The organism is Streptomyces sp. NPDC004838, assembly GCF_053600955.1.
The window spans coordinates 175,672-232,703 of record NZ_JBSGAW010000009.1; the positions used below are offsets into that span (position 1 = coordinate 175,672).

51 protein-coding genes and 3 tRNA genes (2 of these 54 only partly in view) are annotated in these 57,032 nt (G+C 70.1%); 17 read left to right on the plus strand and 37 right to left on the minus strand.

Going from position 1 to position 57,032, the window contains the following annotated elements; genetic code table 11:
• The 5 genes from ACWEFL_RS13270 to ACWEFL_RS13290 form a co-directional block, all read right to left on the minus strand.
• On the minus strand, positions 1 to 138 hold the beginning of the coding sequence (locus ACWEFL_RS13270) for a MaoC family dehydratase (protein WP_451711207.1). The gene continues 291 nt to the left of window position 1, outside the view; the window shows 138 of its 429 coding nt (coding positions 1–138); the start codon lies at positions 136 to 138; its stop codon lies off the left edge, out of view.
• Positions 139 to 143: 5 nt separating this feature from the next.
• Positions 144 to 596, minus strand: coding sequence for an FAS1-like dehydratase domain-containing protein (locus ACWEFL_RS13275; RefSeq protein ID WP_451711099.1), 453 nt, complete (start codon positions 594 to 596; stop codon positions 144 to 146).
• A 227-nt stretch (positions 597 to 823) separates the two neighbouring features.
• Complete coding sequence (rpmG, locus tag ACWEFL_RS13280; protein WP_018385553.1) at positions 824 to 988, minus strand: 50S ribosomal protein L33; 165 nt, start codon at positions 986 to 988, stop codon at positions 824 to 826.
• A gap of 97 nt (positions 989 to 1,085) precedes the next feature.
• Positions 1,086 to 1,158 (minus strand) — tRNA-Met (locus ACWEFL_RS13285).
• Between the two features lie 46 nt (positions 1,159 to 1,204).
• Positions 1,205 to 1,277: transfer RNA gene (locus tag ACWEFL_RS13290), tRNA-Thr, on the minus strand.
• A 306-nt stretch (positions 1,278 to 1,583) separates the two neighbouring features.
• Here ACWEFL_RS13290 and ACWEFL_RS13295 point away from each other — a divergent pair.
• The 3 genes from ACWEFL_RS13295 (at position 1,584) to ACWEFL_RS13305 (ending at position 4,276) form a co-directional block, all read left to right on the plus strand.
• On the plus strand, positions 1,584 to 2,801 hold the full coding sequence (locus ACWEFL_RS13295) for an amidohydrolase family protein (RefSeq protein WP_451711101.1): 1,218 nt from the start codon (positions 1,584 to 1,586) through the stop codon (positions 2,799 to 2,801).
• 228 nt (positions 2,802 to 3,029) lie between these two features.
• On the plus strand, positions 3,030 to 3,686 hold the full coding sequence (locus tag ACWEFL_RS13300; RefSeq protein WP_451711102.1) for an SDR family oxidoreductase: 657 nt from the start codon (positions 3,030 to 3,032) through the stop codon (positions 3,684 to 3,686).
• 83 nt (positions 3,687 to 3,769) lie between these two features.
• Positions 3,770 to 4,276: a GyrI-like domain-containing protein gene (locus ACWEFL_RS13305; protein ID WP_451711103.1), complete on the plus strand. Its 507-nt coding sequence runs from the start codon at positions 3,770 to 3,772 to the stop codon at positions 4,274 to 4,276.
• 193 nt (positions 4,277 to 4,469) lie between these two features.
• On the opposite strand, the gene ACWEFL_RS13310 is transcribed toward ACWEFL_RS13305, so the two are convergent.
• Positions 4,470 to 4,551 (minus strand) — tRNA-Tyr (locus ACWEFL_RS13310).
• Between the two features lie 194 nt (positions 4,552 to 4,745).
• Here ACWEFL_RS13310 and ACWEFL_RS13315 point away from each other — a divergent pair.
• The gene (locus tag ACWEFL_RS13315; protein ID WP_451711105.1) at positions 4,746 to 5,234 is read left to right on the plus strand and encodes a YajQ family cyclic di-GMP-binding protein; all 489 of its coding nucleotides are present in this window, start codon (positions 4,746 to 4,748) and stop codon (positions 5,232 to 5,234) included.
• 247 nt (positions 5,235 to 5,481) lie between these two features.
• Here the strand turns inward: ACWEFL_RS13315 and ACWEFL_RS13320 are convergent, their stop codons facing one another.
• Complete coding sequence (locus ACWEFL_RS13320; RefSeq protein ID WP_451711107.1) at positions 5,482 to 5,637, minus strand: hypothetical protein; 156 nt, start codon at positions 5,635 to 5,637, stop codon at positions 5,482 to 5,484.
• A 31-nt stretch (positions 5,638 to 5,668) separates the two neighbouring features.
• Between ACWEFL_RS13320 and ACWEFL_RS13325 the strand changes: the two genes are divergently transcribed.
• Positions 5,669 to 5,797: a hypothetical protein gene (locus ACWEFL_RS13325; RefSeq protein WP_451711109.1), complete on the plus strand. Its 129-nt coding sequence runs from the start codon at positions 5,669 to 5,671 to the stop codon at positions 5,795 to 5,797.
• Positions 5,794 to 6,501: an alpha-ketoglutarate-dependent dioxygenase AlkB family protein gene (locus tag ACWEFL_RS13330; protein WP_451711111.1), complete on the plus strand. Its 708-nt coding sequence runs from the start codon at positions 5,794 to 5,796 to the stop codon at positions 6,499 to 6,501. The genes ACWEFL_RS13325 and ACWEFL_RS13330 overlap by 4 nt, the downstream gene beginning before the upstream one ends.
• A gap of 193 nt (positions 6,502 to 6,694) precedes the next feature.
• On the opposite strand, the gene ACWEFL_RS13335 is transcribed toward ACWEFL_RS13330, so the two are convergent.
• The 13 genes from ACWEFL_RS13335 to ACWEFL_RS13395 form a co-directional block, all read right to left on the minus strand.
• Positions 6,695 to 6,964 (minus strand): GlsB/YeaQ/YmgE family stress response membrane protein, encoded by a 270-nt coding sequence (locus ACWEFL_RS13335; protein WP_451711113.1) that lies wholly within the window; start codon positions 6,962 to 6,964, stop codon positions 6,695 to 6,697.
• Between the two features lie 811 nt (positions 6,965 to 7,775).
• Entirely contained in the window at positions 7,776 to 8,168 is a 393-nt protein-coding gene (locus ACWEFL_RS13340; RefSeq protein ID WP_451711115.1) for a YccF domain-containing protein, read from the minus strand.
• Positions 8,165 to 9,025, minus strand: coding sequence for a zinc metalloprotease HtpX (htpX, locus tag ACWEFL_RS13345; RefSeq protein ID WP_451711117.1), 861 nt, complete (start codon positions 9,023 to 9,025; stop codon positions 8,165 to 8,167). The genes ACWEFL_RS13340 and htpX overlap by 4 nt, the downstream gene beginning before the upstream one ends.
• 146 nt (positions 9,026 to 9,171) lie before the next feature.
• A complete protein-coding gene (locus ACWEFL_RS13350; RefSeq protein WP_451711208.1) occupies positions 9,172 to 10,749 on the minus strand; it encodes an NADH-quinone oxidoreductase subunit N in 1,578 nt (525 codons plus the stop codon).
• A gap of 59 nt (positions 10,750 to 10,808) precedes the next feature.
• Positions 10,809 to 12,392, minus strand: coding sequence for a complex I subunit 4 family protein (locus ACWEFL_RS13355; RefSeq protein WP_451711119.1), 1,584 nt, complete (start codon positions 12,390 to 12,392; stop codon positions 10,809 to 10,811).
• Between the two features lie 3 nt (positions 12,393 to 12,395).
• Positions 12,396 to 14,405: an NADH-quinone oxidoreductase subunit 5 family protein gene (locus tag ACWEFL_RS13360; RefSeq protein WP_451711121.1), complete on the minus strand. Its 2,010-nt coding sequence runs from the start codon at positions 14,403 to 14,405 to the stop codon at positions 12,396 to 12,398.
• A complete protein-coding gene (nuoK, locus tag ACWEFL_RS13365) occupies positions 14,402 to 14,806 on the minus strand; it encodes an NADH-quinone oxidoreductase subunit NuoK (RefSeq protein WP_451711123.1) in 405 nt (134 codons plus the stop codon). Before nuoK (ACWEFL_RS13365) ends, ACWEFL_RS13360 begins: the two co-directional genes overlap by 4 nt.
• On the minus strand, positions 14,806 to 15,387 hold the full coding sequence (locus ACWEFL_RS13370) for an NADH-quinone oxidoreductase subunit J family protein (protein ID WP_451711125.1): 582 nt from the start codon (positions 15,385 to 15,387) through the stop codon (positions 14,806 to 14,808). Before ACWEFL_RS13370 ends, nuoK (ACWEFL_RS13365) begins: the two co-directional genes overlap by 1 nt.
• Positions 15,384 to 16,118: a NuoI/complex I 23 kDa subunit family protein gene (locus ACWEFL_RS13375; protein WP_451711126.1), complete on the minus strand. Its 735-nt coding sequence runs from the start codon at positions 16,116 to 16,118 to the stop codon at positions 15,384 to 15,386. The genes ACWEFL_RS13370 and ACWEFL_RS13375 overlap by 4 nt, the downstream gene beginning before the upstream one ends.
• Positions 16,118 to 17,083: a complex I subunit 1/NuoH family protein gene (locus tag ACWEFL_RS13380; RefSeq protein ID WP_451711128.1), complete on the minus strand. Its 966-nt coding sequence runs from the start codon at positions 17,081 to 17,083 to the stop codon at positions 16,118 to 16,120. Before ACWEFL_RS13380 ends, ACWEFL_RS13375 begins: the two co-directional genes overlap by 1 nt.
• Positions 17,080 to 18,612, minus strand: coding sequence for an NADH-quinone oxidoreductase subunit C (locus ACWEFL_RS13385; protein ID WP_451711129.1), 1,533 nt, complete (start codon positions 18,610 to 18,612; stop codon positions 17,080 to 17,082). The genes ACWEFL_RS13380 and ACWEFL_RS13385 overlap by 4 nt, the downstream gene beginning before the upstream one ends.
• Entirely contained in the window at positions 18,609 to 19,232 is a 624-nt protein-coding gene (locus ACWEFL_RS13390; protein WP_451711130.1) for an NADH-quinone oxidoreductase subunit B, read from the minus strand. The genes ACWEFL_RS13385 and ACWEFL_RS13390 overlap by 4 nt, the downstream gene beginning before the upstream one ends.
• Positions 19,223 to 19,621, minus strand: a complete 399-nt coding sequence (locus ACWEFL_RS13395; protein WP_451711132.1) for an NADH-quinone oxidoreductase subunit A — start codon at positions 19,619 to 19,621, stop codon at positions 19,223 to 19,225. The genes ACWEFL_RS13390 and ACWEFL_RS13395 overlap by 10 nt, the downstream gene beginning before the upstream one ends.
• A 265-nt stretch (positions 19,622 to 19,886) precedes the next feature.
• Here ACWEFL_RS13395 and ACWEFL_RS13400 point away from each other — a divergent pair, with 265 nt between their 5' ends.
• From ACWEFL_RS13400 to rarD, 6 genes are all read left to right on the plus strand, one after another.
• Positions 19,887 to 21,170 carry a sensor histidine kinase gene (locus ACWEFL_RS13400; RefSeq protein ID WP_451711133.1) on the plus strand — a complete coding sequence of 428 codons (1,284 nt, stop codon included), beginning with the start codon at positions 19,887 to 19,889 and terminating at the stop codon, positions 21,168 to 21,170.
• A gap of 383 nt (positions 21,171 to 21,553) precedes the next feature.
• The gene (locus ACWEFL_RS13405; protein ID WP_451711210.1) at positions 21,554 to 22,885 is read left to right on the plus strand and encodes a sensor histidine kinase; all 1,332 of its coding nucleotides are present in this window, start codon (positions 21,554 to 21,556) and stop codon (positions 22,883 to 22,885) included.
• Positions 22,886 to 23,237: 352 nt separating this feature from the next.
• Positions 23,238 to 23,909: a LuxR C-terminal-related transcriptional regulator gene (locus ACWEFL_RS13410; protein WP_451711212.1), complete on the plus strand. Its 672-nt coding sequence runs from the start codon at positions 23,238 to 23,240 to the stop codon at positions 23,907 to 23,909.
• Between the two features lie 307 nt (positions 23,910 to 24,216).
• Positions 24,217 to 26,187, plus strand: coding sequence for a 2-oxoacid:acceptor oxidoreductase subunit alpha (locus tag ACWEFL_RS13415; RefSeq protein ID WP_451711135.1), 1,971 nt, complete (start codon positions 24,217 to 24,219; stop codon positions 26,185 to 26,187).
• Positions 26,180 to 27,241 (plus strand): 2-oxoacid:ferredoxin oxidoreductase subunit beta, encoded by a 1,062-nt coding sequence (locus ACWEFL_RS13420; protein ID WP_451711137.1) that lies wholly within the window; start codon positions 26,180 to 26,182, stop codon positions 27,239 to 27,241. Before ACWEFL_RS13415 ends, ACWEFL_RS13420 begins: the two co-directional genes overlap by 8 nt.
• A gap of 583 nt (positions 27,242 to 27,824) precedes the next feature.
• Positions 27,825 to 28,820 carry an EamA family transporter RarD gene (gene rarD / locus ACWEFL_RS13425; protein WP_451711214.1) on the plus strand — a complete coding sequence of 332 codons (996 nt, stop codon included), beginning with the start codon at positions 27,825 to 27,827 and terminating at the stop codon, positions 28,818 to 28,820.
• A gap of 221 nt (positions 28,821 to 29,041) precedes the next feature.
• Here rarD and ACWEFL_RS13430 read toward each other — a convergent pair whose 3' ends face one another.
• A complete protein-coding gene (locus tag ACWEFL_RS13430) occupies positions 29,042 to 30,478 on the minus strand; it encodes an MFS transporter (RefSeq protein WP_451711139.1) in 1,437 nt (478 codons plus the stop codon).
• A gap of 162 nt (positions 30,479 to 30,640) precedes the next feature.
• Here ACWEFL_RS13430 and ACWEFL_RS13435 point away from each other — a divergent pair, with 162 nt between their 5' ends.
• A complete protein-coding gene (locus ACWEFL_RS13435; RefSeq protein WP_451711141.1) occupies positions 30,641 to 31,072 on the plus strand; it encodes a winged helix-turn-helix transcriptional regulator in 432 nt (143 codons plus the stop codon).
• A gap of 36 nt (positions 31,073 to 31,108) precedes the next feature.
• On the opposite strand, the gene ACWEFL_RS13440 is transcribed toward ACWEFL_RS13435, so the two are convergent.
• Entirely contained in the window at positions 31,109 to 31,735 is a 627-nt protein-coding gene (locus ACWEFL_RS13440) for a CGNR zinc finger domain-containing protein (RefSeq protein ID WP_451711143.1), read from the minus strand.
• Positions 31,736 to 31,756: 21 nt separating this feature from the next.
• Between ACWEFL_RS13440 and ACWEFL_RS13445 the strand changes: the two genes are divergently transcribed.
• Both ACWEFL_RS13445 and ACWEFL_RS13450 read left to right on the plus strand, forming a co-directional pair.
• Entirely contained in the window at positions 31,757 to 32,206 is a 450-nt protein-coding gene (locus ACWEFL_RS13445; protein WP_451711145.1) for a VOC family protein, read from the plus strand.
• A gap of 477 nt (positions 32,207 to 32,683) precedes the next feature.
• A complete protein-coding gene (locus tag ACWEFL_RS13450) occupies positions 32,684 to 34,033 on the plus strand; it encodes a M28 family metallopeptidase (RefSeq protein WP_451711146.1) in 1,350 nt (449 codons plus the stop codon).
• Between the two features lie 209 nt (positions 34,034 to 34,242).
• On the opposite strand, the gene ACWEFL_RS13455 is transcribed toward ACWEFL_RS13450, so the two are convergent.
• The 5 genes from ACWEFL_RS13455 to ACWEFL_RS13475 form a co-directional block, all read right to left on the minus strand.
• A complete protein-coding gene (locus ACWEFL_RS13455; protein WP_451711216.1) occupies positions 34,243 to 35,118 on the minus strand; it encodes an ABC transporter permease in 876 nt (291 codons plus the stop codon).
• Between the two features lie 262 nt (positions 35,119 to 35,380).
• Positions 35,381 to 36,322: an ABC transporter ATP-binding protein gene (locus ACWEFL_RS13460; protein WP_451711148.1), complete on the minus strand. Its 942-nt coding sequence runs from the start codon at positions 36,320 to 36,322 to the stop codon at positions 35,381 to 35,383.
• 352 nt (positions 36,323 to 36,674) lie between these two features.
• Complete coding sequence (locus ACWEFL_RS13465; RefSeq protein WP_451711150.1) at positions 36,675 to 37,946, minus strand: LolA family protein; 1,272 nt, start codon at positions 37,944 to 37,946, stop codon at positions 36,675 to 36,677.
• Positions 37,947 to 38,104: 158 nt separating this feature from the next.
• Positions 38,105 to 38,866: a nucleotidyltransferase gene (locus ACWEFL_RS13470; protein WP_451711152.1), complete on the minus strand. Its 762-nt coding sequence runs from the start codon at positions 38,864 to 38,866 to the stop codon at positions 38,105 to 38,107.
• A gap of 252 nt (positions 38,867 to 39,118) precedes the next feature.
• The gene (locus tag ACWEFL_RS13475) at positions 39,119 to 40,129 is read right to left on the minus strand and encodes a polyprenyl synthetase family protein (RefSeq protein ID WP_451711154.1); all 1,011 of its coding nucleotides are present in this window, start codon (positions 40,127 to 40,129) and stop codon (positions 39,119 to 39,121) included.
• 333 nt (positions 40,130 to 40,462) lie between these two features.
• Here ACWEFL_RS13475 and ACWEFL_RS13480 point away from each other — a divergent pair, with 333 nt between their 5' ends.
• Positions 40,463 to 42,595: a CocE/NonD family hydrolase gene (locus ACWEFL_RS13480; RefSeq protein WP_451711156.1), complete on the plus strand. Its 2,133-nt coding sequence runs from the start codon at positions 40,463 to 40,465 to the stop codon at positions 42,593 to 42,595.
• Between the two features lie 233 nt (positions 42,596 to 42,828).
• The gene (fahA, locus tag ACWEFL_RS13485) at positions 42,829 to 44,055 is read left to right on the plus strand and encodes a fumarylacetoacetase (RefSeq protein ID WP_451711158.1); all 1,227 of its coding nucleotides are present in this window, start codon (positions 42,829 to 42,831) and stop codon (positions 44,053 to 44,055) included.
• A 282-nt stretch (positions 44,056 to 44,337) separates the two neighbouring features.
• Here the strand turns inward: fahA and ACWEFL_RS13490 are convergent, their stop codons facing one another.
• The 10 genes from ACWEFL_RS13490 to nuoF form a co-directional block, all read right to left on the minus strand.
• A complete protein-coding gene (locus tag ACWEFL_RS13490) occupies positions 44,338 to 45,099 on the minus strand; it encodes a hypothetical protein (protein ID WP_451711159.1) in 762 nt (253 codons plus the stop codon).
• 200 nt (positions 45,100 to 45,299) lie between these two features.
• A complete protein-coding gene (gene nuoN / locus ACWEFL_RS13495; protein WP_451711161.1) occupies positions 45,300 to 46,952 on the minus strand; it encodes an NADH-quinone oxidoreductase subunit NuoN in 1,653 nt (550 codons plus the stop codon).
• Positions 46,949 to 48,547, minus strand: a complete 1,599-nt coding sequence (locus tag ACWEFL_RS13500; protein WP_451711163.1) for an NADH-quinone oxidoreductase subunit M — start codon at positions 48,545 to 48,547, stop codon at positions 46,949 to 46,951. Before ACWEFL_RS13500 ends, nuoN begins: the two co-directional genes overlap by 4 nt.
• A gap of 5 nt (positions 48,548 to 48,552) precedes the next feature.
• Positions 48,553 to 50,448, minus strand: coding sequence for an NADH-quinone oxidoreductase subunit L (gene nuoL / locus ACWEFL_RS13505; RefSeq protein ID WP_451711165.1), 1,896 nt, complete (start codon positions 50,446 to 50,448; stop codon positions 48,553 to 48,555).
• A gap of 10 nt (positions 50,449 to 50,458) precedes the next feature.
• A complete protein-coding gene (gene nuoK, locus ACWEFL_RS13510) occupies positions 50,459 to 50,758 on the minus strand; it encodes an NADH-quinone oxidoreductase subunit NuoK (protein WP_451711167.1) in 300 nt (99 codons plus the stop codon).
• On the minus strand, positions 50,755 to 51,669 hold the full coding sequence (locus ACWEFL_RS13515) for an NADH-quinone oxidoreductase subunit J (RefSeq protein WP_451711169.1): 915 nt from the start codon (positions 51,667 to 51,669) through the stop codon (positions 50,755 to 50,757). Before ACWEFL_RS13515 ends, nuoK (ACWEFL_RS13510) begins: the two co-directional genes overlap by 4 nt.
• Entirely contained in the window at positions 51,666 to 52,259 is a 594-nt protein-coding gene (nuoI, locus tag ACWEFL_RS13520; protein WP_451711171.1) for an NADH-quinone oxidoreductase subunit NuoI, read from the minus strand. Before nuoI ends, ACWEFL_RS13515 begins: the two co-directional genes overlap by 4 nt.
• Positions 52,252 to 53,670: an NADH-quinone oxidoreductase subunit NuoH gene (gene nuoH, locus ACWEFL_RS13525; RefSeq protein ID WP_451711173.1), complete on the minus strand. Its 1,419-nt coding sequence runs from the start codon at positions 53,668 to 53,670 to the stop codon at positions 52,252 to 52,254. The genes nuoI and nuoH overlap by 8 nt, the downstream gene beginning before the upstream one ends.
• On the minus strand, positions 53,667 to 56,174 hold the full coding sequence (locus tag ACWEFL_RS13530; RefSeq protein WP_451711175.1) for an NADH-quinone oxidoreductase subunit G: 2,508 nt from the start codon (positions 56,172 to 56,174) through the stop codon (positions 53,667 to 53,669). The genes nuoH and ACWEFL_RS13530 overlap by 4 nt, the downstream gene beginning before the upstream one ends.
• A protein-coding gene (nuoF, locus tag ACWEFL_RS13535; RefSeq protein ID WP_451711177.1) for an NADH-quinone oxidoreductase subunit NuoF crosses the window boundary here: on the minus strand, positions 56,171 to 57,032 show its 3' portion. The gene runs 515 nt beyond the window's last position; only the last 862 of its 1,377 coding nucleotides appear in the window; its start codon lies off the right edge, out of view; it ends in the stop codon at positions 56,171 to 56,173. Before nuoF ends, ACWEFL_RS13530 begins: the two co-directional genes overlap by 4 nt.

The window sequence follows — 57,032 nt, forward strand, 5'->3', positions numbered from 1 at the left end:
CCTCTCGTTCCAGTGGATCGGGTTGAAGTCCCCGGAGGCGCCCGCGTACTGCACCAGCGTGGCTCGCGTCACGGGGAAGCCGCGGGCCGGCAGCTCGGTGCCGACCTCGACGTCCGCGTAAGAGATCTTCGCCGTCATCACGCTCACGCCTCCTCGGCGGCGCGCGCCACCAGCTTGGTCCACGCGGTCACCACATGCTCACCGGTCTCGTCACGCACCTCACCCCGGATCTCCAGGATGTCGTTGCCCGCGAGGGATTTGATGCTCTCGATGGTGGAGACGACCGCGAGCCGGTCCCCCGCCCGTACGGGCCTCGTGTACGCGAACCGCTGCTCGCGGTGGACCACCCGGTCGTAGTCCAGTCCCAGCAGCGGGTCCTGAACGACCACACCCGCGGCCCGGTAGGTGATAGCGAAGGCGAAGGTCGGCGGGGCGATCACATCGGGGTGGCCGAGCGCCTTCGCGGCCTCCTGATCGGTGTACGCGGGATTGGCGTCCCCCACCGCCTCGGCGAACTCACGGATCTTCTCCCGGCCGACCTCGTAGGGAGAGGTGGGCGGATAACTCCGCCCCACGAAGGACTGGTCGAGCGCCATGAACGGGCTCCCTCCTGACAGGACCTGACGTATCGGGCTTTCTCGGGCTTTCCGGCCGCAGAGCTTCCGGACTTCTGCGCCTCCGGGGTTCTACGCTTCCGGACTTCCGGGCTTCTGCGCTCTCTGGGCCTTCCGAACATCCGCGGCTTCTGATCGCGGACCGGATCAGCGTGCAAACGACACGAGGCCGCCCCCGACTCGGGGGCGGCCTCGTGTACGAGCCTGGATCAGCGCGTTTCGCGGTGCGCCGTGTGCGCCTTGCAGCGCGGGCAGTGCTTCTTCAGTTCGAGACGATCCGGGTTGTTACGCCGGTTCTTCTTGGTGATGTAGTTCCGCTCCTTGCACTCCACGCAGGCCAGCGTGATCTTCGGGCGGACGTCTGTGGCAGCCACGTGAGTGCTCCTTGGACGGACGGATGGGCGATCAAAACGACAAACGCATAAAAGAGTAGCCGATCGGAGGACCGACCCCGCAATCGGCTACTGTGTGTAGCGGTGACCGGACTTGAACCGGTGACACAGCGATTATGAGCCGCTTGCTCTACCGACTGAGCTACACCGCTGTGATACCGGGTCCCCTCGCCCGGAGGCGAGGATCTCCGACATCAGAGCCCCAATACGGAATCGAACCGTAGACCTTCTCCTTACCATGGAGACGCTCTACCGACTGAGCTATTGGGGCGAGCGATGAAGACATTACACGGTCGGTCGCCGTTCGCCCAAATCCGTTTCGTGGGGCCCTGTCCGGCATCGGCCCCGCCTCCGGGCACCCGCCTCCAGCCGCCGGTCCGCCATCCCCGTGCACGGCTCGTACGGACCGGGCCCGCCCCCGTACACCACCGATGACCACACCGGTACGACTATTCCGCTCCTCCTCGATGCCCGCGCCGAGCGCCCCTAGGCTCGACTCACGCTGCGTGATCTTCCCCCTGGTCGCGCGCGGCCACAGCCCGACCGCCCCGACAGGAGCGGGATCCCCAGGAGCACGATGCCCGACAGCCTGCCTCAGCCACCCGACGGTGCCACCGGCACCACCGCGCTGCTGCTCTGCGGCGCCCGGCTGGCGGACGGCCGTACCGTCGACGTGCGGCTCAGCGGCGGGCGTATCGAAGCGGTCGGCACGGCGGGCAGTCTCGCCCCGCACTCCGCGCGCCTGGATCTGACCGGCTATCTGCTGCTGCCCGCGCCGGCCGAACCGCACGGCCACGGCGACACCGCCCTCACCGCGGACTCCCCCGGCCCCGTCTCGTACGCGCTGGAGGACGTCCAGCTGCGGGCCACCGAGGCCGCGCTGCTCCAGCTCGGGCACGGCGCGACGGCGCTGCGGTCGCATGTGCGGATCGGGGACGTCCACGGCCTCGCCCCGCTGGAGGCCGTGCTGCAGGCGCGGCGGTCGCTGCGCGGGCTGACCGAACTGACGGCCGTCGCCGTACCGCGGCTGCTGACGGGTGTGGCGGGCGCGGACGGTCTGGCGATGCTGCGGGACGCGATGAAGATGGGCGCGGGCGTGGTGGGCGGCTGCCCGGACGCCGACCCCGATCCGGCCGGTTTCGTCGAGGCCGTGCTGGAGGTCGCGCTCGAACACGGCTGCCCGGTCGATCTGCACATCCACGGCGACGATCCCGCACGGCTCTCCCGGCTGGCCGCGATGGCCGCCGGGCTGCGGCCGGGCGTGGTGATCGGGCCGTGCGCGGGGCTCACCCGGCTGCCGCACGAGATCGCCGCCCGGACGGCGGACCGGCTCGCCGCTGCCGGTGTCACGGTGGTCTGCCTCCCGCAGGGCGGCTGCGGGGCCGTGGAGCAGCGCGGCGGCGCTCCCGTAGGGATGCTGCGCACGGCGGGGGTACGGGTCGCGGCCGGGTCCGGCGCGCTCAGGGACGCATCGAATCCGGTGGGGCGCGGCGATCCGCTGGAGGCCGCCTATCTGCTCGCCTCGCAGGGCGGCCTGCGGGCGCGGGAGGCGTACGAGGCGGTGGCGGCGTACGCGCGGGAGGCGATGGGGCTGCCGGAGGTTCGGGTGGAGGCCGGGTTTCCGGCGGAGCTGCTGGCGGTGCGCGGCGAGCGGATCTCGGGGGTGTTGTCACTCGCGTACAGCAGGATCGTCATCCACCGGGGGCGTGTGGTGGCGCGGACGAGCGCGGTACGGGAGTACTGCGACACGGCGGGGGCGGTGGCGCTGGAACTCCCCCGCCAGGGACGCCCCTGACGGGGGTGTCCGACGAGTCTGGGGCACTGCTTTCCCGGGTTCCCCGGAATTCTGTCCGAGGACTCTGTACTCCGAGGACTCTGCACTCCGCGGTGCTTCCGGATGTTCCCCGGCATTTCCCGGTGTATCCCCGGCGTCGCCCCTTTCGCCCGGTGTCCCTCTGGTTCCGGTGGTTGCGCGCTGTCGCCGACCGGGCACGGTCAGGTGCGGGAACGTACTGTCGTAGGCATGCGCATTGTCATCGCTGGAGGACACGGTCAGATCGCACTCCGTCTGGAGCGGCTGCTCACGGCGGGCGGACACGAGGTGACGGGCATCATCCGCAGCCCCGGACAGAGCTCCGACCTGCGCGACGCGGGCGCCGAGCCCGTGGTCCTGGACCTGGAGTCGGCCACGGTCGAAGAGGTCACCGCGGTGCTGCGGCACGCCGACGCCGCGGTCTTCGCGGCGGGCGCGGGGCCGGGCAGCGGCATCGCCCGCAAGGACACGGTGGACCGCGGTGCCGCCGTCCTCTTCGCCGACGCGGCCGAACGGGCCGGGGTGCGCCGGTACATCGTCGTGTCCTCGATGGGTGCGAACGCCCAGCACGCGGGTGAGAGCCAGTTCGACGCGTATCTGCGGGCGAAGGGCGCGGCCGACGACGCCGTACGGTCCCGGCCTCGCCTCGACTGGACGATCCTGCGGCCGGGCATGCTGACGAACGACGCGGGCTCCGGTCTCGTACGGCTCAGGCCGTCGACAGGCCGTGGTTCGGTGCCGAGGGACGATGTGGCCGCGGTGCTGGCCGCGTTGATCGAGACTCCGGGCACGTCCGGGCTGACGCTGGAGCTGATCAGCGGCTCCGACCCGGTGACGGCGGAGGTCCGGGACGCCGCCGAAGGCTGAGCCCAGGAGGTCTGTGGTTCTGTTCGCCGCCGGAGCGATGATTCTGCGGCACGCCCCCGGTCCCCTCTGTCATGAGGAACGACATGCCTGAGATCACTCCCGCGGTCGTGGACCGCCAGGAACAGCCGTACGCCTTCATCCGCGGCTCCGTCCGTATGGACGCCTTCGGTGTGATCGCCGACCGCCTCGGCGAACTCATCGGCTGGCTGAGCGGCCACGGAGTCGAATTCGCCGGAGCCCCCTTCTTCCGCTTCAACACCATTGACATGACGGCCGAGTCGGAGGTCGAGGCGGGCATCCCCATCGCCTCTCTCCCCACCCCCGAGGGCGACATCCAGATCGGCACCCTCCCGGCCGGCCGTTACGTCACGGCCGTCCACCTCGGCCACCCCGACAAGCTGTTCGACTCGATCACGGCTCTCCGAGAGTGGGCGGACCGTGAAGGGCTGACCTGGGACATGAAGGAGATCGACGGCACCGAGCGCTGGGCCTGCCGCCTGGAGTCGTATCTGACCGATCCGCGCGTGGAGCCGGACATGGACAAGTGGCAGATCGAGCTTTCTTTCCGGCTGGCGGACACCCCGGCCTGAGCGGACCCACGGCAGCGCCCGGCACAGCCCTTCCAACGGGGAGGCGCCTTCCAACGGAGAGGTGCCGGGCCTGCCTGCGGCGGCGGGCAGCCGTGGAGAAGGCGAATCGCCCTCCAATCACCCTCCAGCGGCGGCGGCACGCGAAATAGCCCCCGAGCTGCGCAATCGCAGTTCGGGGGCTACTTTTATCGCGTGGCGGCGCCAGGATTCGAACCTGGGTAGGCTAAGCCGACGGATTTACAGTCCGCTCCCATTGGCCACTCGGGCACACCGCCATGGGATACCGCTTCGGGAAGGACCGCTGTTCGGGCGGTGCTCCGTGACGACGTCGTAAACGATACCCGATGCCCAGGGGTGCTCCGCCACTGGATTGACCCGTGCTCGGGGCCTGTGTGGATGGCTAGGCTTGTCGGAACGGTTCGGGGACTCCGGCCGTTCTTCCCGCACCCGATTCAAGGAGCCACAGGACATGGCCGACTCCAGTTTCGACATCGTCTCGAAGGTCGAGCGGCAGGAGGTCGACAACGCCCTCAACCAGGCCGCGAAGGAGATCTCCCAGCGCTACGACTTCAAGAACGTCGGGGCGTCGATCGCCTGGTCCGGCGAGAAGATCCTGATGCAGGCGAACTCCGAGGAGCGGGTCTCCGCGATCCTCGATGTGTTCCAGTCCAAGCTGGTCAAGCGGGGGATCTCGCTGAAGGCGCTGGACGCGGGTGAGCCTCAGCTCTCCGGCAAGGAGTACAAGATCTTCGCGTCGATCGAAGAGGGCATCTCCCAGGAGAACGCCAAGAAGGTCGCGAAGATCATCCGCGACGAGGGCCCCAAGGGCGTGAAGGCTCAGGTCCAGGGCGACGAGCTGCGGGTCAGCTCGAAGAGCAGGGACGATCTTCAGGCCGTACAGGCGCTGTTGAAGGGGCAGGACTTCGACTTCGCCCTGCAGTACGTGAACTACCGCTGACCGGCTGGGCCGATCCGCGCGGGCGTTGCCGGGCTGAGCGAACAGGGCACAACGGGGGCGCACATCGACGGGGAGCGTCTCGACGGCCGCCCCGCGTTGTGTCCTCGTCGTTCCGCCACAGGTGCCCGTATGTGTAGAGCGTCGCCGGCGGCTTCGCGTGGTCGCGCCGGTTCCGCGCCTTCGCGCGGCCTTTGCGTGCGGGTCCTCGGAGTGCGGGACTGTCGCCCGACCCGGACGGGGCGCGCCGTCAGGCGATCAGCCCGGCCAGCGGGGCGCGGAAGCGGGATTCGATCTCGTCACGGATCGGGCGGACGGCCTCTACTCCCTGCCCGGCAGGGCCTTCGGACTCCCAGTCGGGATGGCGCTCGTCGGCGCAGACTCGTAGGCGTGAGCAGTGACGCACGCTGCGAGAAGGGGAACAGAGGATGACCGCCATGGCCGACCGCACGACCATCGGCAACGCGCCGGACGGAGTGCCGCTCGCCGGTGCGGAGTCCGCTGCGGGAGGCGGCGGCACCGCGCTCGCCCGGCTACTGGGTCCAGCGGGGGCACGGAGCTCATGAACGGCGAGGCCCTCTTCCCCAGAGAGCCGACGGTGATCACCCCGGGCGCGGTGCACATACCGGCGTGGCTGACGGTGGAGCGCCAGCGGGAACTGGTCGACGCCTGCCGCCGCTGGGCCCGCGGCCCGGTGCCCCTTCGGCACACCGTGCTGCCGAGCGGCGGTGTGATGTCCGTGCAGACGATGTGTCTGGGCTGGCACTGGCAGCCTTACCGATACAGCCGCACCGCGGATGACGTGAACGGCGCCCGGGTCACCGACTTCCCGGACTGGCTGGTGGAGTTGGGCCGTGAGGCGCTGGTGGCTGCGTACGGCGACGACGGCGGGGTGGCGGGCGGGCCTGTCCGGGGGACGGCGGCGGTCGGGTCAGCGGCGGGGTACACCCCGGACACCGCACTGATCAACTTCTATGACGGAGCCGCTCGGATGGGGATGCACCAGGACAAGGAGGAGCGGTCCGGTGCACCTGTGGTGTCGCTGAGCATCGGCGACACCTGTGTCTTCCGGTTCGGCAACGCCGAGACGCGGGGGCGCCCCTACACCGATGTGGAGTTGGTGTCCGGGGACCTGTTCGTCTTCGGCGGCCCCGCGCGCTTCGCTTACCACGGGGTGCCCAAGGTGTATCCGGGCACGGCGGACCCGGCGACGGGGATGAGCAGCGGACGGCTGAACATCACCCTGCGGGAGACAGGGCTGCCGGGCTGACCTTAATGCGATAGCCCCAGACGACCAGTGCGTCTCGCCGAACCGGGCGGCGGTGGGCGCGGCGGCGGACAGGGCGTGGCGCTAGCGGACGGGCGGACGGTGCGTGGGGTCGTGGCAGCGGCGTCCGAGACCGGGGTCCGGTGGCACGGCCGGGCCGGCAGACGGTGTCACCGGAAGGCCCGGCCAGGCGGCGTCACCGGGACCGGGAATGGCCGAACAGGAGCCGGTAGGCGATCAGCAGCACAAGCGAGCCGCCTATCGCCGCCGCCCAGGTCGCTCCGTCGTAGAAGTCCTTGGTGACCGGCCTGTCGAGGAAGCGAGCCGAGATCCAACCGCCGAGGAACGCGCCGGTGACACCTATGAGTGTGGTGCCGATCAGACCGCCGGGGTCACGCCCTGGCAGCAGGATCTTGGCGATTCCTCCGGCGAGCAGCCCGAGGACGATCCAGCTGATGACGCTCATGCCGTGAACCTGCCTTTCAAACGCTGTCACTCGGTAGACGTCGGGTGGACGGACTGTGGTTGCGGCCGGTCAATAGGGCGCGGCTCACGACCGGGCCGCTGAGGCGGTCGCTCGGTGTCGTGGACGCGGTGGTGATCGGGCCCGGGTCGTTGCTCCCTTCTGGTTCTCGGCGTCTCGCGGACGGGATCGGCGATGGCCGGGAACGGCCATGTGCTGGGCGGGCTCGCCGTCGGGTATCCGTGCTTTCGGGTGCCGCGCACCACGCAGGGCTCGCGGTGGGGGTGGTCATCGCGGTGGTGGCGACCGCGGGTGGGCGCGGGCGATCGGCTTCTCGTCATTCGGAGTGCTGCTGTACTACACGCTGTCCAACGCCTCGGCTTGGACTCCGAGTTCCGAGCCATCGAGAGGTACACCCGTTCGAGTGAAGGACGCCGGTGCGGCCGCATCCAAGGTGGCCTGGACGACGGCGGACCGCGGGCCGTGGGGTGCGTGGTGCCGGCCCAAGTTCTCCTTCCGGGTCCAGTCGCGCGTGAGGAGGAACCCCGGCGAGAGCGGTGGTTTCGTCGGCTGGTCGGCCTGATCGTGGTCGTCGGGTCCCCGTCCCCGTCCACGAGGTCCACGAGGTCCACGAGGGAATGGTTGTGCGCGCGGGGCGTACGGCCGTGACGCGGACATCGGCCAGGGGCCAGTCCCCGGCCGACCGCCCGTCACTCCGTATGCCTCCCAGCGTCAGCAGACCGACGGCACCCGAACCCAGCCTGCGCGACTCGGCCATCGCGGCCGGCAGCCGCCCCTCGGCGCGTACTCGGCGTCAGCGGGTGGCGAACTGCTGATCCGTAGGGACGATCTGCTTGCCGAGAGGCAGCAGGGAGACCGGGATCAGCTTGAAGTTCGCGATGCCCAGCGGAATGCCGATGATGGTGATGCACAGGGCGATACCGGTGACGATATGGCCGAGAGCCAGCCACCAGCCGGCGAGGAGCAGCCAGAGCACGTTCCCGACGCACGACGGCGCGCCCGCGTCATGGCGGTCGACCACGGTGTATCCGAAGGGCCAGAGGGCGTAGACGCCGATACGGAAGGCGGCCAGCCCGAAGGGGATGCCGATGATGGTGATACAGAGCAGCACGCCGGCGAGTATGTAGCCCAGGAACATCCAGAAGCCGCAGAGGATGAGCCAGACGATGTTCAGGATTGTCTTCATGGACGTCGACCTGCCATCTGTTCGAGTCGGGCAATGCGTTCCGCCATCGGCGGGTGGGTGGAGAACATCCGGGAGAGTCCTCTGCCGGGCCTGAAGGGGTTCGCGATCATCATGTGGCTCGCGGTCTCCAGCCGGGGCTCGGAGGGCAGTGGCAGTTGTTTCGTACCGGCGTCGAGCTTGCGCAGGGCACTCGCGAGCGCCAGGGGGTCGCCGGTGAGCTGGGCGCCCGAGGCATCGGCCTCGTACTCGCGGGAGCGGCTGACGGCGAGCTGGATGATGGAGGCTGCCACCGGTCCGAGGATCATGATCAGCAGCATCCCGAGGAGGCCGGGGCCGTCGTCGTCGGAGCGGCCGACGGGGATCAGCCAGGCGAAGTTCACCAGGAACATCACCACGGAGGCGAGGGCTCCGGCGACCGACGAGATGAGGATGTCGCGGTTGTAGACATGGCTCAGTTCATGGCCGATGACGCCCCGCAGTTCCCGCTCGTCGAGGATGCGGAGGATTCCCTCCGTGCAGCACACCGCGGCGTTGCGAGGGTTGCGGCCGGTGGCGAACGCGTTGGGCGCCTGGGTCGGGGAGATGTAGAGGCGGGGCATGGGCTGCCGCGCGGCCGTCGAGAGTTCACGGACCATGCGGTACAGCCCGGGGGCCTCGAATTCGCTCACGGGGCGGGCGCGCATGGCACGCAGCGCCAGCTTGTCGCTGTTCCAGTAGGCGTACGCGTTCGTCCCGATCGCCACGACGAGCGCGACGATCAGTCCCGTACGGCCGAAGAAGCTGCCGATGACGAGGATGAGCGCGGACAGGCCCCCGAGGAGTACAGCGGTTTTCAGCCCGTTGTGCCGGCGGTGCACGGTACGCCCTCCAAGTGGTGCGGCAGGGGAACCCTTTACGTGGTGGTCTCCACTCTCCAGTGGACCCTTCTGTACTGGTCAACGCCAGGCGAAGGGGGCAAGTTCCCTGGTGCCGCGGGGCTTGGGCTGAGCCGTTCGGGTGATGGTCAGAACAGACTGGTCGCGGCGAAACGCAGTACCAACTGGGGATAGCCGGACAGGACGACGCCCGCGACGGCGGTCAGGGTGATGGCCGCGACGACCGGGGTGGGAGCGGCCAGGGCGGAGGTGATCGGGGTCCGGGGGCGGGGTGTCGCCTCGGGGGTGCCGTCCGCCGCGCCTTCGGGTGCGAGGAAGAGGATCGCCGTCCACCGCAGGTAGTAGCAGAGGGCGATCACCACGTTGACGCCCATGACGACGGCGAGCCAGCCGAGACCCGCGTCGACGGCGGAGGAGAAGACGGTCACCTTGGCGAAGAGGCCGATGATGCCCGGCGGTAGACCGGCCAGGCAGAGCAGGAAGAAGCCCATGGTGAGGGCGGCGAGCGGGCGGGTGGCGTAGAGGCCCCGGTAGTCGGAGAGGCGGTTCAGCGGCTGGGTACGGGCGACGAGCGCGGCCACGGCGAACGCGCCGAGGTTCACCACGGCGTACATGAGGGCGTACGCGACGGTCGAGCCGATCTGGTCGTCGCTGGAGTAGGCGGCCGCGGCGATCGGCACCAGGATGTAGCCCGCCTGGGCGACGGATGACCAGGCCAGCAGGCGTACCGCGCTCCACGCGCGCGTGGACGACTGGCGTAGGGCCGCGACGTTGCCCGCCGTCATGGTGAGGGCGGCGAGAACGGCGATCGCGGGGCCCCAGACGTTCGCGTAACCGGGGAACGCGATGACGGTGACCAGGACGAGGCCGGAGAAGCCGACGGCCTTTCCGACGACGGAGAGGAAGGCGGCGATGGGCAGGGGAGCGCCCACATAGGTGTCGGGGACCCAGAAGTGGAACGGAACGGCCGCCGTCTTGAAGGCGAAGCCGATGAGGGTCAGCGCGACGCCGGTCTTCGCGAGGGTGCCGAGTTGGCCGGGGACGCTGTCGAGTTCGGCGGCGATCCGTGTGAGGTGGAGCGTGCCTGTGGAGGCGTACACGAAACTGACGCCGAGGAGGGTCACGGCTGTCGCGGTGACCGAGGAGAGGAAGAACTTCAGGGCGGCCTCGCTGGAGAGCCGGTCGCCGCGCCGGAGGCCGACGAGCGCGAAGGCGGGCAGCGAGGCGACTTCAAGGGCGACGACGAGGGTGGCGAGGTCCCGTGAGGCCGGCAGCAGGGCGGCACCGGCGGCGGCCGAGAGCAGCAGGAACCAGAATTCCCCCGCGGGGAGTCTCCGGCGGGTCTCCGGGAGCGAGAGCAGCGCGGTGAGCAACGCGCCGCCGAGCACGAGGAGCTGGACGGCGACCGCGAAGTGGTCCGCGGTGTAGCTGCATGTGCCGGGGTCGGTGGTGAGACAGAACGTCTTCCGGTCGCCTGCGCTCAGCGGCACGAGGGCGGCGAGCGCGGCCGCCAGTCCGATGATCGCCCCGATGCCCAGCAGTTTCTTGCGCTTCTCCGGTACGAAGAGGTCGGCGACCAGGATGATCAGGGCGCATGCCGCCGTGATGGTCGGCGGCGCGATCGTGACCCAGTCGACGGACTGGACGAGGCTGGTGACACCGGAAGCGGTGGCGACGCCGGAAGCGACGTTTTCGCCCGAGGCCACGGCGGCTCCGCCAGGGGCGGTGGCGGTGGCGAACCCGGCGGCGCCGGCGATGGCCGTGATCACGACTTGCCTCCTGCGAGGAGCTTCTGCACGGCCGGATCGGTCAGGCCGAGGAGGACCGCGGGCCAGAGACCGGCGAGGACGGTCAGGGCGACAAGCGGGGTCCAGGCGGCGAACTCGTACCTCTGGACGTCGGCGAACGGTTTCGTCTCATGCCCGGCCAGGTCCGGTACGCCCATGCAGACGCGGCGCACGACGATCAGGAGATACGCGGCGGTGAGCAGGGTGCCGAATCCGCCGATCGCCATGAAGGTGAGGAAGGCGGGGCGGTTGAGGCCGTCCGCGGGGTCGAACGCCCCGAACAGCGCGAGCATCTCGCCCCAGAATCCGGCGAGTCCGGGCAGGCCGAGGGAGGCGACGGCGGCGAACGCGAGGAGGCCGCCGAGGCGGGGCGCGCGGCCGTAGAGCGCCGCGCCGGTGGCTCCTGCGAGCGTGTCGAGGTCGGCGGTGCCGTACCGGTCCTTCACGGCTCCGACGAGGAAGAACAGCAGGCCGGTGATGAGTCCGTGGGCGATGTTGGCGAACAGCGCGCCGTTCACGCCGGTGGGGGTCATCGTCGCGATGCCGAGGAGAACGAAGCCCATGTGACCGACGGAGGAGTACGCGATCAGGCGCTTGAGGTCGCCGCTCGCGCCCTGTCTGGCGAGGGCCAGACAGGCGAGGGATCCGTAGATGATGCCGACGACGGCGAAGGCGGCGAGGTAGGGCGCGAAGGTCCGCATGCCGTCGGGCGCGATGGGCAGAACGATACGGACGAACCCGTACGTACCCATCTTGAGCAGTACGCCCGCCAGGAGCACGGAGCCGACGGTCGGCGCCGCGGTGTGGGCGTCCGGCAGCCAGCTGTGCAGGGGCCACATCGGCGTCTTCACCGCGAGGCCGAGACCGATCGCCAAAACGGCGATGACCTGCGTGGACGCGGTCAGTCCCCGGCCGTTGTCAGTGGCGAGTGCCACCATGTCGAAGGTGCCGCTCTTCAGCCCGATCAGCAGCAGGCCGAGGAGCATGACGACGGAGCCGAGCAGGGTGTAGAGGATGAATTTCCAGGCCGCGGGCTGCCTGGCCTCTCCGCCCCAGCGGGCGATGAGGAAGTACATCGGGATGAGCACCATCTCGAACGCGAGGAAGAAGAGCAGCAGGTCGAGGACCGCGAAGGTCGCGAGGGTTCCCGATTCGAGCATGAGCAGCAGGGCGACGAAAGCCTTCGGGGAGGGCCCCGCGGGTGGCTTGTAGTAGCTGTACAGCGCGCACAGGAAGGTCAGCAGCGCGCTCAGGACCAGAAGGGGGAGGGAAATGCCGTCGACGCCGAGGTGGATCCGCACGTCGAGTGCGGGAATCCAGCTGATGTCCGTGCTGGCCTGCATCTTCGACGGCTGGTCGTGGTCGAAGCCGATGGCCAGGGCGATCGCGGCGGCGAGGACCGCTCCGGTGACGGTCACACCATGGCGGAGGACCGCCTGGTCGGGGTTCTTGCCGCGCAGTCCGGGCGGGGCGGGGAGCAGCGCGGCCACGGCCCCGATGAGTGGGCCGACGACGATGAACGCGAGAAGGAACTGCATCACGGACTCGCTGATATCGATCACGGCTCACGATCCCGCGTTGACGTTGGACAGGACGACGGCGGCGATCGCCAGGACGACGGTGCCCGCCAGCAGCGCGCTGACGTAGGTCTGCACGTTGCCGGTCTGGGCGCGGCGGACGAGTCGGCCGAGACCGTTGCTGCCCGTTCCGGCACCGCGTACGTAGGTGTCGACGACTTCGCGGTCGAGGAAGCGGACCAGTTCGGCGCCGGCCTGTACGGGGCGGACGAAGAGGACGTGGTAGACGGCGTCGAGGTGGAAGCCGACGGCCGCGTGGCTGTGCAGCGGGCCGAGGAGGAGGCGGCCGGGATCGGCCGGGTCGGGGGCTGCGGCGATGCTGCCGTAGAGCGGGGTGTGGGTGGTGATCGCCTCGGCTTCGGTGGCCGACGGTGCGGCCTCCGGGTGGGCGGCGGTGCTGATCGCCGGGTGGGGCACGGGGACTTCGCGGCGGGCGCGGAGCGACGCCCAGGCGGCGTAGGTGATCACCCCTCCGGCGACGGCGACGCCTGTGCCGAGGACGGCCGTGGTCACCGTGGGGGCGAGGCTGTGGCCGTCGAACCAGCCCTCGAAGTAGCCGTAGGTCACACCGAACCCGAGGGAGGGGATGGCGAGCAGCCAGAGGACGGCGGTCATGGGGATGGGCTCACGGCCGTGGTCCGGAGCCTCGGCTCCGCGGCCCCGGAAGGCGAGGAGCCAGAGGCGGGTGGCGTACGCGGCGGTGAGGAGGGCCGCCAGGAGGCCCGCGATCAGCACGGTCCAGCCCGCGGCACCCGGTGCGACGGCGGACTCGCCGAGTGCGGTGTGCTCCGCGGCGACGAGGACGGCTTCCTTGGAGAAGAAGCCGGCGAAGGGGGGAATGGCGGCGAGCGCGAACAGGGCGACGCTCATCGTCCAGTAGGCGTCGGGGACCCGCTTGGCCAGGCCGCCCATCCGGGACATGGCGGCCAGTGAATTGGTGCCGGCGGCGTGGATGATCACGCCGGCGGCGAGGAAGAGCAGCGCCTTGAACGCGCCGTGCGAGAGGAGGTGGAACACGGCGGCCCCGCGGTCACCGACCGCCAGGGCGCCGGCCATATAGCCGAGCTGGCCGATGGTCGAGTAGGCGAGGACCCGCTTGATGTCGTCCTGGGCGAGGGCGGCGAGGCCCGAGCCGACCATCGTCACGGCGGCCATCACGGCGAGGACGGTGAGTGCTGCCGCGGAGGCGGCGAAGAGAGGGAGGAGCCGGGCCACGAAGTAGATGCCGGCGGCGACCATCGTGGCGGCGTGGATCAGCGCGGAGACGGGGGTGGGGCCCGCCATCGCGTCGGGCAGCCAGGTGTGCAGCGGGAACTGCGCAGACTTGCCCGCCACGCCCGCGAGGAGCAGCAGCGCCACCAGGGTGGGGTGGTCGATCCCGCCCGCCGCGACGGAGCCGAGGATCCCGGTGATCCGGAAGGTGCCCGCGTCCGTGGCGAGGGCGAACAGACCGATCAGGAAGGGGACGTCTCCGAGTTTGGTGACGAGGAACGCCTTGAGGGAGGCCGCGCGGGCCTCGGGCGTCTCCCAGTAGTGGCCGACGAGGAAGTACGAGCAGATGCCCATGATCTCCCAGCCGACCAGGAGCACGATCAGGTCGCAGGAGTAGACGACGAGCAGCATCGCCGAGGTGAAGAGGGAGACGAGAGCGGCGTACGAGGGGTAGCGCGGGTCGTCGCGCAGATAGGCGGTCGAGTAGATCTGCACGCACGACGCGACGACGCCGACCAGGACTGCGACGAGTACCGCGAAGCCGTCGAGGTAGAGGGCGAGGTCGATGGGGACCGAACCGGTCGGGGTGAGCTGGGTGGAGGCTTCGATCGCGTCGTCTCCGCCCTGGCGCACGGCGACGACGACGGCGAGGGCGGCCGAGGCCAGGGTCGGCAGGACGGCCAGCGGGCGTACGAAGCCGGGTGCCGTGCGGCCGAGGAGGAGTCCGGCGACCGCGCCCAGGAACGGAAGGAGGGGTACGAGGACGGCGAGGGTCGTGGTGGTCACGCGGTGGCCTCGGCCTTCTGCGCCGCCGGGGAGGTCGCGTCGGGGGCGGCGGATTCCGCGGATGTGGAGGCGGATCCGGTGGGGTCGCCGTCGTGGCTCTCGGCGGTGTCACGGAGCCGGTCGACGTCCGAGGTTCCGCGATTGCGGTAGACCATCAGCACGATCGCCAGGCCGATGCCGATTTCGGCGGCCGCGATGGCGATGGTGAACAGGGTGAGCGCCTGGCCGGAGTGGAGGGTGTCGCGGAGCCAGACGTCGAAGGCGACGAGGTTGAGGTTGACGGCGTTGAGCATCAGCTCGACGGACATCAGGACCAGGATCGCGTTGCGGCGGGCGAGTACGCCGTAGACGCCGACGCAGAAGAGGAGGACGGCGAGCACGGCGGGATAGGCGAGGTGCATCAGCTCTCCCCCTCGGGGCCCGGCTCGGGATCCGTGCCGGTGGTGTCGGCGCGCTTGCGGGACAGGACGATCGCGCCGACCAGGGCGGCGAGCAGCAGGACGGAGAGCGCCTCGAAGGGCAGCACCCAGTGCCGGAAGAGGATCTCGCCGGTCATCTCGGTGGAGCCCTGGGCGGGTCCGTCGAGGTTGATCCAGGTGGTGCGGAACGCGTCGACGACCACCCAGACCAGAGCGGTCGCGGCGGTGACGGCCACGGCGAGCGCGACCGGGCGGTTGCCCGAGTCGGCGTCCGGGGAGCGGCCGATGGGGGCCTTGGTGAGCATCAGCCCGAAGAGGAGGAGGACGACCACGGAACCGACGTAGATCAGGACCTGTACCCAGGCGATGAACTCGGCCGTCAGCAGCAGGTACTCGACGGCGAGGCCGCCGAGGGCCACCACCAGCCAGAGGGCGGCGTGCACCAGCTGTTTGGTGGTGACCGTCATGACGGCCGCGCCGAGGGTGACCAGGCCGACGAGGAGGAATGCTATTTCGACGCCGGTCGGGGAGAGGAAGCCCTGGGCGGTGGCGGCGAGCGTCATGCCGGACCTCCTTCGCCGTCGGGCGGGGTCGCGGGACCGGGGCGGCTGTCCGGGGCGGGGGCGCCGGGCTTCGGGTCGCCTGGGTTCGGGTCGCCGGGCTCCGGACTGCCGGAGGCCGGGCCGCCGTGGCTCGGGTCGGCCGGGGCCGGGCCGTCGGGGTTCGGGCTGTCCGGGGGCGAGGCGTCCGGGGCGGGGGCCGCGGCCGCCTGGGCGGCGGCGAGCTTCTCGGCGGCCTTCCGCGCCGCGGCGATCTCCTTCGGCTCCTCGGCGGCCGGTTCGAGGGCGGGCGGGGCGGGGACCGTCCACATCCACTCACGGAGTCTGTCGCGCTCGTGGGTGAGTTCACGGATGTCCGTCTCCGCGTACTCGAACTCCGGGGACCAGAACAGCGCGTCGAAAGGACAGACCTCGATGCAGATACCGCAGTACATGCAGAGCGCGAAGTCGATCGCGAACCGGTCGAGGACATTGCGGCTCCGCTCCCGGCCGCCGGGGGCGACGGCCGGGATCGTCTCCTTGTGGGAGTCGATGTAGATGCACCAGTCGGGGCACTCACGGGCGCAGAGCATGCAGACCGTGCAGTTCTCCTCGAACAGGCCGATCACACCGCGGGTGCGGGGCGGCAGCTCCGGCTGGGCGTCGGGGTACTGGGCGGTGACGGTCTTCCTGGTCATCGTGCGCAAGGTGACGGCGAGGCCCTTGGCCAGGCCGGAGCCGGGGATCGGAGGCACTAGATCATCACCTTCACGACGCCCGTGAGGGCGATCTGGGCGAGGGCGAGCGGGATGAGGGTGGTCCAGGCGAGTTTCTGCAACTGGTCCTCGCGCATCCGGGGATAGCTCACGCGCACCCAGATGACGATGAAGGCGAGCACGGCCGCCTTGAGCAGGGTCCAGACCCAGCCCAGGCCGTCCGCGCCCAGAGGTCCGTGCCAGCCGCCCAGGAAGAGGACCGTGGTGAGGCCGCACAGGACGACGATGCCCGCGTACTCGGCGAGCAGGAACAGCGCGAAACGCAGCCCGGTGTACTCGGTGTAGGCACCGAAGATGATCTCGGAGTCGGCGACCGGCATATCGAAGGGTGGGCGCTGAAGCTCGGCGAGCCCCGCCACGAAGAAGACGATGGCGCCCACGATCTGCCAGGGCAGCCACCACCACTCGAAGGCGTTCAGGATGCCGGGCAGCGAGACCGTGCCGGCGGCCATGGCGACCGAGGCGGCGGCCAGCAGCATCGGCAGCTCGTACGCCAGCAACTGCGCGGCAGTCCGCAGCCCGCCCAGAAGGGAGAACTTGTTGGCCGACGCCCAGCCCGCCATGAGCGAGCCGAGAACGCCGACGCCCATGATCGCCAGCACGAAGAAGATCCCCGCGTCGACGACCTGGCCGACCGCGCCCTCGCTCGGTCCGATCGGGATCGCGACCAGGACGAGGAGATACGGAAGAAGGGCGACCGCGGGCGCGAGCTGGAAGATGCGGCGATCGGCGCCGGCCGGAACCACGTCCTCCTTCTGCGCGAACTTCACACCGTCGGCGACGAGCTGGGCCCAGCCGTGGAAGCCGCCCGCGTACATGGGGCCCAGCCGGCCCTGCATATGAGCCATGACCTTGTGCTCGGTCTGCCCGATGACCAGCGGGAAGACGAGGAACACGGCGAAGACGACGAGCAGCCGGAAGGCGACGTCGAGAGCGTCGTTCACGCGGGGTCGCCTCCCTTGGTGTCGTCAGTTGTGCCGTTGGTGCCATCGGTATCGTTGGTGTCATCGGTGTCGTCAGGCCCTGGGCCCTCTGTCGACCTGGTCCTGTCGGGCCGGTGGGTCGAGGGTGTCCCGGGTTCGGGCCCGGCGGCCGGGGCCGGTTCCTGTGCCGGTTCCTGTGCGGGGGCGGGCCCGGATGGGGATTCGGATTCGGCGGCCTGGCCTACGTCGGATGCGGGGGCCGGGCCGGTGGCAGGCTCGCCCGACACCTCCGACGTGCCCTTCGGCTCGCCCGAGTCCGTGGTCCGGTCCGAGTCCTCCGTGGTCCGGTCCGAGTCCGCGGCCGCACCCGTGGCACCTGTCGTACCCGTGGCATCCGTCCGGTCGTCGAAGGCCGGCCGGGCATGGTGCCATGGGGCGTCCGCGCTCCGGGTACGCGCCGGAGCCGCCGGAGTGTCCGGAGCGGTCTCGGGCGGTTCGGCCTCCGTGTCCGAGAGCGGTGAGGCCGGACGCCGACTCGCCGAGCCCGAACCTGAGCCCGAGCCGCTCGAACCCGATTCCGATTCCGATTCCGAGCCCTCCCTACGGCTGCCGCGCGGCGGGGCAGTCCCCGCCCCCTGACCGGCGGAGTCCTCGCCCTCGCCACGAGAACGGCGCGGACCACCGGTACGAGCGGTACCAGCGGTGTCGTCCGGGGCCGCGGAACCCTCCCCAGCCGACGGAGCGGACGGGGCACCCGGCGGAACCGAGACGTCCGGCGGAACCTGCTGCTGGCTCGCCGAACCCTGGGCCGCGCTGCGCGTGCGGCGCGGCGGAGTCGCACCACCCGTCTGCTGGCTCGCGGAACCTCCGGCCGCGCTGCGCGTGCGGCGGGCCGGGCGTTCGGCCGTCGCTCCGGCGGCACCCGCTGCCCTGGGGGTACGGGCCGGCCGGGCCGGGGCCGGAGGAAGCTGCCCCTTGAGAGGGCCCCACTCGTTGGGGTCGGGGACACCGGGAGGGAGCATCTGGCGGCGTTTGGGGCCGCCGTGCTCGGACTCCCCCGGCTCCTTCGCGCCCGGCCACGCCTTGGCGACCCGCGCCGCCAGGACGAAGTCCTTGCGCAGCGGATGTCCCTCGAAGCTCTCGGGCAGAAGCAGCGGAACGAGATGCGGATGACCGGTGAAGGTGACGCCGAACATCTCGTGCGTCTCCCGTTCGTGCCAGTCCGCGCCGGCGTAGACCGTCACGGCGGACGGCAGTACGGGAGCGTCGTGCGGAACCGTCGTACGCAGCAGCAGTCGGCGTACCCGGCCCTCGCCCCCCGACGGCAGCGAGACGACATGGGCGCAGACTCGGAAGCCGGTGCCCGGCTCGTCGACCGCGCTCAGCCAGTCGAAGTAGGTGCACCCCAGCCCGGACCGGGCCGTCTCCAATGACGCGATCCAGGAGTCGGCCGGGACGTCGACCGTGAGAAGGTCGTAGGCGAGTTCGGCGGTGGCGTCCGGCCCGAAGATCTCGGTGACGGAGTCCGGTAGGCGGTCGTACGCGGTCACTTCTCACCACCGGCGGCCGGAGTCGGCGGCGGGGTGACCAGCCCGCTGCGCAGCGCGGCGGCGGAGGCCCGGCCGGTCCCGTAGCGTTCGCCGAGCGATTCCCGCGCGATCTTCTCCTGGAGTTTGAGGATCCCCTGGAGCAGCGCCTCGGGACGCGGCGGGCAGCCGGGCACGTACACGTCGACGGGAATGATCTGGTCCACGCCCTTGGTGACGGAGTACGAGTCCCAGTAGGGGCCGCCGCAGTTGGAGCAGGCCCCGAAGGAGATGACGTACTTCGGCTCGGGCATCTGCTCGTACAGCCGCTTGACCGCGGGGGCCATCTTGTCGGTCACCGTGCCCGAGACGACCATCAGGTCCGCCTGGCGCGGGCCGGGCGCGAACGGGATCACGCCGAGCCGGATGAAGTCGTGGCGTGCCATGGACGCGGCGATGAACTCGATGGCGCAGCAGGCGAGCCCGAAGTTGAAGACCCAGAGGCTGTAGCGGCGACCCCAGTTGAGGACCACCTTCATCGGCTCGGGGGCCAGCCGGGAGAGAACCCCCAGCCGCTGCGGCTCCGGCAGCGGCTCCGGGTTTCCATCCGGGGCGGCCGGGGTCGGGGACGGGGTCACGTCCATGCCAGGACGCCCTTCTTCCATGCGTAGAGCAGTCCCACGGCCAGGAAGCCGAGGAAGATGAACATCTCCACGAGCGTCGTCGCGCCGTAGCCCGCGGCGGCGAAGACCGTGGCCCACGGGAAGAGGAAGATCGAATCGACGGCGAAGATCACATACAGAAACGCGTAGACGTAGTAGCGGACCTGGGTGTGCGCCCAGCCCTCGCCCACGGGGTCCACACCGCATTCGTAGGTCATCAGCTTCTCGGGCGTGGGCACCAGGGGCCGCAGCAGCCGTCCCGCGCCGAAGGCCACGGCGACGAAGAGCACGCCGATCAGCGCTAGCAGCCCGACGACCGAGTAGCTTGCGAAATAGTCCGCCGCGAGCACGGCCACGGTCGGTTCCTGCACGTCCGTCCCTCGCTCCCTGACCTGTGTGACAACTTCGTTGGCGTCGTCGACGTGGTGGACGTCGCTGACCTTGTCGACGTCGTGGCCTTCCGGCCTTGTCGACCTCGCAGAACTCGGCAGAACCTGTGTTCTGTACGCACGGGAGTCTAGGCCCTGCTAAAGGGACCGTAAGCAGTCGCGTCATGCCCAGGGTAGGGATATCCCTACCCGGCGCCACCGTGTAGCCCCATGGCGCACGGCGGTCCGGCCGGGCAGGCTGGCGGGTATGACCGTCAGCAAGACCGACCGCCCAGCCGTCCGTGGGTCCGTCGAGGACGCCTTCGCCGGGGTTTCCGGCGATCCCCGCGCCGACAGGCCGCCGCCGGTGGGGTTCGCCTTGGGCGGACACACCTGGAAGGAGATCGCGCATCTCCTGGGCAATCTGCCGATGGCGGTGCTCGGATTTGTTTACGTGGCGTTCACGATCTCCACGGGCGCGGGGCTGTCGGTGACGGTCGTCGGTCTGCCGCTTCTCGCGTTGGCGCTGGCCGGGGCGCGTCTGATCGGCCGGGCGGAGCGGTGGCGCGCCCGGGGCCTGCTCGGGGTGCGGGTCGAGGAGCCGAGCCCGCTCCGTAGAGCGCGGCGAGAGAACGGGCTCTTCCCCTGGCTGTGGACGAGCCTGAAGGATCCGGTGGGCTGGCGGACGGTGCTGTACTGCTTCATCCGGCTGCCGTGGGGCGTGGTGACCTTCAGTGTGACGCTGGTCAGTCTGTTCGCTCTGTGGCCCGTCCTTCCCTTCATCGCGCGCGGGCTGTCGAACGCCGACCGCGCCATGGTGCGCGGGCTTCTCTCGCCCTCCGACGATCTGGAACAGCGGATCGCCGAGCTGGAGTCGGACCGCGGGGTCGTCGTCGACACCGCCGCCGCCGACCTGCGACGGATCGAACGGGATCTCCACGACGGCGCACAGGCCCGCCTCGTCGCACTCGCCATGGACCTCGGCCTGGCGAAGGAGAAGCTCCTGGAGGACCCGGACGCGGCGGCCGCGATGGTCGACGAGGCCCACGGCGAAGTCAAGCTCGCCCTGCAGGAGCTGCGCGACCTGGCCCGCGGCATCCACCCCGCCGTCCTCACCGACCGCGGACTCGACGCCGCCCTCTCCTCCATCGCCTCCCGCTGCACGGCCCCGGTGACGGTCTCCGTCGAACTGCCGGAACGGCCCGCGGAGGCGATCGAGGGAATCGCGTACTTCACCGTCTCCGAACTCCTCCAGAACGTCAGCAAACACGCGCGGGCGAAGAGCGCCTCCGTGGATGTGTGGCGCAGAGATGACCGCTTGCTGCTTCAGGTCACCGACGACGGGGACGGCGGCGCGAGGCTGGACGGCGGTACGGGAATGGCCGGGCTCGCCGAGCGGCTGGGGGCGGTCGACGGGCTGTTCGTCCTGGATTCGCCGGTCGGCGGGCCGACCACCGTCACGGTGGAGGTGCCGTGGCGTGACCGGGCGGGCGGCGGCAACACCCACGGCAGGGGCGCGATCGCGGGGCGGAGCGGTCGGGGGGCGCGCTGACCAGATGATCCATAGGCGTACGCGACGGGGTACGGGTACGTCGGCGCGTCGGGCTCACTCCCGCGCGCGCCGCCGGGCTCGCTCCCGCGCGGGCTGCCGCGCTCGCTGCCGTGCCGTACGGATCCGGCCGCCCCGGGAGCCGCACTCCGGAGCCGCGCACCCGCGAGCCCCCAGACCCCGCGCTCGTACGGAACGGCCGCTCCGGAGACGGGCTCGATCGGGGCGGCAATACGGGCCGGCCTTCGGCCGCGGGTACCCCGGACCACCGCCCCATGGTGGGGAAAACCCCCGGTCGAAGACGGTAACGGCCCTCATGGTGTACGGGCCCCGGTCGCCCGCATTCTGGTGACATGACAGCCCGCAGCGCAGAACGGACGACGCCGATGGCCACGGACTACCGACCCGAGCGACCGCACCGGCACGAGCGCCGGGACCTCATGGTCCCCGCCGCCCTGCGCGCTCCGTTCGAGCGCCGCACCTGGCGCGAGTTCTGGTACCTGATGCTGAGCCTGCCGGTCAGCGTGATCCTCTTCTCCTTCGCCATCACCGCCATCTCGCTGAGTGCGGGGCTGCTGATCACCTTTGTGGGCATCCCGGTCCTGGCCGCCGGACTCGCGGGCTGCCGCGCCTTCGGCTCGTTGGAGCGGAGCCGGGCCCGTGCCCTGCTCCACGTCGACGTGGACGACCCCGAGCCGGTGCGCGCCCGCACGAACGGGGTGATGTCCTGGGTGGGCGGGGTGCTCAAGAGCGGTTCGTCCTGGCGGCATCTGCTCTACGCGCTGATCCACTTCCCGTGGGCGGTGACCGCCTTCACGATCACTCTCAGCCTCTGGGCCGCGGGCTGGAGCATGCTCCTCTACCCGCTGTGGAAGTGGGTCCTCCCGAAGTACGGAGACACTCCCGGCATCCAGATCTACGGCGACGGCGCGGGGAACGGCTTCTACCTCGACACCCCCTTCGAGATCGCGATCACGTCCGCGGCCGGTCTGGGGCTGGTTCTGCTGACCGCCTGGCTGATCAGGGGCTTCGCCTATGTGGACCGGGTGATGGTCACCGGACTCCTCGGGCCGTCCACCCTCGCCACCCGGGTCGTCGAGCTGGAGTCGGACCGCGGGGTCGTCGTCGACACCGCCGCCGCCGACCTGCGCCGGATCGAACGGGATCTCCACGACGGCGCACAGGCCCGCCTCGTCGCACTCGCCATGGACCTGGGTCTGGCGAAGGAGAAGCTGCTGGAGGACCCGGACGCGGCGGCCGCGATGGTCGACGAGGCCCACGGCGAGGTGAAGATAGCTCTCCAGGAGCTGCGCGACCTGGCCCGCGGCATCCACCCCGCCGTCCTCACCGACCGCGGACTCGACGCCGCCCTCTCCTCCATCGCCTCCCGCTGCACGGTTCCTGTGACGGTGGAGGTGGACCTGCCGTTCCGGCCCGCTCCCGCCATCGAGGGAATCGCGTACTTCACCGTCTCCGAACTCCTCCAGAACGTCAGCAAGCACGCGCAGGCGCGCAAGGCGTCGGTGGATGTGTGGCAGTCGGACAACCGGCTGATGCTGCAGGTCACGGATGACGGCAGGGGCGGCGCGGGGGTCACATCGGGCAGTGGGCTCGCGGGGCTGACGGAGCGGCTGGACGCCGTGGACGGCATTCTGGCGATCGACTCGCCCGTCGGCGGCCCGACGACGGTGACGGCCGAGCTTCCCTGGCGCGGCTGACGGCGTCCGCGCACGGCAAGCCACAGCGCGACGGCCCAGCACGCCCAGCACAGCACGACAGGACACGACCGCTCACGCACCGGGCACAGCTCCGGCCGAAGGCGCTGCCCCCGGCGCTCCGCCCCCGCCTGCCCGGCGATTCCCCGGCACGTTCCCCCGGCACTCCACCGGCGCGAATCCGTCCCGGTGACCCCTCGCCCGCCCCCGTGCGCGCCCCGAGAACACCCGCGATACCCACGCGATCACGAAGGTTATCCACAGGCCGTCCCGGTCCGATCCGAATGCTGGGATGCTGTACCGGCAAGGCCGAAATGGATCTACTACGGGATTGACATGGGGGAATCGGGCAGTGGTGGAGAACAGGGTACGAGTGGTCATCGCCGAGGATTCGGTACTGCTCCGCGAAGGGCTGACGCGGCTGCTGACCGACCGCGGGCATGACGTCGTGGCCGGTGTGGGCGACGGTGAGGCGCTGGTCAAGACCGTCGGGGAGCTGGCGGCACAGCAGTCGCTGCCCGATGTGGTGGTCGCGGATGTGCGGATGCCTCCGACGCACACGGACGAGGGCGTACGGGCCGCGGTGCGGCTGCGCAAGGAGCATCCCGGCATAGGGGTCCTGGTCCTCTCGCAGTACGTGGAGGAGCAGTACGCCACGGAGCTGCTGGCGGGCAGCAGCCGGGGGGTGGGCTATCTCCTCAAGGACCGGGTCGCGGAGGTGCGCGAGTTCGTGGACGCCGTGGTGCGGGTGGCGCAGGGGGGCACGGCGCTGGACCCCGAGGTGGTGGCCCAGCTGCTGGGGCGCAGCCGCAAGCAGCATGTTCTGGCGAGTCTCACTCCACGCGAGCGCGAGGTCCTCGGTCTGATGGCGGAGGGGCGGACGAACTCCGCGATCGCCAAGCAGCTGGTGGTGAGCGACGGCGCGGTCGAGAAGCATGTGAGCAACATCTTCCTGAAGCTCGGGCTCTCTCCGAGTGACGGGGATCACCGGCGCGTCCTGGCTGTGCTGACCTACCTCAACTCATAATCAACCGACACTCTGTCAGATATCGAGTCGAGCCACAGTCGCCCGCAAGACGATTCCCCCTGCACGCGAAGCCGGGAGGAAGCCGAACCGGGGCCGAGACCTACAACCAAAGTCCGAGCGAGAGACATCGCACCAGGAATACACGCTGACGGTCAAATCATGACAAAACAGGGCATCGAATCGTCTCAATTTGACGTCCAACATATGAGCGACCCAGGGAAGGCCACCCTTACCCACGTAGGGTGGCACGTGGAACGGCCAGTGAGACGGCCGGCCCGAGCAGCCGCCTCAAGGGAGGTCCAGTTCAGTGACCAGCCAGGTCAGTAGCGCAGCCGAGCATGCCGACAACGCCGACGAGGCCGGCGACGCCAATGAGGCGCTTGTCGGCGGAGAGCGCGAACCCGCCCCTGGCGGAGCACCCGGGTCGAAAGAAGTCCGTCGGCTGGACCGGGTCATCATCCGGTTCGCGGGCGACTCGGGTGACGGTATGCAGCTCACGGGTGACCGGTTCACCTCGGAGACCGCGTCGTTCGGGAACGATCTCTCCACGCTGCCGAACTTCCCCGCCGAGATCCGCGCCCCCGCGGGCACCCTCCCCGGCGTGTCCAGCTTCCAGCTCCACTTCGCCGACCACGACATCCTCACGCCCGGCGACGCTCCGAACGTTCTGGTCGCCATGAACCCCGCCGCGCTCAAGGCGAACATCGCCGATGTGCCGCGCGGCGGCGAGATCATCGTCAACACGGACGAGTTCGCCAAACGGGCGATGGCCAAGGTCGGCTATGACGTCTCCCCGCTGGAGGACGGCTCGCTGGACGCCTACCACGTCCACCCCGTTCCCCTGACGACGCTCACGATCGAGGCGCTGAAGGACTTCGGGCTCTCCCGCAAGGAGGCCGAGCGCTCGAAGAACATGTTCGCGCTGGGGCTGCTGAGCTGGATGTACCACCGCCCGACCGAGGGCACCGAGGCGTTCCTCCGGTCGAAGTTCGCCAAGAAGCCGCAGATCGCCGAAGCGAACATCGTGGCTTTCCGCGCCGGCTGGAACTTCGGCGAGACCACCGAGGACTTCGCCGTCTCCTACGAGGTCGCGCCCGCCGGCAAGGCGTTTCCCGCCGGCGTCTACCGGAACATCTCCGGCAATCTGGCCCTCTCCTACGGGCTGATCGCCGCGGGCCGACAAGCAGATCTGCCGCTGTACCTGGGCTCGTACCCCATCACCCCCGCCTCCGACATCCTGCACGAGCTGTCCAAGCACAAGAATTTCGGTGTGCGGACGTTCCAGGCCGAGGACGAGATCGCGGGTATCGGCGCGGCGCTGGGCGCGGCATTCGGGGGCGCGCTCGCCGTGACCACCACGTCCGGGCCAGGTGTGGCGCTCAAGTCGGAGACCATCGGGCTCGCGGTCTCACTGGAGCTGCCGCTGCTGATCGTGGACATCCAGCGCGGCGGCCCGTCCACCGGACTGCCGACCAAGACGGAGCAGGCGGACCTGCTGCAGGCGATGTACGGGCGCAACGGGGAGGCCCCCGTGCCCGTCGTCGCACCCCGCACTCCCGCCGACTGCTTCGACGCCGCCATCGAGGCCGCACGCATCGCGCTCACCTACCGGACGCCGGTGTTCCTGCTCTCGGACGGCTATCTCGCCAATGGCTCCGAGCCCTGGCGCGTACCCGACGTCGACGAACTCCCCGACCTCCGTGTGCAGTTCGCAACCGGCCCCAACCATGAGCTGGCCGACGGCACCGAGGTGTTCTGGCCGTACAAGCGTGACCCCCAGACGCTGGCGCGCCCCTGGGCCGTACCCGGCACGCCCGGTCTTGAGCACCGTATCGGCGGCATCGAGAAGCAGGACGGCACGGGCAACATCTCGTACGACCCCGCCAACCACGACTTCATGGTCCGCACCCGGCAGGCCAAGATCGACGGCATCGACGTCCCGGATGTCGAGGTCGACGATCCGGACAGTGCGTCGACCCTGGTCCTCGGCTGGGGATCCACCTACGGGCCGATCACCGCCGCCGTACGCAGGCTGCGGGCCGCGGGCGTCCCCATCGCCCAGGCCCATCTGCGCCACCTCAACCCGTTCCCGGGGAATCTCGGCGATGTGTTGGGGCGTTACGCCAAGGTAGTGGTACCGGAGATGAACCTCGGTCAGCTCGCCACCTTGATCCGGGCGAAGTATCTGGTCGATGCACACAGTTACAACCAGGTCAACGGCATGCCGTTCAAGGCCGAGCAGCTGGCCACGGCGCTCAAGGAGGCCATCAATGTCTGAGTCGGCACCCGGTTTGCTTTCCCTGGTTCCCAAGGCCGAGGCCAAGCAGTCCATGAAGGACTTCAAGTCCGATCAGGAAGTGCGCTGGTGCCCCGGCTGCGGTGACTACGCGGTCCTCGCCGCCGTCCAGGGCTTCATGCCCGAGCTGGGGCTGGCGAAGGAGAACATCGTCTTCGTCTCCGGCATCGGCTGCTCCTCCCGCTTCCCGTACTACATGAACACCTACGGGATGCACTCCATCCACGGCCGCGCGCCCGCCATCGCGACCGGGCTCGCGTCCTCGCGGCGCGATCTGAGCGTCTGGGTCGTCACGGGCGACGGCGACGCGCTCTCCATCGGCGGAAACCATCTGATCCACGCCCTGCGGCGGAACGTCAACCTGAAGATTCTCCTCTTCAACAACCGCATCTACGGCCTCACCAAGGGCCAGTACAGCCCGACTTCCGAGGTCGGCAAGATCACCAAGTCGACGCCGATGGGCTCGCTGGACGCGCCCTTCAACCCGGTGTCGCTGGCGATCGGCGCGGAGGCATCCTTCGTGGCCCGTACCGTCGACTCGGACCGCAAGCACCTCACCTCGGTGCTGCGCGCCGCCGCCGATCATCCGGGCACGGCACTGGTGGAGATCTACCAGAACTGCAACATCTTCAATGACGGAGCGTTCGAGGTCCTGAAGGACAAGCAGCAGGCCGAGGAAGCGGTCATCCGGCTGGAGCACGGGCAGCCGATCCGCTTCGGAGCCGAGGGCGCGAAGGGTGTCGTGCGGGACCCGGCGACCGGCGATCTGCAGGTCGTCGCGGTCACCGCGGAGAACGAGTCCCGGATTCTGGTCCACGACGCGCACAGCGCTTCCCCGACCACGGCGTTCGCGCTTTCCCGGCTGGCGGACGCGGACACCCTGCATCACACACCCATCGGGGTGCTGCGCAGTGTGGAGCGTCCGGTGTATGACACGCTGATGGCGGAGCAGTTGGACACAGCCGTCGAGCAGAACGGCAAGGGCGACCTGGCCGCGCTTCTCGCGGGCAACGACAACTGGACCGTCGTCGGCTGACCACCGTCTGACCGCCGTCGTCAGGCGACGGCGGTGACGATCGGGTACGTATGCGTGGGTGCCCTCCGTGACCGGAGGACGCCCGCCCGTATTCCTTGGGCCCTGGGTTTACGCGTCACCGTCTGGCACTGACCGAGGAATCGTGGCCGCCTGTTCGTCCCCCTGTGTAGAAACAGCCCCCACGTCCTGCTGGAGTGTCGAGGTCTTGGGCTGGAAGGAGAATCTCGCCCCCGTTCTGGAGCACGGTGCCGTCGTCTCCGGCGCGCGCGAGGGCCGGGTCACCTCGACCGCTCGCGCCGACTATGCCGCCGCTGCCGCCGTCGCACTGACCGAGGACGGCAATCTGGGCGCGGCCCCCCGGGCCGGCGGTCCGCCACGACCTCCTGCGCAAGGTCCTCACGCCTGTCGCATATGTTCCACTTAGGTCATGACCGTATGCCGGTACGAGCATGACAGCCCGCTCTTGTGGCGCGTACCTTCGACGGAATGACCGAGGGGTGACGCACGCAGGGCGGGAGGTCCGGTGAAGTCGAACGGCGAACAGCAGCGGGCAGGGCTGCTGTACGGGATCGGCGCCTACGGGATGTGGGGTCTCGTCCCGCTCTTCTGGCCACTGCTCAAACCCGCCGACGCGATGGAGATCCTGGCCCACCGGATGGCCTGGTCCCTGGTCTTCGTCAGCCTCGCCCTACTCGCGCTGAAGCGCTGGGGCTGGATACGGGAGCTGATCCGCGAACCCCGCAAGCTCGCGCTCCTGACCGTCGCCGCCGCGGTCATCACCGTCAACTGGGGCGTCTACATCTGGGCCGTGAACTCGGGCCGGGTGGTGGAAGCGTCCCTCGGCTACTTCATCAACCCCCTCGTCACCATCGCGTTCGGCGTCCTGCTGCTGAAGGAACGGCTGCGGCCCGCGCAGTGGGCAGCGGTCGGCACCGGCGCCGTGGCGGTGCTGGTGCTCGCCATCGGCTACGGGCGGCCGCCGTGGGTCTCGCTGGTGCTGGCCTTCTCCTTCGCCGCGTACGGTCTCGCGAAGAAGAAGGCCGACGTCGGGGGTCTGGAGTCGCTGGCGGCGGAGACCGCGATCCTCTTCCTCCCCGCGTTCGGCTTCCTGCTGTGGCTGGGGGTCCGGGGGGAGTCGACGTTCGGCGCGGAGGGCGTCGGTCATGTGGCGCTGCTCGCGGCGACCGGTCTGGTGACCGCGGTTCCGCTGGTCTGCTTCGGCGCGGCGGCGATCAGGGTGCCGCTGTCGACGCTGGGGCTGTTGCAGTATCTGGCGCCGGTCTTCCAGTTCCTGCTGGGGATCCTGTACTTCCGGGAGGCCATGCCCGCGGAGAGGTGGGCCGGATTCGGGCTGGTGTGGCTCGCCCTGACGATTCTGACGTGGGATGCGCTGCGCACGGCTCGGCGTACGAAGGCGGCGGCGGAGGCACTGCGAGCGGCCGGGCCGCGGACCGAACCCGGGCCGGGGACCGAACCCGGGCCGGGGACCGAACCGGAGCCGGGGACGACGCCCGAGACCGGCCCCCTCGGCGAGTCATGCCCCGCCCCTGCCTCCGCTCCCGCCAAGCCCGCCGTCTGACGCCGACGAACCCGGCGTACGCCGACCCGCTCGCGCGCTGCCCGCGCCGCCGCCCGTGCACAGGCGGGCCGGACGGCCCACCAGGCCCGGCGGCCCACCGAGGCACCGGAGCACGGGAGCGCCGAGGCACGGGTGCGCCGGAGCGCCGGACCCGACTCTCCGGCGCTCCGGCGCTCCGTGCGGCGGCCGGCGGTCGGTGCGTCCGCGCCGACCGCGAGGAGTTACGCCTTCCCACCCGTGGGGGCGAGTTCCTTCGCGGGGGCGAGTTCCTCAGCCGACGCCGTCACGCCCCCGGCCGCTCGGGGCCGGCGTAGACCCGTCGCCGCCAGCACCCCTCCCACCAGCACCATCACCAGCGGCACCACCAGCGCCGCCCGGTAGGCCCCCAGCGGGGAGGCTCCGTCCGTCAGGCCGTACAGACCGTGGACCGCCGTCACCGCGGAGATGCCGATGGCCGCGCCGAACTGCGTGGCGGTGGTCAGCAGCCCGCCCGCCAGCCCCTGTTCCTCCGGCCGGACGCCGTCCGTCGCGGCGATCGTCAGGGGTCCGTAGGCGAGGGCGAAGGCGAGGCCGGTCAAGGCGAAGGTCGGGAACATGGCGGCATACGTCCAGTCGGCGCCCACCCCGACGAAGACGGCGTACGCGGCGATGGCCAGCAGGAAGCCGCCGAGGATCACACGCGCATTGCCGAATCGGTTCACCAGGATCGGGGTGACCGTGGGAGCCAGGATCACGTCCGCTCCCATGATGAGGAGGGCCAGCGAGGTCTCCATGGACGACCACCCCCGGAACTCCTGGAGGTAGAGGGTCGCCATGAACTGGAACCCCATGAACGCCCCGACGAAGAGCAGCGCGCCCAGATCGGCCCGTACGAGCGAGGACCGGCGCAGAATGCCCAGCCGGACCAGGGGCGCGGCGGACCGGCGTTCGACCGCGACGAACAGCGCCACCAGCAGCAGGCCCACGCCGACCACCGCGAGGGTGGTCGCCCAGCCGTGGAAGCCGTGCTCCAGCCGGACGACCCCGTACGTCAGCATCAGCATCGCGCCCGCCGCCGCGGCCGCCCCCGCGAGGTCGAACCCGCCCTTGCGTACCGGCTTCCGCTCGGCCGGAAGCAGCCGGACGGCGGCCAGCAGGATCACGCCGGCGAGGATGACGGGGGCGAAGAAGACCCAGCGCCAGCCGAACTGGGTGAGCAGTCCGCCGATGACCAGACCGAGGGAGAAGCCACCGGCGGCGGTGCCCGCGAAGATCAGGAGCGCCTTGTTGCGCTGTGGGCCCTGTTCGTACGACGTGGTGATGATCGACAGCGAGGCCGGGGTCATGAAGGCCGACGCGACACCGGTCACGAAGCGCGCGACGATCAGCATCCAGCCCTCCGTGGCGAAGCCGCCGAGACCGGAGAAGACCAGAAAGATCACGAGCCAGAGCAGGAACATCCGGCGGCGGCCCAGGAGATCGGCCGCGCGTCCGCCGAGCAGGGTGAAGCCCGCGTATCCGAGCACATAGGCACTGAGCACCCAGGCCGCGGTACCGGTGGAGAGCCCGAGATCGGCCCGGACCGACGGGATGGCCACGGCGAACATGGCGACGTCGATGCCTTCGAGGAAGATCGCGCTGCAGAGGACGAGCAGCAGAGCCCGGGCGCGTCCGGACATGGCCGGGGCGGGCGTAGATGATACGGCTGTCGACATGGCAGTCGGCATGGCTTGCTCCAACGGAGACGAAGGCTGATAAGTCAGTTACCGGGAAGAGGGCCAGTTCCCTCTTGTAACTGACACCATCGTGCGGAACAATGACGTCATGCGGAAGAAGGCACTTTGAAGTCACTCGGTCACCTTGGAGTGACCGAGTTCGACGACGATGGAGACCGGGACCCTTTCCAGTGGGACACCCGTGAGGACTGCGAGGTCCGCCAGATCCTGGACAGGATCGCGGACAAGTGGTCCCTGCTGGTCATAGCCCTGCTCGACAGCCGTGTCCTGCGCTTCACCGAGCTGCGCAGGGAGATCGACGGGATCAGCCAGCGCATGCTGACCGTCACCCTGCGCCAGTTGGAGCGCGACGGCCTGGTGTGCCGTACGGTGCATCCGGTCGTACCACCGCGCGTCGAGTACGAACTCACCGGCCTCGGCCGCACCCTGCACGCCACGATCCGCTCCCTGGTCACCTGGACCGAGAAGCACCAGAACGAGATCGCGGCCGCGCGCGCGGCCTACGACGCACGCGAGGAACCGCAGGGCGCGTCGTAGACCGACCACCCTTCGGCCCGTGCCCGGTCGGCGGCTTCAGGCGTCCCCTTCCGGGCCGGCGAGCGGTTCGTGCGCCGCGTTACGGGCCCGGTGCGCCCGGACCTTCCGGCGGTTGCCGCAGCGTTCCATGGAGCACCAGCGGCGACGGCCCGGCCGGGAGGCGTCGACGAAGATCAGATAGCAGTTGTCGGTGGCGCATTCGCGTACGCGATGGGCGTACGGGCCCGTGAACAGATCCACCGCGTCCCGTGCCACAGCCGAGAGCAGTTGGCCGCCCGTCGCACCGGGCGCCCAGCCGCGGGTGCCGTCGGCCGCGAACCGGGGGACGGGCGGGGGCTGCGCCGCCGCCGAGTTGACCGCGCCGACGTCCGCGGCCGGCAGCGCCCGGCCGTACGCGCGAGCCGAGGCGAGGCGGTACACCGCGTCCCGGAGAACACGGGCCTCCCGCACATCGTCGGCGGTCACCACCGGTTCGAGCCCGTCCGGCAGCCGGCTCTCCCCCGCCCAGCGCACCAGATCCCCCGGCTCGTACAGCACATCGAACCGCGCGAGGATGCCCGGACCGCCCGTGAGCAGCAGTTCCAGACAGAGCGCTCCGGGATCGAAATGGAAGGGACGCCCCGTCGGCGGGCGGAGGGTAAATCCCCTTGCAGGCTCGCTCATGTAACCACTATAAACGGTTTCATGGCTTTGCACTGGAAACTCACCATCGACACCTCCGACCCGCTCGCCCAGGCCGACTTCTGGGCCGGGGCCCTCGGCTACGAGGTGGAGGATCACAGCGCGCTCATCGCACACCTCCGGGAGCACGGGCAGTTGCCGGAAGGATCGACAGTCCAGGCGCACGGCAGGGACGCCTGGCGGGATTACGCCGCCGTCCGGCATCCGGACGACCCGTACGAGGAGGAGAACGGCGTAGGGCTCGGCCGCCGACTGCTGTTCCAGCGCGTACCGGAAGGCAAGACCGCCAAGAACCGGCTCCATCTGGATCTGCACGTGGGACCGGAGCGGCGTGCGGAGGAGGTCGCGCGGCTGGAGACCCTGGGGGCCACCGTCCTGTACCACCAGGACCAGCCGATCGGCGTGTGGACCACCATGGCCGACCCCGAAGGAAATGAATTCTGCGTGGAGTAGGCGGCGCAACCCGAACAGCACGCGAACAGCAGACGAGCAGCAGACGAGCAGCACCGAGTGGGGAGTGTCGGCGGATCCGTCCGGAATGGGCGGATCCGCCGACACTCCCTGTTCTTTATGCGAACACTACTGACCGGATTCCGCCCTTGACGCCACGTCGAACACTCGCTGAACTCTGAGCACACATCGCGCCACCCCGTGCCATCCCAGCGCCATCCGTGTCACCAAGTGTCCGGCCGCACCGCGGTTCCCGGATGTGCTCAGCACCACGCGCCACCGCCTACGCACCGCCGCAACGCACGACCGCACCCCCGCAACGCAGGACCGCACCGCCGCTTCACCGCAACGCGCAACGCCTCACCGCACCGCCGCACAGCGACACCGCACCATGCTCCAGCGCCCTGGAACCGGCCGCTCCGGGGCGTCTCACACGTTTCGTTCCGTCCTGTCCCCGTACGGAATCACCGGAGCCCCCACATGAGACTCTCCCCCGCCAGTTCCAGACGGACGCTCTCCGCCGTCTCCATAGCCCTGGCCGGGCTGTTCGCCGCAGCCGTCCCCACGGCCACGGCATCGGCGACCCCGGCCGCCCCGTCGGCCCCGGCCCAGCGGGCAGGTGCCGCCCTCGCCGCGCCGGACATACCGCTCGCCAATGTGAAGGCGCATCTCTCACAGTTCCAGTCGATCGCCACCGCCAACGGCGGCAACCGCGCCCATGGCCGCACCGGCTACCGCGCCTCGCTCGACTATGTGAAGGCCAAGCTGGACGCGGCCGGATACACCACGACGATCCAGCAGTTCACCACCAGCGGCGCGACCGGCTACAACCTCATCGCGGACTGGCCCGGCGGCGACCCCAACCAGGTCCTGATGGCGGGCGCGCACCTCGACTCCGTCACCTCGGGCGCCGGCATCAACGACAACGGCTCGGGCTCGGCCGCCGTACTCGAAACCGCGCTCGCCGTCTCCCGCGCCCAGCTCCAGCCGACCAAGCATCTGCGCTTCGGCTGGTGGGGCGCGGAGGAACTGGGTCTCGTCGGATCGAAGTACTACGCCAACAACCTCCCCACCGCCGAGCGTTCGAAGATCTCGAGTTATCTCAACTTCGACATGATCGGATCGCCGAACCCCGGCTACTTCGTCTACGACGACGATGTGGCGCTGGAGAAGGTCTTCAAGGACTACTACGCCGGCCTCGGCGTCCCCACCGAGATCGAGACCGAGGGCGACGGACGCTCCGACCACGCCTCCTTCAAGAACATCGGCGTCCGGGTCGGCGGTCTGTTCACCGGCGCGGGCCGCGCGAAGACGGCGGCACAGGTCCAGAAGTGGGGCGGCACGGCCGGTCAGGCATTCGACCGCTGCTACCACTCGTCCTGCGACACCACGGCGAACATCAACGACACCGCGCTGGACCGCAACAGCGACGCGGTCGCCCACGCCATCTGGACGCTCGGCACCGGACCGACCGTCCCGCCCGGCGACTCGTACGAGAACACCGCCAACGTGAACGTCCCGGACAACGGCGCGGCCGTGACCTCCACGATCACCGTCGCCGGCCGCACCGGGAACGCCCCGCCCACCCTGGCCGTCGGCGTCGACATCAAGCACACCTGGCGCGGTGACGTCGTCGTAGACCTGGTGGCCCCGGACGGGACCGCGTACCGGCTGAAGAACTCCAGCACCAACGATTCGGCCGACAACGTCATCGCCACCTACACCGTGAACGCTTCGAGCGAGCCCGCGAACGGCGCGTGGAAGCTGCGTGTCCAGGATGTGGCCGCCCAGGACACGGGGTTCATCGACAGTTGGAAGCTCACGTTCTAGCTCTTCTGCCCGGCACTGCTCGGCGCTGCCCCGCCGCAGGGCCCCGCTGAACCGCCACCCCCCACAGGCTGCATGCGTGTGCTCCCACCGCACACGCATGCAGCCGGGTCCGGGGTACGTCGGCGGACTACCGGGACGCCCCCACCCCCCACCCCTCGCCCTCGCCCTCGCCCTCGCCCTCGCCCTCGGCAGGCTCCGCCGGGCTCACGTCAGGCGTTGACGTCCTTCGTCGTGAAGCGCGCCCAGGCCGCCGACCCGAACACCGCCGCGTACAGCGCCTGGAGCCCGAGGTTCTTCTGAATCTCGTCCCAGTAGACCGGCTCCCGGAGCAGATCCGAGAACGAGAGCCAGTAGTGCGGGAAGAGATACGGATGGACCGCGTCCAGCTGCGGAATGTTGCCCAGGATCTGCACGGTGATCAGCAGGCCGACCGTCGTCGCCATCGCCGCGATGCCGCTGCCCGTGAGCGTGGAGACGAACAGTCCGAGCGCCGCGATCCCCGCGAGTGAGGCCGCGACGGCCAGCGCGATCAGCCCTGCCCTCAGCAGCCCCTCCCCGAACGAGATCGTGGTGCCGGAGATGGTGGTGACATCCCCGAGCGGGAAGAGGATCGCACCGACGGCGAGCGCGGACACCGCCACGACCAGGGTCGCGATCAGACAGAAGGCGAGGACCGTGGCGTACTTGGCGAACAGCAGCCGGGTACGTCCGGCCGGGGCGACCAGCAGGTAGCGCAGGGTGCCGGTGTTCGCCTCCCCCGCGATCGCGTCGCCCGCGACGACGCCGACGGCCATCGGCAGGAACACGGGCAGGGTCGCGGCAAGCGCGGCGAAGACCAGGAAGAGCCCGTTGTTGGTGATCTGGGCGATGAAGGCGGGCCCCTCGCCGCCACCGGACGGTCCCGTGCCGTCGCCCGTCTCGATCTTCACGGCGATGCCGATGAGCGCGGGGACGGCCGCGAGCACGCCGAGCAGGGCGACCGTACGCCACCGGCGCAGGGTGGTGACCAGTTCGGAGCGGAAGAGCCCGAGGGTACGGAGGGGGTGACGGCGACGGGTGGGCTCCGCCCGCACACCCGCCGACAGGGCTTCGGCGCCAGCGGTCCGGGCTTCACCGGCTCCAGCCCCGGCGGTCCGGGCATTGGAGTCCCCGGCCTCCACACCACTGCCGACCCCCGCACGCCCGCTCGCACCGGCACCCGTACCGACGTCCGCGCCTGCACCCCCGTCCACGCCCGGTCCAGCACCCGCGCCCGGTCCAGCACCCGCGTCCGCGCCTGCACTTGCGTCCCCGCCCGGAGCAGCACCCGCACCAGCACCCGCGCCCGCTTGGACGTCCGTCCCGCCGTCACCCGGCGACATCGAAACCCTCCCCCGTCAGCGCCACGAACGCGTCCTCCAGCGAAGCGCGCTCGACCCCGAACCCCCGTACCCGTACGCCGCCCTGCACCAGCGCCGTGTTCAGATCCGCCAGCTCGACGTCCGGCCCCGGCGGCTCCCCCGTGACCCGGTCGTCGCCCGTCACGCTCACCTCCGTCACGCCCAGTTCCTTGAGCAGCCGGGCCGCGTCTCCGGTGTCGGGGGTGACGACGGTCAGGCGTCCCCTGGTCCCGGCCGCCAGTTCCGCCACCGGGCCCTGGGTGAGCAGCCGTCCCCGCGCCATCACGGCCGCGTGTGTGCAGACCTGCTCGATCTCGTCGAGAAGGTGAGAGGAGAGGAAGACGGTGGTGCCGTCGGCGGCCAGCTCCCGGACGAGCGAACGGATCTCGCGCATCCCCTGGGGGTCGAGACCGTTCGTGGGCTCGTCGAGCACCAGGAGCCGGCGCGACTGGAGCAGGGCGGCGGCCAGCCCGAGGCGCTGCTTCATCCCCAGCGAGTACGCCTTCGCCTTCTTGGCCCCGGCCGCGGTCAGCCCCACCCGGTCGAGCGCGGCGGCGACACGGGCCTTGCGGGTACGGGGATCGGCGGTGGGGTCGGCGGAGTCGTAGCGCAGCAGATTGTCCCGGCCGCTCAGGAACCCGTACAGCGCGGGCCCTTCGATCAACGCCCCCACGTGCGGCAGTACGGACCGCACGGCACGCGGCATGGCCCCGCCCAGGACGGTCGCGGTGCCCGCCGTCGGTTCGATGAGGCCCATCAGCATCCGGATGGTGGTGGTCTTGCCCGAGCCGTTGGGGCCGAGGAAGCCGAAGACACTGCCCTCGGGCACGGTCAGATCGAGCCCGTCGACGGCCGTCTGGCCACCTCGGTAACGCTTGGTGAGCCCCCGCGTCTCGATCACCGCTGCCATTCCGCTCCCGTCTCCGTACGGCCGGACTCCCGGCTACCGGACCTTCCCGCTACCCGGACGACCCGGCTCCCCGGTGCTGCTCGTTCAGCGCTCCGCCCCACCGTACGGCGTGCACGGCGGGGCGGGCGAAACCGGTCGTCGGCTGACTCGTCGACCGAGACGTCGACCGAACGGCTACTCGTCTGCTGCTCTCTACCTCTTGCTCCCTACCCGACTACTGCCTATCCGAACTGCTGCCTACCGAACTGCTGCCTACCGAACCGCTGCCTGCGTGGCTGCTCGTCTCGCGGCCGTTGCCGGTGGGCCACTCCCCGCCCGCCGACAATCGCCCGCCCCCCCTACTTGTCCGCTGCTACTTGTCGGCGTTCGCGGCCTTCACGAGCGCGTCCTTGGTCACGGCACCCACGTACACCTTGCCGTCGTCCGTCATCAGAGCGTTGACCAGACGGGTCTTGAAGATCGTGCCCGAGCCGAACGAGCCGCTGACCTCGTCGCCCAGCGAGTTGAGGAAGCCCTCGGCCGCGGGCGGCAGCTCGCCGTCCTTCGGCTGGCTGAAGCCCTCGCCCGCGGGGCTGCTGGATGTGGCGATGGACGTCCAGCCCTCACCGATGACGTTCAGGCCCCCGAACCCGGCGAGGTCGGCCGGGCCCCCGAAGTCGTGCCCGCCCTCGCGCGCTTCCTTCTCCAAGTCCTCCGCCTTGGTCACCTTCGCGCCCTTCGGCGGGCTGAAGTCGAAGGTGGACGCGGCCGGCTGGGAGAAGTCGACCTTGGTGAAGCCGACGTCGATCGCCGCCTTGCCTCCGCTGCTCGGGATGAGCGTGAACTTCAGCGGCGTACCGGTCTTGGAGTCCACCGCGACCTTGATCGAACCGATCGTCGAGCCGCTCTGCTTGGGCTTGATGACCAGCTGGTACGCCGAACGCCCGGCCACCTGCGCCGTGCCGTCGACGGTCACCGACGTGGTGCTGTCGGCCGCCTTGAGCGCCTCTTCGGCGAACTCCTTGGGCGTGGTCGGCAGATCCCCCGGCGACTTCTTCCGGGCGTCGTCGTTCTTCTTGCCGTCCTGCTTTCCGTCCTTGCCGCCGCTCTTCTCCCCTGCGGGCTCCTTGGCGTGGAAGACCTCGTTCGTCGCGCTGTCGTACGCCCAGACTTCGTCGCCGTTGCGGATCAGGCTGTACTCGGCGGCCTTCTCCTGGATCGACACCTTCTGCTTGTCGGGGCCGTCGACCGCGACGCGCAGAGTGTGCGAACCGATCGCCAGCTCCATCAGCTTCCCGTCGGGAGACGCCGACGAGCCACCGCCCTCGCCGGGGGCCTTCTCACCGGCGCCCGGTGCGAAGGAGTCCGCGAGCCCCCCGAAGTCCGGGATCCCCAGATCCGTGCTGATCTTGACCGTGCCGGAGAACTGCTCCGTCTCCGACGCGGCCATCTTCTCGATCAGCTCCTGCGCGCTGATCTTCGGAAGATCCGGGTCACCGGACGCGGCGAGCGCCGGGACGAGCCCGATGGTCGCCGCCGCCACCCCGGCCACCGCGACCGGGACGACATAACGGGCGGCCTTGCGGCGCCGCGCTGAGAGGTCCCCGGCCTCATCGGTGGTCTGTGCCCTGTCTTTCGGTGCCATGGTGTGCCCTACCTCCGTGGTCAGTCGGGAGTGGTGGTACCCATCTGACCAAATCGGCCGCACCAGGGCGTCAGTCCTCGGGTGCAACTTGCCCTACTGCTCTGGGATGACAGAACTCCCAGCCATCCCCCCTTCCCGTAGGGGGTGTTGTCAGGGGACTACTCCGCGTACTCGGCGATGACCCGGTCGATGGCGTGCACAAGGAACGCGAGGGCCGACTCCGCCCGCCGGTCGAGCCATTCGCGGGAGGCCGGACCCGGTTCGCCGTACCGCCGCCGCCGGATGTCCTCCACGACCTCCTCCGGCGCGTCGAGGGCGGTGACGAGTACATCGAGGGCTTCCCGCTTGCTGATCAGCCGCCCCTCCCGCAAAGTCACCAGCGCCCGCGCCAGGGTGAGGAAGCCGAAGTCCACCCAGGTGTCGTGGAGCAGCAGTTCCCGGCGGGACAGCGTGGGCCGCCAGTACTCCGTGAGCTCTTCGACGATGTGGCGCTTGAGCTGCGCGTCGGTCACCGGAGGCAGCAGACCGGCCACCGGGCGGCCGTGCAGAACACGGCCGAATTCATGGAGTTCGCGTCTGGTCACGGGAGAGACCGGGCGGCGGAAGAGTTCCTGATGGGCCCAGGTCACGTGCTCACGGGGAACATCGGCCAGCTCCGCCGCCGGAACGTAGCCGCAGTGCAGCTTCGCCGCGATCGGCCCGTCCTTCAGGAGGTTCTCGTGCAGTTCGGCGAGCCGCCGTTCCTCGGCCTCGGTGCACGGTCGCTCGACGACGGCGATCAGATCGAGATCGCTGCGGCCGGGACGGTAGTCCTCCCCGGCGGCGATCGACCCGTGGACCCAGATCGAGACGAGGGGCAGAACCGGCCCGACCTCGCTGACGAAACGTTCAAGAAGCCTTTCGGTGACCGCGTCTGTCATGGTGCCAGTCTGCGTCCATGGTGCCGGTCCGCGTCAGCGGCCCGCGCCGGTGTCATGGCGGTCCCAGAGCCGTGCCCGACCCGCAGCACCGACCGCCGTACCCGCCCGCACCGCCCGTACCGCCGTCGTCACAGCCGCGCCTCACAGCCGTACCTCACCAGGCGTATCGCCGTACGCCACAGTCGTACGTCCAAGTCGTACGTCCAAGTCGTAAGCCACCGCCGCACCGACCGCCGCACCGACCGTCGTACATCAGCCCGCGCGGTGCACCACCGCGTCGCACAACTCCTCCAGGGCCGCCTTGGCGAAGCACTCCGGCAGCGGGGCGAGCATGGCGCGCGCCTCCTCCGCGTACCGGACGGTGTCCCGGCGCGCCTGTTCCAGAGCCGGGTGGGCACGCAGCCGCCGCAGGACCTCGGCGTGCCGGGCGTCGTCGGCCAGGTCGCCGTCGAGGAGCCCGACGAGTTCGCGGTCCTCGGGTTGACCGTGCGCCTCGGCGTGAGCGCGCAGATGCAGCACCGGCAGCGTCGGGATGCCCTCGCGCAGATCCGTGCCGGGCGTCTTGCCCGACTCATGCGAGTCGCTGGCGATGTCGAGTACGTCGTCGGCGAGCTGAAAGGCCACGCCGAGCCGTTCGCCGTACTGGGTAAGGATGTCCACGACGCCCTCGTCCGCGCCCGACATCATCGCGCCGAACCGGCCGGCGACCGCGATCAGCGAGCCCGTCTTGCCGCCGATGACATCGAGGTAGTGCTCCACCGGGTCGCGCCCGTCGCGCGGGCCCGCGGTCTCCAGGATCTGGCCGGTGACCAGCCGCTCGAACGCCTCGGCCTGAATCCGGACGGCCTCCGGGCCCAGATCGGCCAGTATGTGGGAGGCACGGGCGAAGAGGAAGTCGCCGGTCAGCACGGCCACGGAGTTGCCCCAGCGTGTGTTGGCGCTGTCCACCCCGCGCCGTACGGCCGCCTCGTCCATCACATCGTCGTGGTAGAGCGTCGCCAGATGGGTGAGTTCGACGACCACGGCGGAGGGCACCACGCCCGGCGCGTACGGATCGCCGAACTGGGCCGCCAGCATCACCAGCAGTGGCCGGAAACGCTTGCCTCCGGCGCGTACGAGATGCTGCGCGGCCTCCGTGATGAAGGGCACCTCGCTCTTGGTGGCCTCAAGGAGACCCGCCTCGACAGCCGACAGTCCGTTCTGGACATCGGCCTCAAGAGCCTGGTCCCGCACGCTCAGCCCGAACGGCCCGACGACGGTCACGAGGTGGTCTCCTGTCTGCTGATGATCACACGGATTGTCGATGTGTCTCCGGATTCACTCAAGTCAGCGTATCCGGTCGCGTTTCGATCACCATGAGCGCCTTCCCGCCGCCGACGGTATGTTCGTGAACAGGACATACGCCCAGGGGTGAGCCCTTTCACCGGGATCGACGGCGGAATACGCGACGGAATTCGAAACGGAATCCGGAACCGTATCCGAAACGGAATCCTCACCGGCGGCCGGAACGGAACGGGGACGGTTCCGCGACCGGGACGGCGGCAGCTGAACGCCGGGCTCCGGGGCAGGGCGACCTCCGCACATCAAGGCCGAGCCATGCGCCATCGCAATCGCTTTCCGTATGAAACCAGCCACGAGGACATCCGGATACCCCTGCGCGACGGCACCCGCCTGTACGCACGGATCTGGCGTCCCCACACGGACGGCCCAATCCCCGCGCTGGTGGAGTACGCACCCGACCGGCTCAGCGATGTGACCGCGCCCCGCGACTGGCAGCGCCACCCCTGGTACGCGGGCCACGGCTACGCCTCCGTACGCGTGGATCTGCGCGGTCACGGCAACAGCGAGGGCCTGCCGGGCGGCGGCACCGCGCTCGCCGACGGGGTCGAGGTGATCGACTGGCTGGCCGCGCGGCCGTGGTGCGGGGGCCGGGTCGGCATGTTCGGCCTCGGCTGGGGCGCCACCTGCGCGTTGCGGCTCGCCGCCCTCGCGCCCGAGCCGTTGAAGGCGGTCGTCACGGTCGGCGCGACCGACGATCCGTACGACAACGACACCGCCTTTCCGGGCGGCTCGGTGTCCGCGGACGGCCTACAGGGCCGGTCGGCCGCGATTCTGTCGTCCCTCTGCCGACCGCCGGATCCCGTCTTCGCGGGCGACGGCTGGCGCGATCTGTGGCTCGCACGGCTGGAAGCAGTCGAACCGCCGCTCCACTCCTGGCTGGCCCATCAGCTCCGCGACGACCGTTGGAGGTACGACGGCCATGGGATGTACGGGGAGAGCCCGTCCCGCGTACGGGCCGCGGTACTGGCCGTGGGCGGCTGGCACGAGCCGTACCGCGACACCGTCCTCAGACTGCTGGAACGGCTCCCCGCGGACCGCGTACGGGGCCTGATCGGGCCGTGGGCCCACCAGTACCCGGACCACGGGCGTCCGGGCCCCGCGATCGGGTTCCTCCAGGAGACGCTCGGCTGGTGGGACCACCATCTCAAGGGCGCGGAGAACGGGGCGATGGACGAGCCTCTGCTACGGGTGTGGATCGACGGCGTGCCGACGGCCACGAGGAGCGGGGACGGCCACGATCCCGATCCGGCCACACCGCCGGGGCCCGGTCCCGACCCGGCCAGGCGGCCGGGGCCCGGCACGGACTCCCGGCGGCGGTTCGAGGAGGAGCCCGTCGGGCGCTGGGCCGCCGTGGCCGACTGGCCGTCGTCGGCCGTCGGCACCGCCTCGTACGCCCTCCAGGGCCCGCCCCTGATCATCGGCTCGCCCCCGCACACCGGGCTGGACGCGGGCCGAAGTCTGTCGGCCACCGGCCGCCCCGCCGACCTCCCGTCCGACCAGCGGGCCGAGGACGCGTACTCCGCCTGCTTCGACTTCGCCGTCCGAGGCGGCCCGATCGAGGTCCTGGGCCGTGCGCGAGTCACCCTGCGGCTGCGGCTGGACCTGCCGTGGGGCCAGGTCGTCGCCCGGCTCTGCGACATCGCGCCGGACGGCTCGTCCACGCTGGTCACCCGAGGCGTGCTGAACCTCGCCGCACGCCATGGCCGGGAACGCGCCGTCGCGTGGACTCCGGGCACGACGGAGGACGTGACCTTCGAGCTGACCGCCATCGGCCACGCGTTCCCGCCGGGCCATCGCATCCGGCTCGCCGTCTCCTCCGCGTACTGGCCGTGGATCTGGCCATGGATCCGGTCGCGGCCGGATCCGGAAGGTCTCGTCCTCACCCCGGAGGGCTCGCGCCTCGACCTCCCGGTGTTCCGGCCCACCGCCACCGAGTACGAGCCCGTCTTCCAGCCGCCGGAACAGGCCGAGCCCCTCGGCGTCAGCTCCCCGGCGACCCTCGCGACGCCCGGCGAGCGACACCCGGAGCGGCTGGTGGTCCGGGACGTCGGCGCGGGCGAATGGCGGCTCGAAACCGACCCCTGCCCCGGCGATTCCACCGGGACCGGCCACCTGAGCAACTACCCGGACGGGCTCGAACTCACCGAGAACGCGCGTGAACTCCGGACGATCCGGGAACCCGGCCCCCGGTCCGCCCGCGCGGACGCCGAGTGGACCGTCAGGCTCCACCGGCCGGAAGCGGGCTGGGACGTGACGGTCGAGACCCGCTCCTCGCTCACCTGCGACGGCACCGGTTTCCTCGCGGAGGACGAGGTGGTCTGCCGGGACGGAAGGGAGATCGTCTTCCATCGCACCTGGGAGAAGAGCTTCCCCCGACCGGCCGCCTGACCGGCTGGCCCGCAGACCGACTGACGGCCTGACCGACCGGCCCGCAGACCGGCCGACCGACTGACCGACCGACCGGAGGTACGACCGGCCGGAGGCGCGACCGAGAGGCTCACCATGGGACTGACTGAGGGACTGACAGAAGACCCGCCCTGCCCGGTGAACGCGCTCTGCCGGGCCCGTGCGGCACCCACGTAACGTGTCCCCACACACCGTGGAAAGCGAGGCAGGCACCGATGTCCGAGCAGAGCCCGCTCGATCTGGCCGAGAGTCACCCTTTCGGCCCGCACAACCTCCCGTACGGCGTCTTCACCACACCCGACGAGCCCGAGCGCCGTCGGCTCGGCGTCCGCCTCGGACGCCATGTGCTGGACGCGGGTGCGGCGGCCCACGCCCTCGGCTCACCCTTTGCCGCGCTGCTGGACCAGCCGAGCCTCAACCCGCTTCTCGCGGCCGGCCGCACCGCCTGGCGCGATGTGCGGCGCGCGCTCACCGCCTGGGTGACGGCGCCCGCCCACCGCGCCGCGATCGAGCCCCTGCTGCACCCGCTCGGCTCGGTCACCCTGCACCTTCCTTACGAGGTCGCCGACTACGTCGACTTCTACGCGAGCGAGAACCACGCCACCAACGTCGGCCGGATGTTCCGCCCGGACGGCGACCCGCTGACGCCCAACTGGAAGCATCTGCCGATCGGTTACCACGGGCGCTCGGGCACGGTCGTCGTCTCCGGCACGGATGTCGTACGCCCCAGCGGTCAGCGCAGGACTCCCGGCGACCCCGCGCCCGTCTTCGGCCCGTCCGTCAAGCTGGACATCGAGGCGGAGGTCGGCTTCCTCGTCGGCGCGCCGTCCCCGATGGGCCGCCCGGTGCCGCTCTCGGCCTTCCGCGAGCACGTCTTCGGCCTGTCCCTGCTCAACGACTGGTCCGCGCGTGACATCCAGGCGTGGGAGTACGTTCCCCTCGGGCCGTTCCTCGGCAAGTCCTTCGCCACCTCCGTATCGGCCTGGGTGACCCCGCTGGAGGCCATGGACGCGGCACGGACCGATCCGCCCGCGCGGGACGTCGAGCCGCTCCCCTATCTCGACGACAGCGCCGAGGACGAGAAGGGCGGCTTCGACATCCGTATCACCGTGGCGGTCAACAACCATGTCATCGCCGAGCCTCCCTTCGCCACGATGTACTGGACGGCCGCCCAGCAGCTGACCCATATGACGGTCAACGGCGCTTCCCTGCGGACGGGCGATCTGTACGGCTCCGGCACGGTCAGCGGCCCCGAGGTCCATCAGCGCGGCTCCCTGCTGGAGCTGACCTGGAACGGCCGCGACCCCCTCGAACTCCCCGAGGGCAAGCGGACGTTCCTGGAGGACGGCGATGTGGTGACCATGACCGCCTGGGCGCCGGGCCCCGACGGCGTACGCGTCGGCCTCGGCGAGGTCACCGGCCGGATCGTCCCCGCGGTCTGACGCCCTCGGCCCCACGCCCCTCGTCACCCACCCTCCGTCACCACCCCCCGTCACCAGCGCCCGTCACGCCACCGGATGACGCGGGCCGGGTGACGCGGACGGCCGGGACAGCCCGCCCGGAGCGACGCTCCTGATGGCAGCCCCCGCCCCGCGAGCCGATCCCCTGCCGGCGCTCACCGGCCCGGCAGGGGTCGCTGACGCCATGTCCGGATCTCGCTCCGGTTCCGAAGCCAGAGCCGGAGCCAGGGCCGGAGCCAGAGCCAGGGCCGTCCCCTGCGGCGCTCACGGCACTCGCGCCACAGCCTCCGGATCACCCAACTCCGTACCGGCGAGCGCCCGGCGCACACCCCGTGCGACTCCGTGCGGTGTCAGCGCGAGCAGGCCCGTCCCGCGCACGGGGGTGTCGGCGGCGAGGTCCAGCGGGCTGACGCCGAACGCCTCGGCGATCTCAGGGGCCAGGTCGTTCGCGGCCCACGCCCATTCCTCCTCGGCTTCCTCGCTCTCCGTCTCCGCGTCCCAGTCGGGCGTCAGCCCCAGTTCCATCCGCCGGGCCCGCTCCAGCACGAGGGGCGCGCCCAGGGTCAGTTCCTCGTCCTCGTCCTCGCCGGTCTCGCTGTACCGCCGCAGCACGACGCCGTTCTCCGCCAGGAGCCACGCCGAGCCGTCCCCCTGCGCGCCGTAGTAGTACGCCTGCGCCTTGCCGTAGCGGGTGCTGAGCGCCGTACACAACCCGAGGACGTCCTCCGCGCGTTCACCGTCGGAGGGGTCGCACCACGCGCCGACCACCAGGGTCCAGCCGTCCAGTTCGGGCGAGACGAAGACGCGCGAGTACTCGTCGGGTTCCCCGTCGGCGGCGGGCGCGTCGTCCGGGTCGCCGTGCCCGTCGGCGTCGATCACTTCGCGCGCGACGGCGAACGTCACGGGCGTGGGCGCGGTCAGCCCCAGCGCATGCATCACCCCCGCCTGGTCCCCGGTGGGAACCGCCATCCAGTAGTTCCAGCACGTCGTCAGTGACGTCGGCAGGTCCTCTTCGAATGTCTGCACGAGCCCACACTGACAGACGGGCCCCCGCACCCGACACCCCGTCCGCCCCCGCAACCGTCTGAACACCCGCCCCACAGAGCGCAGCCCGCCTGACGGCGGCCCCGGTCGGCAACCCGCGAACCCTCAGCCGTCCCGGTACGCGACGAGCCCGGCTTCCCCCAAGGAAGCCGGGCTCTCACGTGGTACGACCGCCCACAGGGCTACCGCACGAACACTCCCGCCTGGCTCGCCAGGTCCAGGAAGTACTGCGGGGCGACGCCCAGGACCAGCGTCACCGCCACTCCGACGCCGATCGCCGTCATCGTCATGGCGGAGGGGACGGCGACCGTCGGGCCGTCCGCCTTCGGCTCGCTGAAGAACATCAGGACGATCACCCGGATGTAGAAGAACGCGGCGATCGCGGACGAGATCACACCGACCACGACCAGCGCCCCCGCGCCACCCTCCGCCGCCGCCTTGAAGACGGCGAACTTGCCGGAGAAGCCCGAGGTGAGCGGGATCCCGGCGAAGGCGAGCAGGAAGATCGCGAAGACCGCCGCCACCAGGGGCGAACGCCGTCCGAGCCCCGCCCACTTGGAGAGATGGGTCGCCTCGCCGCCCGCGTCGCGGACCAGGGTGACGATCGCGAACGCGCCGATCGTCACGAAGGAGTACGCGCCCAGGTAGAAGAGGACGGAGGAGATGCCGTCGGGCGTCACCGCGATGACACCAGCCAGGATGAAGCCCGCGTGCGCGATCGAGGAGTACGCCAGGAGCCGCTTGATGTCGGTCTGGGTGATCGCGACGATCGCGCCCGCCAGCATCGTGACGATGGCGACGCCCCACATGACGGGCCGCCAGTCCCAGCTCAGCCCCGGCAGCACCACGTACAGCAGCCGCAGCAGCGCGCCGAACGCGGCCACCTTGGTCGCCGCCGCCATGAAGCCGGTGACGGGGGTGGGCGCGCCCTGGTAGACGTCCGGGGTCCACATGTGGAACGGGACCGCGCCGACCTTGAAGAGCAGGCCCATCAGGATCAGCGCCGAGCCGATGAGGAGCAGCGCGTCGTTGCCCATCGTGTCGGCGAGCGCCGGGTCGATGGTGCGGACGGTGCCGTCGACGACGTCGGCGATCCTGGCGTACGAGACCGAGCCCGCGTACCCGTACATCAGGGCGACCCCGAAGAGCAGGAACGCCGAGGAGAACGCGCCCAGCAGGAAGTACTTCACCGCGGCCTCCTGCGACATCAGCCGCTTGCGGCGGGCGAGGGCGCAGAGGAGGTAGAGCGGGAGGGAGAAGACCTCCAGGGCGATGAAGAGCGTCAGGAGGTCGTTGGCCGCGGGGAAGACCAGCATGCCCGCGATCGCGAAGAGCGCCAGCGGGTACACCTCGGTGGTGGTGAACCCGGCCTTGACGGCGGCCTTCTCGCTGTCGCTTCCGGGTACGGAGGCGGCCTGCGCGGCGAAGGAGTCGACGCGGTTGCCGTGGGCCTCCGGGTCGAGCTTGCGCTCGGCGAAGGTGAAGACGGCGACCAGGGAGGCCAGCAGAATCGTGCCTTGGAGGAAGAGCGTGGGACCGTCGACGGCGATGGCGCCCATCGCCGCGATGTTCACCTTCGATGTGCCGTATCCGGCCTCGGCGAGCCCGATGACCGCGGCGAACGCGGCGATGAGGGCGAGCGTCGCCAGGAACACCTGCGCGTGGTAGCGGACCCTGCGCGGTAGGAACGCCTCCAGCAGCAGTCCGACGATCGCCGCACCGATGACGATCAGGACGGGTGCGAGCTGGGCGTACTCGATTTCGGGGGCCTTGATCTGGGAGATCGGGTTGGCCGCCGCCGTCGTCCACAGGCTGTGGACAGCTGTAGCGCTCACTTGGCCGCCTCCACCTCGGGCCGGGGGTCCTTCTTCTGTACGTCGGACAGCGTGTGCTCCACCGCCGGGTTGACGATCTCCGTCAGCGGCTTCGGGAAGACGCCGAGGAAGATCAGCAGCGCGATCAGCGGAGCGATCACCGCCAGTTCACGCGCCTTCAGGTCGGGCATGCCCCGCACCTCGGCCTTGACGGGTCCCGTCATCGTCCGCTGGTAGAGGACGAGGGTGTAGAGCGCGGCCAGCACGATGCCGGAGGTCGCGATGATGCCGGCGACCGGGTAGCGCGAGAACGTGCCCACCAGGACCAGGAATTCGCTGACGAACGGAGCAAGGCCCGGCAGCGACAGCGTCGCCAGACCGCCGATCAGGAAGGTGCCGGCGAGAACCGGGGCGACCTTCTGCACCCCGCCGTAGTCCGCGATGAGCCGCGAGCCGCGCCGGGAGATCAGGAATCCGGCCACCAGCATCAGTGCGGCGGTCGAGATCCCGTGGTTGACCATGTAGAGCGTCGCGCCCGACTGGCCCTGGGAGGTCATGGCGAAGATGCCCAGGATGATGAAGCCGAAGTGCGAGATCGAGGCGTAGGCGACCAGCCGCTTGATGTCGCGTTGGCCGACGGCCAGCAGCGCCCCGTAGACGATGCTGATCAGCGCCAGCACCACGATCACCGGGGTGGCCCACTTGGACGCCTCCGGGAAGAGCTGGAGGCAGAAGCGCAGCATCGCGAAGGTGCCGACCTTGTCGACGACCGCGGTGATCAGGACGGCGACCGGTGCGGTGGCCTCTCCCATCGCGTTCGGCAGCCAGGTGTGGAGCGGCCAGAGCGGCGCCTTGATCGCGAAGGCGAAGAAGAAGCCGAGGAAGAGCAGCCGTTCGGTGTTGGTCGCCATGTCGAGCTGGCCGCTCGCGCGGGCGTCGGCGATCTCGGAGAGCGAGAAGCTGCCCGCGACGACATACAGCCCGATGACGGCGGCCAGCATGATCAGTCCGCCGACGAGGTTGTAGAGCAGGAACTTGACGGCCGCGTACGACCGCTGGGCCGCCGCGTTCTCGTCGGTGCCCGCGTGGGCCCGGTCCCCGAAGCCGCCGATGAGGAAGTACATCGGGATGAGCATGGCTTCGAAGAGGATGTAGAAGAGGAAGACGTCGGTGGCCTCGAAGGAGAGGATCACCATCGCCTCGACCATCAGGATCAGGGCGAAGAAGCCCTGCGTCGGCCGCCACCGGCCCGTGGCGACGCTGCCCTCGGACGCGGCCCCGTTCTTCTCCTGCGGATCGGCGTCGTTCCAGCCGGCCGCGATGATGAACGGGATCAGCAGGGCCGTCAGCGCGATCAGCGCGACGCCGATGCCGTCGACGCCGAGTTCGTACCGGACGCCGAACTCCTTGATCCAGGAGTGGGACTCGGTGAGCTGGTAGCGGTCGCCGCCCGGCTCGAACCGTACGAGCACGATGACGGCGAGCGCCAGGGTGACGAGCGAGAACAGCAGTGCCAGCCATTTCGCTGCCGTCCTGCGCGCGGCGGGCACGGCGGCGGTGACGATCGCACCGACCGCCGGGACCACCGCCGTCGCCGTGAGGAGCGGGAAGGACATCGCGGTTACACCGTCCTCATCAGCAGGGTCGCGGCGATCAGCACAGCCGTACCTCCGAACATCGAGACGGCGTACGAGCGGACGTAGCCGTTCTGCAGTTTGCGCATGCGGCCCGAGAGGCCGCCGACGGTGGCGGCCGTGCCGTTGACCACGCCGTCGACCAGGGTGTGGTCGACATAGACCAGCGAGCGGGTGAGGTGCTCGCCGCCGCGGACCAGGACCACATGGTTGAAGTCGTCCTGGAGGAGGTCGCGGCGGGCGGCCCGGGTGAGCAGCGAGCCGCGCGGCGCGGTGACCGGGACCGGCTTGCGTCCGTACATCACCCAGGCGACGGCGACGCCGATCACCAGGACGACGACGGTCGCGGCGGTGACGGTCATGGCGCTGACCGGCGGGTGGCCGTGGTCGTATCCGGTGACGGGCTCCAGCCAGTTGAGGAATCGGTCGCCGATGCCGAAGAAGCCGCCGGCGAAGACCGAGCCGAACGCCAGGATGATCATCGGGATCGTCATGGACTTCGGGGACTCGTGCGGGTGCGGGGCATGTCCTTCGGCATCCGGCTGCCAGCGCTTCTCGCCGAAGAAGGTCAGCAGCATCACGCGGGTCATGTAGAACGCGGTGATCGCCGCGCCCAGCAGGGTGACCCCGCCGAGGATCCAGCCCTGGGTCCCGCCCTTGGCGAAGGCGGCCTCGATGATCAGGTCCTTGGAGAAGAAGCCGGAGAGACCCGGGAAGCCGATGATCGCGAGATAGCCGAGCCCGAAGGTGACGAAGGTGATCGGCATGTACTTCCGCAGGCCGCCGTACTTGCGCATGTCGACCTCGTCGTTCATGCCGTGCATGACGGAACCGGCGCCGAGGAACAGCCCGGCCTTGAAGAAGCCGTGCGTCACCAGGTGCATGATCGCGAAGACGTAGCCGATCGGGCCGAGCCCGGCCGCCAGGATCATGTAGCCGATCTGCGACATCGTCGAACCGGCGAGCGCCTTCTTGATGTCGTCCTTGGCGCAACCGACGATCGCACCGAACATGAGCGTGACCGCTCCGACGATCACGACCACGAGCTGCGCGTCCGGAGCGGCGTTGAAGATCGCGCCGGAGCGGACGATCAGATAGACGCCGGCGGTCACCATCGTCGCCGCGTGGATCAGGGCCGAGACCGGGGTCGGGCCCTCCATCGCGTCCCCGAGCCAGGACTGCAGCGGCACCTGCGCCGACTTGCCGCAGGCGGCGAGGAGCAGCATCAGGCCGATGGCGGTCAGCGTGCCCTCGCCGGTCTCGCCGACGGAGCCGAGGACCGGGCCGAAGGCGAAGGTGCCGAAGGTGGTGAACATCAGCATGATCGCGATGGAGAGGCCGATGTCGCCGACGCGGTTGACGAGAAACGCCTTCTTCGCCGCGGTCGCGGCGCTGGGCTTGTGCTGCCAGAATCCGATGAGGAGGTACGAGGCGAGGCCGACGCCCTCCCAGCCGAAGTACAGCAGCAGATAGTTGTCGGCGATGACCAGCAGGAGCATCGCCGCGAGGAACAGGTTCAGATAGCCGAAGAAGCGGCGGCGCCGCTCGTCGTGCTCCATGTACCCGATGGAGTAGATGTGGATCAGGGTGCCCACACCGGTGATGAGCAGGACGAACGTCATGGACAGCTGGTCGAGCTGGAAGGCGACGTCCGCCTGGAAGCCCTCGACGGGGATCCAGCTGAACAGCTTCTGGTGCAGCATGCGGTCGTCCGCGGGCTTGCCGAGCATGTCCACGAACAGCACCGCGCCGATGACGAACGACGCGGCGGACAGCGCCGTGCCGAGCAGATGGCCGGTGCGGTCGAGCCGCCGTCCGCCGCACAGCAGCAGCGCCGCTCCGAGCAGGGGGGCGCCCACGAGCAGCGCAATGATGTTTTCCACGGTCAGCCCCTCACAGCTTCATCAGGCTGGCGTCGTCGACCGAGGCCGAGTGGCGGGAACGGAACAGTGACACGATGATCGCGAGCCCGACCACGACCTCCGCGGCGGCGACGACCATCGTGAAGAACGCGATGATCTGGCCGTCGAGATTGCCGTGCATGCGGGAGAAGGTGACGAACGCGAGATTGCAGGCGTTGAGCATCAGCTCGATGCACATGAAGACGACGATGGTGTTGCGCCTGATCAGGACTCCGGCCGCGCCGATGGTGAACAACAGCGCGGCGAGGTAGAGGTAGTTGACCGGATTCACCGTGTGGCCTCCTCTTCGTCCCGGTCCCGTCCGTTGCCGTTGCCGTTGCCGTTGCCGTTGCTGTTGCCGTCACGGTCGCCGCGGTTGCCCGGCTCCGTGTCGCGGCCGCGTCCGAGGCGCTCCTCGGAGCGCTGCTCCAGCGCCTTGAGGTCCTCGATGGCCTCGGCCGACACATCGCGGATCTGGCCGCGGTCCCGCAGTGTCTTGCTGACGGTCAGTTCGGAGGGGGTGCCGTCGGGAAGCAGTCCGGCGATGTCCACCGCGTTGTGCCGGGCGTAGACGCCGGGGGCGGGGAGCGGCGGCAGGTGCTTGCCTTCCCGTACGCGGTCCTCGGCCAGCTCCCGCTGGGTCTTGGCGCGCTCGGTGCGCTCACGGTGGGTGAGCACCATCGCGCCGACGGCCGCGGTGATCAGCAGCGCGCCGGCGATTTCGAAGGCGAACACGTACTTGGTGAAGATGAGGGCGGCGAGGCCCTCCACATTGCCGCCGTAGGCGCTGTTGGCGGCGCCGAGCCCGTTGAAGTTCTTCAGAGAGGCGTTGCCGATTCCGGCGATCAGCAGGACGCCGAAGCCGAGTCCGCAGAGCGCGGCGAGCCAGCGCTGGCCCTTCAGCGTCTCCTTGAGCGAGTCGGCGGCGGTGACGCCGACCAGCATGACGACGAAGAGGAACAGCATCATGATCGCGCCGGTGTAGACGACGATCTGGACGATGCCGAGGAAGTACGCGCCGTTGGCGAGGTAGAAGACCGCCAGGACGATCATGGTCCCGGCGAGGCAGAGCGCGCTGTGGACGGCTCTCCTCATCAGGATCGTGCCGAGCGCGCCCAGCAAGGCGACCGTGCCGAGGATCCAGAACTGGAACGCCTCGCCGGTGGACGTGGTGGAGGCCGCGAGGGCGGGCAGGCCGGTCATGCGTCCGCCTCCTCGTCCTTCTCCTCCTTGGAGGTGGCGGCCTGCTGGACCGTGCCGGGCGCGGCCTCGGTGACCAGGCCCCGGTAGTAGTCCGACTCGTCCATGCCGGGGTAGATCGCGTGCGGCGAGTCGACCATGCCCTCTTCGAGGCCGGCGAGCAGCTGCTCCTTGGTGTAGATGAGGTTCTCGCGGGAGCTGTCGGCCAGTTCGAAGTCGTTGGTCATCGTGAGCGCGCGGGTGGGGCACGCCTCGATGCACAGTCCGCAGAGAATGCAGCGGGCGTAGTTGATCTGGTAGACCCGCCCGTACCGCTCGCCCGGGGAGTACCGCTCCTCCTCGGTGTTGTCCGCGCCCTCCACGTAGATCGCGTCGGCGGGGCAGGCCCAGGCGCACAGCTCGCAGCCGACGCATTTCTCCAGGCCGTCCGGATGGCGGTTCAGCTGGTGCCGGCCGTGGAAGCGCGGCGCTGTGACCTTCTGCTGTTCCGGATACTGCTCGGTCAGCCGCTTCTTGAACATGGCCTTGAAGGTCACGCCGAAGCCGGCGACCGGATTCTGGAACTTGCCTTCTGTTTTCTCGGACTCAGACACCGTCAGCCTCCTTTCCGTCACGAGGATGTCCGTCAGCCGGATCGTCACTCACAGTATTGGCTCCGCCACTGACAATGAGTTCGCGCTCACGGCGCGGACGCCTGCGCGGCACGGGCGGCAGAGTCTGTCCGGGCAGCGGCGGCACGGGGTATCCGCCCGCCATCGGGTCGAACTCCGGCCCCTTGGGGGGCCTGGCCGCCGCCTCCTTGCCGTCCTTTCTGCCGCGGAACATGTCGGCCACGAAGGAGAGCAGCAGTACGGCGATGATCGCGCCGCCCACGTAGAGCAGGATGTCCTGGAAGTCGTAGTTCTCGTTCCGCATCGCCCGTACGGTCGCGACCAGCATCAGCCAGACCACCGAGACCGGGATGAGGACCTTCCAGCCGAGCTTCATCAGCTGGTCGTAGCGGACACGGGGCAGCGTGCCGCGCAGCCAGATGAAGAAGAACAGCAGCAGCTGGACCTTGATGACGAACCAGAGCATCGGCCACCAGCCGTGGTTCGCGCCCTCCCAGAAGGTGGAGATCGGGTAGGGGGCCCGCCAGCCGCCCAGGAAGAGGGTCACGGAGACGGCGGAGACGGTGACCATGTTGACGTACTCCGCCAGCATGAACATCGCGAACTTGATCGAGCTGTACTCGGTGTTGAAACCGCCGACGAGGTCGCCCTCGGACTCCGGCATGTCGAACGGCGCCCGGTTGGTCTCCCCGACCATGGTGACGACGTAGATGATGAAGGAGACCGGCAGCAGGATGATGAACCAGCGGTCCGCCTGCGCCTCCACGATCGCCGAGGTCGACATCGACCCGGAGTAGAGGAAGACGGAGGCGAAGGCCGCGCCCATCGCGATCTCGTACGAGATCATCTGCGCGCAGGAGCGGAGTCCGCCGAGCAGCGGGTAGGTCGAGCCGGAGGACCAGCCCGCGAGCACGATGCCGTAGATGCCGACCGAGGCGATCGCGAGGACGTACAGCATCGCGATCGGCAGGTCGGTGAGCTGCATCGTGGTGCGCTGGCCGAAGATCGAGACCTCGTTGCCCGACGGGCCGAAGGGGATGACCGCGATGGCCATGAAGGCGGGGATCGCCGCGATGATGGGCGCGAGGACGTAGACGACCTTGTCCGCGCGCTTGACGATCACGTCTTCCTTCAGCATCAGCTTGATGCCGTCGGCGAGTGACTGGAGCATGCCCCAGGGGCCGTGCCGGTTGGGGCCGATGCGCAGCTGCATCCAGGCGACGACCTTGCGCTCCCACACGATGGAGAACAGCACGGTGATCATCAGGAAGGCGAAGCAGAACACGGCCTTGATGAGGATGAGCCACCAGGGGTCGCGCCCGAACATCGACAGGTCCTCGGCCGCGAGAACCCGGACGGTCTGGGCCTCCGCCGTTTGAGCCAGGGCGATCATGAGCGCACCTCCGGCGCTTCCGTTGCGGCCTCGGGGGAGGCCGGGCCGATGCGGACCAGCCGACCGGGAAGCGCTCCGGTGTCCGAAGTGACGCCGCCGCCGGTGGAGTTCATCGGCAGCCACACCACCCGGTCGGGCATCTCCGTCACCTGGAGCGGCAGCCGTACCGTGCCCGCGGGGCCGGTGACGGCGAGTTCGTCGCCGTCCTTGACGCCGGTCTCGGCCGCCGTGGCCGCCGACAGCCGGGCGACGGCCGCGTGGCGGGTGCCCGCCAGCGCCGTGTCGCCCTGCTGGAGCAGGCCCTGGTCGAGCAGGAGCCGGTGTCCGGCGAGGACCGCCTCGCCCTGGCCCGCGCGGGGCTGCGGCCGGGCGGACTCCGCCGGTCCGCTCGCCCGCGGCCCGGACCAGACTCCGAGCCGGTCCAGTTCACCGCGTACGGAAGCGAGGTCCGGCAGCCCGAAGGCGACGTCCATCTCGTCCGCGATCATGTGCAGGACACGGGCGTCCGTCGGGGCGAGCCGGCGCGTCATCTGCTCGGGCTTGAGCGCGGAGTCGAACAGCCTCGCCCTGCCCTCCCAGTTGAGGAAGGTGCCGGGCTTCTCGGCGACGGCGGCGACCGGGAAGACGACGTCCGCCCGGTCGGTGACCTCGCTGGGCCGCAGTTCCAGGGAGACCAGGAAGCCGACCGCGTCGAGCGCCTCACGCGCGCGTTGCGGGTCGGGCAGGTCCGCGACCTCGACTCCGGCGACGAGCAGCGCGCCCAGTTCGCCGGTGGCCGCGGCCTCGACGATCTGGCCGGTGTCGCGGCCGTAGCGGTGCGGAAGTTCCCGTACGCGCCACGCCTCGGCGGTCTCCTCGCGGGCCAGCGGATCGGTGGCCGGACGGCCGCCGGGCAGCAGCGAGGGGATCGCGCCCGCCTCGACCGCGCCGCGCTCACCGGCCCGGCGCGGAATCCACACCAGGCGTGCGCCGGTCGCGGTCGCGGTCCGCGCGGCGGCGGTCAGCCCGCCGGGTACGGCCGCGAGCCGCTCGCCGACGATGATCACCGCGCCTTCGGTGCGCAGGGCCTCGGCGGCCTTCGCGCCGTCGCCGTCGAGTCCGACGTTGCCGCTGATCGCGTCCAGCCACTCGGTCTCGGTGCCGGGCGCGGCGGGCAGCAGTGTGCCGCCCGCCTTCGTCAGTCCGCGGGTGGCGTGCGTGGCGAGCGCGTAGGTGCGCTGGCCGCGCTTGAGGTTGGCCTTGCGCAGCCGCAGGAAGACGCCGGGGGCCTCCTCCTCGGACTCGAAGCCGACGAGCAGGACGGCCGGTGCCTTCTCCAGTACGGAGTAGGTGACTCCGCTCCCGTCGAGGTCCCGGCCCCGGCCCGCGACACGGGCCGCCAGGAAGTCGGCCTCCTCGGAGGAGTGGACCCGCGCGCGGAAGTCGACGTCGTTGGTGTCGAGGGCGACCCGCGCGAACTTGGCGTACGCGTAACTGTCCTCGACGGTGAGCCTGCCTCCGGCCAGGACGCCGGTCCGGCCGCGGGCCGCGCTCAGCCCCTCGGCAGCCGCGGCCAGCGCCTCGGGCCAGCTCGCGGGCTGGAGAACGCCTTCCGCGTCCCGGATCAGCGGGGTGGTCAGCCGGTCCGGACGCTGCGCGTACCGGAAGCCGAACCGTCCCTTGTCGCAGATCCACTCCTCGTTGACCTGGGGGTCGTCCTGGGCCAGGCGCCGCATGACCTTGCCGCGGCGGTGGTCGGTACGGGTCGCACAGCCGCCGGAGCAGTGCTCGCACACGCTCGGGGAGGAGACCAGGTCGAAGGGGCGGGACCGGAACCGGTACGCGGCCGAGGTGAGCGCGCCGACCGGGCAGATCTGGATGGTGTTCCCGGAGAAGTACGACTCGAAGGGGTCGCCCTCACCGGTGCCGACCTGCTGGAGCGCGCCCCGCTCCAGCAGTTCGATCATCGGGTCGCCGGCCACCTGGTTGGAGAACCGGGTGCAGCGGGCGCAGAGCACGCACCGCTCACGGTCGAGCAGCACCTGGGTGGAGATCGGCACCGGCTTCTCGAACGTGCGCTTCTTGCCGTCGAAGCGGGAGTCGGCGCCGCCGTGCGACATCGCCTGGTTCTGCAGCGGGCACTCGCCGCCCTTGTCGCAGACCGGGCAGTCCAGCGGATGGTTGATCAGCAGCAGCTCCATCACGCCCTTCTGCGCCTTCTCGGCGACGGGCGAGGTGAGCTGCGATTTGACGACCATGCCGTCGGTGCAGGTGATGGTGCAGGACGCCATCGGCTTGCGCTGGCCCTCGACCTCGACGATGCACTGGCGGCAGGCGCCGGCCGGATCGAGGAGCGGGTGGTCGCAGAACCGGGGGATCTCGATGCCGAGGAGTTCGGCGGCCCGGATGACGAGCGTGCCCTTGGGCACGCTGATCTCCACGCCGTCGATGGTCAGCGATACGAGGTCCTCGGGCGGAACAGCCGCCTCCCCGCCCCCGGAGGGAGCGCTGGTGGTCACTGTCATGCGTTCACCTCCGTGTGGTGGGAGCGGCGGTCGGCCCAGAGAGTCGACTTCGCGGGGTCGAAGGGGCAGCCGTTGCCGGTCATGTGCTGCTCGTACTCCTCACGGAAGTACTGGAGCGAGGAGAAGATCGGGGCCGCTGCGCCGTCGCCGAGCGCGCAGAACGACTTGCCGTTGATGTTGTCGGCGATGTCGTTGAGCTTGTCGAGGTCGGACATGACGCCCTTGCCGTCCTCGATGTCGCGCAGCAACTGCACCAGCCAGTACGTCCCTTCGCGGCAGGGCGTGCACTTGCCGCAGGACTCATGGGCGTAGAACTCGGTCCAGCGCGTGACGGCCCGCACGACGCAGGTGGTCTCGTCGAAGCACTGGAGCGCCTTGGTGCCGAGCATGGAACCGGCGGACGCGACTCCCTCATAGTCGAGGGGCACGTCGAGGTGCGCGTCGGTGAGCAGCGGGGTGGAGGAGCCGCCGGGCGTCCAGAACTTGAGCCGGTGGCCGGGCCGCATGCCGCCGCTCATGTCGAGCAGCTGGCGCAGGGTGATCCCGAGGGGGCCCTCGTACTGGCCGGGGTTGGCGACGTGGCCGCTGAGCGAGTAGAGCGTGAAGCCCGCGGACTTCTCGCTGCCCATCGACTTGAACCAGTCTTTCCCCCGATTGATGATCGCGGGAACCGAAGCGATGGACTCGACGTTGTTCACCACAGTGGGGCACGCGTACAGACCGGCGACCGCGGGGAAGGGGGGTCGCAGCCGGGGCTGGCCGCGGCGGCCCTCCAGTGAGTCCAGCAGCGCGGTCTCCTCACCGCAGATGTACGCGCCCGCACCCGCGTGCACCGTGATGTCGAGGTCGAGTCCGCTG

What these genes read in the sequence shown, in the direction of transcription:
- ACWEFL_RS13275 (WP_451711099.1), bottom strand. Translation starts at nt 596, where the DNA reads ATGGCGCTCGACCAGTCCTTCGTGGGGCGGAGTTATCCGCCCACCTCT.
- ACWEFL_RS13295 (WP_451711101.1), top strand. Translation starts at nt 1,584, where the DNA reads ATGCCCGACAGCCTGCCTCAGCCACCCGACGGTGCCACCGGCACCACC.
- ACWEFL_RS13300 (WP_451711102.1), top strand. Translation starts at nt 3,030, where the DNA reads ATGCGCATTGTCATCGCTGGAGGACACGGTCAGATCGCACTCCGTCTG.
- ACWEFL_RS13305 (WP_451711103.1), top strand. Translation starts at nt 3,770, where the DNA reads ATGCCTGAGATCACTCCCGCGGTCGTGGACCGCCAGGAACAGCCGTAC.
- ACWEFL_RS13315 (WP_451711105.1), top strand. Translation starts at nt 4,746, where the DNA reads ATGGCCGACTCCAGTTTCGACATCGTCTCGAAGGTCGAGCGGCAGGAG.
- ACWEFL_RS13325 (WP_451711109.1), top strand. Translation starts at nt 5,669, where the DNA reads ATGGCCGACCGCACGACCATCGGCAACGCGCCGGACGGAGTGCCGCTC.
- ACWEFL_RS13330 (WP_451711111.1), top strand. Translation starts at nt 5,794, where the DNA reads ATGAACGGCGAGGCCCTCTTCCCCAGAGAGCCGACGGTGATCACCCCG.
- ACWEFL_RS13335 (WP_451711113.1), bottom strand. Translation starts at nt 6,964, where the DNA reads ATGAGCGTCATCAGCTGGATCGTCCTCGGGCTGCTCGCCGGAGGAATC.
- ACWEFL_RS13340 (WP_451711115.1), bottom strand. Translation starts at nt 8,168, where the DNA reads ATGAAGACAATCCTGAACATCGTCTGGCTCATCCTCTGCGGCTTCTGG.
- nuoK (WP_451711123.1), bottom strand. Translation starts at nt 14,806, where the DNA reads ATGCACCTCGCCTATCCCGCCGTGCTCGCCGTCCTCCTCTTCTGCGTC.
- ACWEFL_RS13370 (WP_451711125.1), bottom strand. Translation starts at nt 15,387, where the DNA reads ATGACGCTCGCCGCCACCGCCCAGGGCTTCCTCTCCCCGACCGGCGTC.
- ACWEFL_RS13390 (WP_451711130.1), bottom strand. Translation starts at nt 19,232, where the DNA reads ATGGACGTGACCCCGTCCCCGACCCCGGCCGCCCCGGATGGAAACCCG.
- ACWEFL_RS13400 (WP_451711133.1), top strand. Translation starts at nt 19,887, where the DNA reads ATGACCGTCAGCAAGACCGACCGCCCAGCCGTCCGTGGGTCCGTCGAG.
- ACWEFL_RS13405 (WP_451711210.1), top strand. Translation starts at nt 21,554, where the DNA reads ATGGCCACGGACTACCGACCCGAGCGACCGCACCGGCACGAGCGCCGG.
- ACWEFL_RS13420 (WP_451711137.1), top strand. Translation starts at nt 26,180, where the DNA reads ATGTCTGAGTCGGCACCCGGTTTGCTTTCCCTGGTTCCCAAGGCCGAG.
- rarD (WP_451711214.1), top strand. Translation starts at nt 27,825, where the DNA reads ATGTGGGGTCTCGTCCCGCTCTTCTGGCCACTGCTCAAACCCGCCGAC.
- ACWEFL_RS13430 (WP_451711139.1), bottom strand. Translation starts at nt 30,478, where the DNA reads ATGTCCGGACGCGCCCGGGCTCTGCTGCTCGTCCTCTGCAGCGCGATC.
- ACWEFL_RS13440 (WP_451711143.1), bottom strand. Translation starts at nt 31,735, where the DNA reads ATGAGCGAGCCTGCAAGGGGATTTACCCTCCGCCCGCCGACGGGGCGT.
- ACWEFL_RS13445 (WP_451711145.1), top strand. Translation starts at nt 31,757, where the DNA reads ATGGCTTTGCACTGGAAACTCACCATCGACACCTCCGACCCGCTCGCC.
- ACWEFL_RS13450 (WP_451711146.1), top strand. Translation starts at nt 32,684, where the DNA reads ATGAGACTCTCCCCCGCCAGTTCCAGACGGACGCTCTCCGCCGTCTCC.
- ACWEFL_RS13460 (WP_451711148.1), bottom strand. Translation starts at nt 36,322, where the DNA reads ATGGCAGCGGTGATCGAGACGCGGGGGCTCACCAAGCGTTACCGAGGT.
- ACWEFL_RS13465 (WP_451711150.1), bottom strand. Translation starts at nt 37,946, where the DNA reads ATGGCACCGAAAGACAGGGCACAGACCACCGATGAGGCCGGGGACCTC.
- ACWEFL_RS13470 (WP_451711152.1), bottom strand. Translation starts at nt 38,866, where the DNA reads ATGACAGACGCGGTCACCGAAAGGCTTCTTGAACGTTTCGTCAGCGAG.
- ACWEFL_RS13480 (WP_451711156.1), top strand. Translation starts at nt 40,463, where the DNA reads ATGCGCCATCGCAATCGCTTTCCGTATGAAACCAGCCACGAGGACATC.
- fahA (WP_451711158.1), top strand. Translation starts at nt 42,829, where the DNA reads ATGTCCGAGCAGAGCCCGCTCGATCTGGCCGAGAGTCACCCTTTCGGC.
- ACWEFL_RS13500 (WP_451711163.1), bottom strand. Translation starts at nt 48,547, where the DNA reads ATGTCCTTCCCGCTCCTCACGGCGACGGCGGTGGTCCCGGCGGTCGGT.
- ACWEFL_RS13515 (WP_451711169.1), bottom strand. Translation starts at nt 51,669, where the DNA reads ATGACCGGCCTGCCCGCCCTCGCGGCCTCCACCACGTCCACCGGCGAG.
- nuoH (WP_451711173.1), bottom strand. Translation starts at nt 53,670, where the DNA reads ATGATCGCCCTGGCTCAAACGGCGGAGGCCCAGACCGTCCGGGTTCTC.
- ACWEFL_RS13530 (WP_451711175.1), bottom strand. Translation starts at nt 56,174, where the DNA reads ATGACAGTGACCACCAGCGCTCCCTCCGGGGGCGGGGAGGCGGCTGTT.